Source organism: Clostridium beijerinckii HUN142 (assembly GCF_000621745.1).
GTDB classification, from domain to species: Bacteria; Bacillota; Clostridia; order Clostridiales; family Clostridiaceae; genus Clostridium; species Clostridium beijerinckii_A.
The window spans coordinates 1-57,671 of sequence record NZ_JHXK01000008.1 but is presented as its reverse complement, the minus strand read 5'-3'; the positions used below and the strand labels follow the sequence as shown (position 1 = coordinate 57,671).

Annotated in this window: 50 protein-coding genes, 1 riboswitch and 1 other annotated feature (1 of these 52 running past the window's edge); of the genes, 38 read left to right on the top strand and 12 right to left on the bottom strand. The window is 29.8% G+C overall.

Annotated features, from left to right (window positions below; translation table 11 throughout):
- From T483_RS0101930 to T483_RS0101895, 8 genes are all read left to right on the top strand, one after another.
- Nucleotides 1-329, top strand: partial view of a phosphodiester glycosidase family protein gene (locus tag T483_RS0101930; protein ID WP_026885301.1) — the final stretch only. It extends 706 nt beyond the left edge of the window; the window shows 329 of its 1,035 coding nt (coding positions 707-1,035); the start codon falls outside the window, past its left edge; its stop codon occupies nucleotides 327-329.
- Nucleotides 330-349: 20 nt separating this feature from the next.
- Nucleotides 350-1,390, top strand: coding sequence for a hypothetical protein (locus T483_RS0101925; protein WP_026885300.1), 1,041 nt, complete (start codon nucleotides 350-352; stop codon nucleotides 1,388-1,390).
- Nucleotides 1,391-1,731: 341 nt separating this feature from the next.
- The gene (locus T483_RS0101920; protein WP_026885299.1) at nucleotides 1,732-2,352 is read left to right on the top strand and encodes a site-2 protease family protein; all 621 of its coding nucleotides are present in this window, start codon (nucleotides 1,732-1,734) and stop codon (nucleotides 2,350-2,352) included.
- 100 nt (nucleotides 2,353-2,452) lie between these two features.
- Nucleotides 2,453-2,732, top strand: a binding site (T-box leader).
- 184 nt (nucleotides 2,733-2,916) lie between these two features.
- On the top strand, nucleotides 2,917-4,608 hold the full coding sequence (gene argS, locus T483_RS0101915; protein WP_026885298.1) for an arginine--tRNA ligase: 1,692 nt from the start codon (nucleotides 2,917-2,919) through the stop codon (nucleotides 4,606-4,608).
- 319 nt (nucleotides 4,609-4,927) lie between these two features.
- Nucleotides 4,928-6,061, top strand: coding sequence for an AI-2E family transporter (locus tag T483_RS0101910; RefSeq protein WP_026885297.1), 1,134 nt, complete (start codon nucleotides 4,928-4,930; stop codon nucleotides 6,059-6,061).
- 29 nt (nucleotides 6,062-6,090) lie between these two features.
- On the top strand, nucleotides 6,091-6,627 hold the full coding sequence (locus T483_RS0101905) for a nitroreductase family protein (RefSeq protein ID WP_026885296.1): 537 nt from the start codon (nucleotides 6,091-6,093) through the stop codon (nucleotides 6,625-6,627).
- A 302-nt stretch (nucleotides 6,628-6,929) separates the two neighbouring features.
- Nucleotides 6,930-7,658 (top strand): HAD-IB family hydrolase, encoded by a 729-nt coding sequence (locus tag T483_RS0101900; RefSeq protein WP_026885295.1) that lies wholly within the window; start codon nucleotides 6,930-6,932, stop codon nucleotides 7,656-7,658.
- 14 nt (nucleotides 7,659-7,672) lie between these two features.
- Nucleotides 7,673-8,422 carry a ribonuclease H-like domain-containing protein gene (locus T483_RS0101895; protein ID WP_026885294.1) on the top strand — a complete coding sequence of 250 codons (750 nt, stop codon included), beginning with the start codon at nucleotides 7,673-7,675 and terminating at the stop codon, nucleotides 8,420-8,422.
- 159 nt (nucleotides 8,423-8,581) lie between these two features.
- On the opposite strand, the gene T483_RS0101890 is transcribed toward T483_RS0101895, so the two are convergent.
- Nucleotides 8,582-9,463, bottom strand: coding sequence for a ComEC/Rec2 family competence protein (locus T483_RS0101890; RefSeq protein ID WP_026885293.1), 882 nt, complete (start codon nucleotides 9,461-9,463; stop codon nucleotides 8,582-8,584).
- A 397-nt stretch (nucleotides 9,464-9,860) separates the two neighbouring features.
- Between T483_RS0101890 and T483_RS0101885 the strand changes: the two genes are divergently transcribed.
- Nucleotides 9,861-11,612 (top strand): phosphoenolpyruvate carboxykinase, encoded by a 1,752-nt coding sequence (locus tag T483_RS0101885; RefSeq protein WP_026885292.1) that lies wholly within the window; start codon nucleotides 9,861-9,863, stop codon nucleotides 11,610-11,612.
- A gap of 197 nt (nucleotides 11,613-11,809) precedes the next feature.
- Here the strand turns inward: T483_RS0101885 and T483_RS0101880 are convergent, their stop codons facing one another.
- The 3 genes from T483_RS0101880 to T483_RS0101870 all read right to left on the bottom strand — a co-directional run bounded on the left by T483_RS0101880 (nucleotide 11,810) and on the right by T483_RS0101870 (nucleotide 13,533).
- Nucleotides 11,810-12,568: a putative ABC transporter permease gene (locus tag T483_RS0101880; protein ID WP_026885291.1), complete on the bottom strand. Its 759-nt coding sequence runs from the start codon at nucleotides 12,566-12,568 to the stop codon at nucleotides 11,810-11,812.
- A gap of 220 nt (nucleotides 12,569-12,788) precedes the next feature.
- Nucleotides 12,789-12,989 (bottom strand): DUF378 domain-containing protein, encoded by a 201-nt coding sequence (locus T483_RS0101875; protein WP_026885290.1) that lies wholly within the window; start codon nucleotides 12,987-12,989, stop codon nucleotides 12,789-12,791.
- A 73-nt stretch (nucleotides 12,990-13,062) separates the two neighbouring features.
- Complete coding sequence (locus T483_RS0101870) at nucleotides 13,063-13,533, bottom strand: Lrp/AsnC ligand binding domain-containing protein (protein WP_026885289.1); 471 nt, start codon at nucleotides 13,531-13,533, stop codon at nucleotides 13,063-13,065.
- 248 nt (nucleotides 13,534-13,781) lie between these two features.
- Between T483_RS0101870 and T483_RS0101865 the strand changes: the two genes are divergently transcribed.
- Complete coding sequence (locus T483_RS0101865) at nucleotides 13,782-14,102, top strand: hypothetical protein (RefSeq protein WP_026885288.1); 321 nt, start codon at nucleotides 13,782-13,784, stop codon at nucleotides 14,100-14,102.
- Between the two features lie 224 nt (nucleotides 14,103-14,326).
- Here T483_RS0101865 and T483_RS0101860 read toward each other — a convergent pair whose 3' ends face one another.
- Nucleotides 14,327-15,337 carry a CehA/McbA family metallohydrolase gene (locus T483_RS0101860; protein ID WP_026885287.1) on the bottom strand — a complete coding sequence of 337 codons (1,011 nt, stop codon included), beginning with the start codon at nucleotides 15,335-15,337 and terminating at the stop codon, nucleotides 14,327-14,329.
- A gap of 116 nt (nucleotides 15,338-15,453) precedes the next feature.
- Between T483_RS0101860 and T483_RS0101855 the strand changes: the two genes are divergently transcribed.
- Together T483_RS0101855 and T483_RS0101850 are read left to right on the top strand one after the other, a co-directional pair.
- The gene (locus tag T483_RS0101855) at nucleotides 15,454-15,954 is read left to right on the top strand and encodes a gamma carbonic anhydrase family protein (protein ID WP_026885286.1); all 501 of its coding nucleotides are present in this window, start codon (nucleotides 15,454-15,456) and stop codon (nucleotides 15,952-15,954) included.
- Between the two features lie 284 nt (nucleotides 15,955-16,238).
- Nucleotides 16,239-17,075, top strand: coding sequence for a CvfB family protein (locus T483_RS0101850; RefSeq protein WP_026885285.1), 837 nt, complete (start codon nucleotides 16,239-16,241; stop codon nucleotides 17,073-17,075).
- A gap of 74 nt (nucleotides 17,076-17,149) precedes the next feature.
- Here the strand turns inward: T483_RS0101850 and T483_RS0101845 are convergent, their stop codons facing one another.
- The gene (locus T483_RS0101845; protein WP_026885284.1) at nucleotides 17,150-18,565 is read right to left on the bottom strand and encodes a spore germination protein; all 1,416 of its coding nucleotides are present in this window, start codon (nucleotides 18,563-18,565) and stop codon (nucleotides 17,150-17,152) included.
- Nucleotides 18,566-19,034: 469 nt separating this feature from the next.
- Between T483_RS0101845 and asnB the strand changes: the two genes are divergently transcribed.
- Nucleotides 19,035-20,879: an asparagine synthase (glutamine-hydrolyzing) gene (asnB, locus tag T483_RS0101840; protein ID WP_026885283.1), complete on the top strand. Its 1,845-nt coding sequence runs from the start codon at nucleotides 19,035-19,037 to the stop codon at nucleotides 20,877-20,879.
- Between the two features lie 216 nt (nucleotides 20,880-21,095).
- Here the strand turns inward: asnB and T483_RS0101835 are convergent, their stop codons facing one another.
- Nucleotides 21,096-21,398, bottom strand: coding sequence for a hypothetical protein (locus T483_RS0101835; protein WP_026885282.1), 303 nt, complete (start codon nucleotides 21,396-21,398; stop codon nucleotides 21,096-21,098).
- 154 nt (nucleotides 21,399-21,552) lie between these two features.
- The gene (locus T483_RS0101830) at nucleotides 21,553-24,165 is read right to left on the bottom strand and encodes a calcium-translocating P-type ATPase, PMCA-type (RefSeq protein ID WP_026885281.1); all 2,613 of its coding nucleotides are present in this window, start codon (nucleotides 24,163-24,165) and stop codon (nucleotides 21,553-21,555) included.
- Between the two features lie 233 nt (nucleotides 24,166-24,398).
- Here T483_RS0101830 and T483_RS0101825 point away from each other — a divergent pair, with 233 nt between their 5' ends.
- From T483_RS0101825 to T483_RS0101810, 4 genes are all read left to right on the top strand, one after another.
- A complete protein-coding gene (locus T483_RS0101825; protein ID WP_026885280.1) occupies nucleotides 24,399-24,818 on the top strand; it encodes a YaaR family protein in 420 nt (139 codons plus the stop codon).
- Between the two features lie 595 nt (nucleotides 24,819-25,413).
- Entirely contained in the window at nucleotides 25,414-26,412 is a 999-nt protein-coding gene (locus T483_RS0101820) for an ABC transporter substrate-binding protein (protein WP_026885279.1), read from the top strand.
- Nucleotides 26,387-27,142 (top strand): ABC transporter permease, encoded by a 756-nt coding sequence (locus T483_RS0101815; RefSeq protein WP_026885278.1) that lies wholly within the window; start codon nucleotides 26,387-26,389, stop codon nucleotides 27,140-27,142. The genes T483_RS0101820 and T483_RS0101815 overlap by 26 nt, the downstream gene beginning before the upstream one ends.
- Nucleotides 27,139-27,807, top strand: a complete 669-nt coding sequence (locus T483_RS0101810; RefSeq protein WP_026885277.1) for an ATP-binding cassette domain-containing protein — start codon at nucleotides 27,139-27,141, stop codon at nucleotides 27,805-27,807. The genes T483_RS0101815 and T483_RS0101810 overlap by 4 nt, the downstream gene beginning before the upstream one ends.
- 37 nt (nucleotides 27,808-27,844) lie before the next feature.
- On the opposite strand, the gene T483_RS0101805 is transcribed toward T483_RS0101810, so the two are convergent.
- Nucleotides 27,845-28,096 (bottom strand): hypothetical protein, encoded by a 252-nt coding sequence (locus tag T483_RS0101805; protein ID WP_026885276.1) that lies wholly within the window; start codon nucleotides 28,094-28,096, stop codon nucleotides 27,845-27,847.
- A gap of 98 nt (nucleotides 28,097-28,194) precedes the next feature.
- Between T483_RS0101805 and T483_RS0101800 the strand changes: the two genes are divergently transcribed.
- Nucleotides 28,195-29,901 (top strand): ABC transporter ATP-binding protein, encoded by a 1,707-nt coding sequence (locus T483_RS0101800; RefSeq protein ID WP_026885275.1) that lies wholly within the window; start codon nucleotides 28,195-28,197, stop codon nucleotides 29,899-29,901.
- 51 nt (nucleotides 29,902-29,952) lie between these two features.
- On the opposite strand, the gene T483_RS0101795 is transcribed toward T483_RS0101800, so the two are convergent.
- The 3 genes from T483_RS0101795 to T483_RS0101785 all read right to left on the bottom strand — a co-directional run bounded on the left by T483_RS0101795 (nucleotide 29,953) and on the right by T483_RS0101785 (nucleotide 34,283).
- Complete coding sequence (locus T483_RS0101795; RefSeq protein WP_026885274.1) at nucleotides 29,953-30,384, bottom strand: hypothetical protein; 432 nt, start codon at nucleotides 30,382-30,384, stop codon at nucleotides 29,953-29,955.
- 531 nt (nucleotides 30,385-30,915) lie between these two features.
- The gene (locus tag T483_RS0101790) at nucleotides 30,916-31,944 is read right to left on the bottom strand and encodes a branched-chain amino acid aminotransferase (protein WP_011968386.1); all 1,029 of its coding nucleotides are present in this window, start codon (nucleotides 31,942-31,944) and stop codon (nucleotides 30,916-30,918) included.
- Between the two features lie 440 nt (nucleotides 31,945-32,384).
- On the bottom strand, nucleotides 32,385-34,283 hold the full coding sequence (locus tag T483_RS0101785) for an NAD(+) synthase (protein ID WP_026885273.1): 1,899 nt from the start codon (nucleotides 34,281-34,283) through the stop codon (nucleotides 32,385-32,387).
- A gap of 317 nt (nucleotides 34,284-34,600) precedes the next feature.
- Here T483_RS0101785 and T483_RS0101780 point away from each other — a divergent pair, with 317 nt between their 5' ends.
- From T483_RS0101780 to T483_RS28625, 20 genes are all read left to right on the top strand, one after another.
- Nucleotides 34,601-35,032 (top strand): NfeD family protein, encoded by a 432-nt coding sequence (locus T483_RS0101780; protein ID WP_026885272.1) that lies wholly within the window; start codon nucleotides 34,601-34,603, stop codon nucleotides 35,030-35,032.
- A gap of 3 nt (nucleotides 35,033-35,035) precedes the next feature.
- Nucleotides 35,036-35,989, top strand: a complete 954-nt coding sequence (locus T483_RS0101775) for an SPFH domain-containing protein (protein WP_026885271.1) — start codon at nucleotides 35,036-35,038, stop codon at nucleotides 35,987-35,989.
- 354 nt (nucleotides 35,990-36,343) lie between these two features.
- Nucleotides 36,344-37,162: an EcsC family protein gene (locus tag T483_RS0101770; RefSeq protein ID WP_026885270.1), complete on the top strand. Its 819-nt coding sequence runs from the start codon at nucleotides 36,344-36,346 to the stop codon at nucleotides 37,160-37,162.
- Nucleotides 37,163-37,272: 110 nt separating this feature from the next.
- Nucleotides 37,273-37,788: a hypothetical protein gene (locus T483_RS0101765; protein ID WP_026885269.1), complete on the top strand. Its 516-nt coding sequence runs from the start codon at nucleotides 37,273-37,275 to the stop codon at nucleotides 37,786-37,788.
- 149 nt (nucleotides 37,789-37,937) lie between these two features.
- Nucleotides 37,938-38,771 carry an amino acid ABC transporter substrate-binding protein gene (locus T483_RS0101760; protein ID WP_026885268.1) on the top strand — a complete coding sequence of 278 codons (834 nt, stop codon included), beginning with the start codon at nucleotides 37,938-37,940 and terminating at the stop codon, nucleotides 38,769-38,771.
- 351 nt (nucleotides 38,772-39,122) lie between these two features.
- Entirely contained in the window at nucleotides 39,123-39,764 is a 642-nt protein-coding gene (locus T483_RS0101755) for an amino acid ABC transporter permease (RefSeq protein ID WP_026885267.1), read from the top strand.
- A 15-nt stretch (nucleotides 39,765-39,779) separates the two neighbouring features.
- Nucleotides 39,780-40,466 carry an amino acid ABC transporter ATP-binding protein gene (locus T483_RS0101750; RefSeq protein WP_026885266.1) on the top strand — a complete coding sequence of 229 codons (687 nt, stop codon included), beginning with the start codon at nucleotides 39,780-39,782 and terminating at the stop codon, nucleotides 40,464-40,466.
- 266 nt (nucleotides 40,467-40,732) lie between these two features.
- Nucleotides 40,733-40,900 carry a zinc-ribbon domain-containing protein gene (locus T483_RS0101745; RefSeq protein WP_011968395.1) on the top strand — a complete coding sequence of 56 codons (168 nt, stop codon included), beginning with the start codon at nucleotides 40,733-40,735 and terminating at the stop codon, nucleotides 40,898-40,900.
- A gap of 874 nt (nucleotides 40,901-41,774) precedes the next feature.
- Nucleotides 41,775-45,521: a phosphoribosylformylglycinamidine synthase gene (locus tag T483_RS0101740; protein WP_026885265.1), complete on the top strand. Its 3,747-nt coding sequence runs from the start codon at nucleotides 41,775-41,777 to the stop codon at nucleotides 45,519-45,521.
- A 502-nt stretch (nucleotides 45,522-46,023) separates the two neighbouring features.
- The gene (gene purE / locus T483_RS0101735) at nucleotides 46,024-46,503 is read left to right on the top strand and encodes a 5-(carboxyamino)imidazole ribonucleotide mutase (protein ID WP_017210869.1); all 480 of its coding nucleotides are present in this window, start codon (nucleotides 46,024-46,026) and stop codon (nucleotides 46,501-46,503) included.
- Nucleotides 46,503-47,210, top strand: coding sequence for a phosphoribosylaminoimidazolesuccinocarboxamide synthase (purC, locus tag T483_RS0101730; RefSeq protein ID WP_023973458.1), 708 nt, complete (start codon nucleotides 46,503-46,505; stop codon nucleotides 47,208-47,210). The genes purE and purC overlap by 1 nt, the downstream gene beginning before the upstream one ends.
- Nucleotides 47,211-47,465: 255 nt before the next feature.
- Nucleotides 47,466-48,881: an amidophosphoribosyltransferase gene (purF, locus tag T483_RS0101725; protein ID WP_026885264.1), complete on the top strand. Its 1,416-nt coding sequence runs from the start codon at nucleotides 47,466-47,468 to the stop codon at nucleotides 48,879-48,881.
- A 70-nt stretch (nucleotides 48,882-48,951) separates the two neighbouring features.
- A complete protein-coding gene (purM, locus tag T483_RS0101720) occupies nucleotides 48,952-49,953 on the top strand; it encodes a phosphoribosylformylglycinamidine cyclo-ligase (RefSeq protein ID WP_026885263.1) in 1,002 nt (333 codons plus the stop codon).
- Nucleotides 49,941-50,552, top strand: a complete 612-nt coding sequence (gene purN / locus T483_RS0101715; RefSeq protein WP_026885262.1) for a phosphoribosylglycinamide formyltransferase — start codon at nucleotides 49,941-49,943, stop codon at nucleotides 50,550-50,552. The genes purM and purN overlap by 13 nt, the downstream gene beginning before the upstream one ends.
- 13 nt (nucleotides 50,553-50,565) lie before the next feature.
- Nucleotides 50,566-52,074, top strand: a complete 1,509-nt coding sequence (purH, locus tag T483_RS0101710) for a bifunctional phosphoribosylaminoimidazolecarboxamide formyltransferase/IMP cyclohydrolase (RefSeq protein ID WP_026885261.1) — start codon at nucleotides 50,566-50,568, stop codon at nucleotides 52,072-52,074.
- A gap of 44 nt (nucleotides 52,075-52,118) precedes the next feature.
- Nucleotides 52,119-53,369 carry a phosphoribosylamine--glycine ligase gene (purD, locus tag T483_RS0101705; protein WP_026885260.1) on the top strand — a complete coding sequence of 417 codons (1,251 nt, stop codon included), beginning with the start codon at nucleotides 52,119-52,121 and terminating at the stop codon, nucleotides 53,367-53,369.
- A 248-nt stretch (nucleotides 53,370-53,617) separates the two neighbouring features.
- Nucleotides 53,618-53,700: riboswitch (cyclic di-GMP riboswitch) on the top strand.
- 68 nt (nucleotides 53,701-53,768) lie between these two features.
- Nucleotides 53,769-54,071 carry a hypothetical protein gene (locus tag T483_RS0101700; protein WP_026885259.1) on the top strand — a complete coding sequence of 101 codons (303 nt, stop codon included), beginning with the start codon at nucleotides 53,769-53,771 and terminating at the stop codon, nucleotides 54,069-54,071.
- A gap of 408 nt (nucleotides 54,072-54,479) precedes the next feature.
- Nucleotides 54,480-54,848 carry a BlaI/MecI/CopY family transcriptional regulator gene (locus tag T483_RS0101695; RefSeq protein ID WP_026885258.1) on the top strand — a complete coding sequence of 123 codons (369 nt, stop codon included), beginning with the start codon at nucleotides 54,480-54,482 and terminating at the stop codon, nucleotides 54,846-54,848.
- 4 nt (nucleotides 54,849-54,852) lie between these two features.
- A complete protein-coding gene (locus T483_RS0101690; protein ID WP_026885257.1) occupies nucleotides 54,853-57,165 on the top strand; it encodes a M56 family metallopeptidase in 2,313 nt (770 codons plus the stop codon).
- A gap of 216 nt (nucleotides 57,166-57,381) precedes the next feature.
- Nucleotides 57,382-57,671: transposase (locus T483_RS28625; protein WP_035789943.1), on the top strand; the 290-nt coding region annotated here is incomplete at its 3' end.

The following is a 57,671-nucleotide window of genomic DNA, read 5'->3' as shown; positions in this document are numbered from 1 at the left end:
AAGCTTTAAGTTTTGGTCCGGCATTGATAATTAATGGAAATATGGTAAAGATAAACGGTGATGGAGGATTTGGGACAGCCCCTAAAACTGCTATAGGACAAATGAAGGATGGCTCAATAATTCTTCTAGTTATAGATGGTAGAGAAATTGGAAGTATAGGAGCAACATTAAAGGAATTGCAAGAGATTATGCATCAGCTAGGCGCATGGAATGCAATGAACTTAGATGGTGGAAAATCAACAACATTGTATTACTATGGAGAAGTTAGAAATAAACCATCAAATAGTATGGGAGAAAGATCTATTCCAACAGCAGTTATTGTTAAATAAACAGAAGGTGAGGTAGAATTATGAAGATGTTTAAGAAGATAACTGCGTGGGCATTGTTATCTATACTATTACAAATTTCTGGCTTATATATTTTAGAAAATTTTATTTTTAAGCATACGTCAGAATTTAAAAGTAATAAAATAGAAGTTCAAAAAAAAGATATTACAAAAGATATTAAGGCTAGTATTCCAAGCAAAGCTAAGGATGTTAGTATATCATATGATGGTAAATATTTAACATATAAATTGGATGAAGAACTGTATTTGGAGGACACTAGTACAGGTACAAGTAATAAGGTTACAACAGAAAGTAAAGGAACTATTATGTACTGTGATTGGCTTCAAGAAAGAGATATATTAGTAATAGCTGAGAAAGCCAAAAAAGAAGGAGAATCTAAAGTCCAAATTATAACTTACAATGTAAAAAATTCAACAGAATCTCTAGTTAAAGAAATATGCTCAGCTGAAGATGACATGGAAGTTAGTAAGATAAGTGCATCTATATTTACGAACGTGTATTATGTAGATATTTATAAAGGTGGATTAAAGAGTATAGTTTATAGAATTGACATAAATAATGATATGAGTAAAGTGCAACTTAAGACTAATGTCTTAGGAAATATGCAAGTAGTTCCACACAACGATAGATTAATATATGAAGATAAGTTAAATAGTAAATTCTTTGTTACGAGCCCTAATAAGCCATTAACATTTAATACTAATAAAAATCTAACACTTCTTGGAATTGATAGAAATGATGTAATTTATATTGGTGAGCTTAATGGTGATAAAATTACCAACATCACTTACGGAAAAGTTGATGAAGATACAGCAAATTGGAAGAAGGTAGCACTTGATTCGGTTGTAAATGTTAATGACTTGTATTTTAGCAATAAAAGTGAAATACTAGTTAATGATAATCTCAAAGGTAGTGTTAAGAATTTAAGTACAGGAAAAGAATTTGAATATGAAGGAAAACTTGTTCAGATTAAAGAAGATTTCATAGCTACTGAAGATAACAATGGAAAATTAGTTTATAAAAGTTTAAATGATAATAAATAAAGTTGTTAAGGCATATGGAGTTGTTATTTTTTGATTATGCCTAAATAAAGAGTGTTTAATTAAATTGAAATTAAACACTCTTTATTAAATTGGATTTTTATTTTATATGAATAAACAACATATAACAAGGCTGTAATATAAACGAATAAGTGTATTTAAATTGTTGATATTAATCTTTTATGATATAATGTTGGGAATAATATAGTAAGTGAATAATACAAACTAAATGATTTTGTAAATACGTAATTATATTACTTAGAAACTATATATAAGTTATCTTGAAGGAATTTGTTCTAATTGTAATATAATACAAAACATATATATCGAAAGAGGAGGAAAACATGAATTCAATACTTAATATGATTTTAATGATTCCAGGAATGCTTGTTGCATTTACATTTCATGAATATGCTCATGCATTAGTAGCTGATAAGTTAGGGGATAAGACACCGAGATTTCAAGGAAGATTAACATTAAACCCAATTGCTCATATTGATCCTGTAGGTTTTGTAGCGGTACTTATCTTTAGTTTTGGGTGGGCAAAGCCAGTACAGACTAATCCGTCAGCTTATAAAAATTATTATAAAGATGATTTAAAGGTAAGCTTAGCTGGGCCGATTGCAAATTTTATAGTTGCTATAGTAGCTGCATTGGTGTTGGGCATCTATGTAAGATTTGTATACGGATTTCTGCCAATGGCATTAGCTGGTGTGCTATATTCAATGATATATTTAGTGATTGTAATTAATATAAATATAGGATTATTTAATTTGATACCAATACCAGGATTAGATGGGTTCAGTCTTTTAAGAGACTTGAAGCCTAATACTTTCTATAGATTTGAAGAAAAATTTTATCAATATCAAATGCTAATAATGCTAGCATTAATATTTGTTGGGGGAAGAATAATACATGTTCCAGCAGAAATAATAAAGAATGCATTACTAAAGATTTTTCTATAATATGAAATCCCCTGCAATATAATAAGTATATTGCAGGGGATATTGAAATTTGAGTTGACAAAATTTAAGATAATTTGTATAATGTATTATCATTAATATTGAAAATTCTGAGAAGAGGAAAGTAGTTTGATTGATTCCTTAAGCGAGTGGGGAGACGGTGTAAGCCCTATGGATAGATTATAATGAAGAGAGCCTTGGAGAAATCACCTGAAATAAGTAGTTACAAAGGTAATAATTTAACATAGCTGATATGATATATAAATTATTATTTTTAAACCTTTAGTAGGGCTGGTCGCAAAAAAACTTGCGTTAAAAGTTAAGGGGTATTTTATTTATATAAAATACAATTAGAGTGGTACCGCGGATAGTTCGTCTCTTTGTTTAAGAGAGGGGCTTTTTTTGTTTGTATGATAACATATTTGTGATAAATTATATAAATACATTTATTGCAAAAAGTTAAAAATAATAATTAATATTAAAGTTAAATGATTAGCTATAAGTCTTACAGGTTAGTTCCTGTTGAATTTAAGATAATAATATTTAGCCAAAATCAAGGAGGACGTTATGGATTATAAAAGTAAAGTTGCAGAACTAATAAAAGAACATGTGGAATTAGAAATTGAAACTATTGAAAAATTAATTGAAATACCACCAAAGCCAGAAATGGGAGATTATGCATTCCCATGTTTTCAGCTATCAAAAGTTATGAGAAAAGCACCTAATATGATAGCAGAAGAATTAAAAAACAATATGTCTACTGAAGGATTTGAAAGAATTGAGAATTTAGGACCATATGTTAACTTCTTTGTTGATAAAGGAGTATTTGCAGAAAATACAATTAAGAAGGTTTTAGAAGATGGAGAAAATTATGGGTCATCAAATGTAGGAGAAGGAAAAACAGTTTGTGTTGAATATTCTTCACCTAATATAGCAAAACCTTTCCATGTTGGTCACTTATTCACTACAGCTATAGGTAATTCTTTATACAAGATGTTTAAAAAAGAAGGATATAATACTGTAGGATTGAACCACTTAGGAGATTGGGGAACTCAATTTGGGAAGCTTATAAGTGCGTATGATAGATGGGTAGATGAAGAAGCATTAGAAAAGGCTCCAATTGATGAATTACTTAGAATATATGTTAAATTCCATGAAGAAGCTGAAAAAGATCCGTCATTAGAAGATGAAGCAAGAGCAAACTTTAAAGCACTAGAGACTGGTGATGAAAAAGCAACAGCTCTTTGGACTAGATTTAGAGAGTTGAGTTTAAAAGAATTTGAAAGAGTTTATGACATTTTAGGAGTTAAATTTGATTCATTAGCTGGAGAAGCATTTTATAATGATAAAATGGATGTTATTGTTGATGAATTAAAAGAAAAAGGACTTCTGGTAGAAAGTAATGGAGCTCAAGTTGTAATGCTTGAAGAATATAATATGCCACCTTGTATAGTATTAAAGGGTGATGGTGCATCGATATATGCTACAAGAGATCTAGCAGCTGCTATGTATAGAAAGAAAACTTATGATTTCCACAAATGTGTTTATGTAGTTGGAACTCCACAAGCACTTCACTTTAAACAAGTATTTAAAGTATTGGAACTTGCAGGACATGAATGGTCTAAAGACTGTGTTCATGTAGGCTTTGGGTTAGTTAAATTTGCAGATAGAAAACTTTCAACTAGAAATGGATCAATTGTTTTACTTGATGATTTACTTCGCGAAGCTGTAGAGAAGACAATGGAAGTTATAAATGAAAAAAATCCAGAACTTGAAAATAAAGAAGAAGTTGCTAAGAAGATTGGGGTAGGAGCAGTAATCTTTACATATCTTAAAAACTCAAGAGAAAAAGATATTGTTTTTGATTGGAAAGAAATATTATCATTTGATGGCGAAACAGGTCCATACGTTCAATATTCATATGCTAGAGGAAATAGTATACTAAACAGAGGAAGACAATGTGCTGGAACTGTTAACTACAGTAAGTTAGCGTCAAAAGAAGAATTTGAACTAGTTAAGAGTATAGCTAATTTCAATAGTGTAATAACTTTAGCGTTAGATAAGTTAGAACCTTCAATATTAACAAGATATGTAATTGAAGTCGCAAAAGGATTTAATAAATTCTATAATGCACATTCAGTGTTAAACTTAGAAGACGAAGATTTAAAAGCTACAAGATTAAACTTAGTTAAAGCAAGTTTACAAGTAATGAAAAATGGATTAGAGTTACTTGGAATAAATGTAGTAGAAAAAATGTAGTTATTTAATATTAAATTTGTTATAATTTTTTGAAATAGAGGGATGTTCTATGTAGCAACTCTCTATTTTTTATTCTTTAGAAAATTAGCTATCTTGAATTATCCTATGGCTTAAGGTAAGCTTCGATAAAGTTGGATTTTTATGCTATATATGCTTGAATTGAATATTTTTGCGAATAAAATTTTTAGATCCTAGATATTCAAAGTTAGGCATAATCAAAAAGATAACAAGCCAATTTCTTTTATATGCCTTAAAAAAGCAATATATATGGTATAATTGAGGAATAATTGAAAAAAGTATAGAAAGGATTTGGAATGAATTGTTTATAAATAGAAATATTAAGTATAGGGATATATTAATATTTGCCTTAATAGGTATAATTGGATATAAACTTATAGATAACTATGATTTTTTCTTTGATATAGGTAGAAAAGTTTTGTCTATTATGTCGCCTTTTATATATGCTATTATTTGTGCTTATATATTAAATCCAGTAGTAAGTTTTTTTGAGAATAATTTTAAAACTAAGAGAGCAATATCAATATTGATTACATATTTTATAATTATAGCTTTAGTTATTATAATATTATTTTTTACTATACCAAGCATAGTGGACAGCATAGTAAATATAACTAAAGAAATGCCGGCTTACGTAGAAATTATACAAAAGTGGATCAATACTCTTCTTCAAAATGAAAGAATAAAGACACTGATTGTACAAGCAGGACTTCTAAATAAACTACAGGAAATATCAAGCCAGATAGGAAGTGTAACAATAGGACTGCTACAAAATTTTGTTATGTACTTATTATCATTTACATCAAATCTAGTTAGTGTGATTTTTGGATTTTTAATTTCAATTTATGTTTTAGTGGATAAAGAAAAGTTGTTAAAACGTGCTAGAACTATAACATATATGATTTTTAAAGAAGAAAAGGGAAATAAGTTAATTACATTTGTTAGAACTTATAATAAAATGATAGGAGTTTATATAGGGATAAAAGCCATTGATTCGGCAATAATAGGGATTATATCACTTATAGGTTTATTGATTGTTGGAGAGCCATATGCACCGCTAATAGCGCTGATAGAGGGGATTACTAATATGATTCCTTATTTCGGACCGCTCATTGGTGAACTAGTCGGTGCAGGTGTTGCAATTTTTGTTTCGCCTATGAAGGCTTTTATGGTATTTATACTTTTACTTTGTATTCACCTTTTTGATGCATGGTACCTTGATCCTAAACTTATAGGAAAGAAAGTTGGAGTTAGTCCTTTAGGAATAATATTAGGAGTTACTATAGGAGGCGGTTTTTGGGGGCCTTTTGGGATGCTTTTGGGGTCACCTACAATGGCAACTATAAAAATATATTATGAGAAAACAGTGGATGAGTTTAGGGGGAAGAACCCAGAATTAGTTAAGAAAGAAAGCCTTGGAGAAGTTGACTTATAAAAGATTATAAAGAATTTAGGAGAGTTTTTATGAAGGAATTTTTAGATTTATTAAACGAGCGTCAAAGCTGCAGGAAATATTTAAATAAACCTGTTGAAAAAGAAAAGTTAGTAAAATGCATCGAGGCTGCAAGATTAGCTCCATCAGCATGTAATAGCCAGCCGTGGCACTTTGTAGTTGTAAGTAATAAAGAGTTAGTTCCTAAGGTTTCAGAATGCTTGCAGGATGCGGTTATGAACAAATTTACTACAGAATGTCCAGCTTTTATAATTGTAGTAGAGGAAAGTGGTAATTTAACTTCACGTGCTGGGGCATTAATTAAACAGCAAGATTATAGATCTAATGATATTGGTATTGCAACTGAGCATATATGTTTGGCGGCAACAGAACAAAATTTAGGTACTTGTATTCTAGGATGGTTTAATGAAAAGGAATTAAAGAAACTTTTAAATATAAATAAGTTAAAAAGAATTAGATTAGTAGTAGCTGTTGGATATCCAGAAGATGATAATATAAGAAAAAAAGTACGAAAGAATATAGATGAAATTCTAACTTTTATAGAATAAGTATGGATAAACTTTAAGGACACTATCAATAATAAATACATTTGGTAGTGTTTTTTATTCTCTATGAATTTATATTGAAGTCAAATATGTGAATATTGTGAGTCTTGCGGGTATAAATTATAAAAAAGATTAATTCAGAAGGTTATGTTTTGAGATAGAATAAAAAAGAAAATATATTCGTTTGTATAAAATGTTTTTATATGCAGAAAAGTTCAATATTTAAATTAATCATATAAATTTTATAAGCTTTTCTGAAATGAAAAAATAAAGTATAATAAATAAGTATAAAAGGATGTGAGTCAATGTCAAATATAGGTGCGTTTTTTGATTTGGATGGAACTTTATACAGAGAAGGATTAATAACAGAAGTATTTAAGAAAATGGTTAAATATGAAATTATAGGTTCAGAAAGATGGTATAATGATTTAAGGCCTTATTTTATGAAATGGGATAAGAGGCAAGGTGATTATGATCAATATCTGTTAAAAATGATTGATATATATATAGAATCAATTAAAGGATTACAGAAATATCAAATGGAATATATAGCTAAGAAAGTTGTAGAACAAAAGGGTGATAGAGTATATACTTTTACAAGGGATAGAATAAAGTGGCATCAAGCTAATAATCATACTCTAATTATAATATCCGGATCGCCTTCAGAGCTTGTTGGAGAAATGGCCAAGAAATATGGCTTTACAGATTATATAGGTGCAAAATATATTATAGATGATAAAAATGTATATACTGGGCAAGTTACACCAATGTGGGATAGTAAAAGTAAATCAAAGGCGATAAATGAATTTGTTAAAAAGTATGGTATAGATTTAAACGACAGCTATGCATATGGAGATACAGCAGGCGATTATACTATGTTTAAAAATGTAAAGCATCCTTATTGTATGAATCCAACTAAAGAACTTTTGCAAAAGGTATTGAAAGATAGAGATTTAATAAAAAGAGTGAATGTTGTTGTTGAAAGAAAGGATGTAATATACAATTTGGACATTGAGGATATACAATTCTTATAGAAAAGAGTGATACTGTGATTATTCGTGAAAATAAGGTGAAGGTTGAAGAATGTAGTGAAGATTTTATGATGAAGTCTCAAGATAAAGAATATACACCGGAAGAAATTATCTTCTTTGATTTAGAGCATTATGTATATAAAAAGCCTAAGTGTATCGGAGTATTTGGGGCATGTGAGTATGATAAGAAAAATAATAATATTCTAGTAACCCAATACATGATTGAAGATAGAGATGAGGCGACACAGATACTATATCTCGCTAAAGAATATTTTATAAAGATGAAACAAAAAGGAAAAAAGGCCATTATCACTTTTTCAGGGAATAATGATTTTTCAGTTATTAATTATCTTTTCAAAGAAAATAATATATATTATAATTTTAGTGAAGAATTTGATTCGATTGATATCCAAAAAGAATATGAAAAAAATAAAAAATTGTCTATTGGACTTAAGAAGTTAGAAAAAGTTTTTGATATTATAAGAGAAGGAGAAGTGATTAGCGGATCTAATCTAGCTAAAACTTTTCACAAAGTTATGAAAGATAAAAGCTATTTTAAAAGAATGCCAGAAGAGAAAATAGAAAAAATTCTTCTTTATAATGAGCAGGATGTTATAAATTTATATTATATATATGTAAATTGGAAGAAATATATCTATGAAGATATTATCGAAGAATCTATAATTGAAGATGAAGTTGAAGATTTAGAAGATATAGAAGAAGATTTGGATATTCAAGAAAATTCATTGAATAATGATTCTAATTAATGACTGTCAAAATAAATAAAATAGAAACCAATAATTGAGAAATAATTAAATTTTATTTCTAATTTTTAAATGACTCCAAGTTTTTGGGGTCTATTTTAATGTGTCAAAAACCTAAAAGGAAGCTTCTAATATATTTATTAAGCATCCTTTTAGATTAATTTATTTTTTGGATATGCTAGAGCCATCTGAACAAATGACTATAGTTCCATCTTTATCAGTCCTATAGGTTGTTATATTGCCTTCAGCTAAGAGGTTTGTAGTAATGGCATCAGGATGATTGTATACATTGTTTTGGCCTACAGATATAACTGCTATTGAAGGATTAACTTTTTTTAGAAAGTCTCTACTAGTAGAAGTTGAGGAGCCGTGATGGCCGACTTTAAGCACATCTGCACTGATATCTTCATTATTGTTAAGAATTTCTTTTTCAACTTCCTTTTGGGCATCACCAGTAAATAAAAAAGAAGTGGTACCATATTGGATTTTTATTACAGGAGAGTAGTTGTTTAAATCATCATAAGAATCCTTATTAGGAGAGAAAACATTTACTTTAGTATTTTCACCTAAGTCAATAGAATCACTATTGTTTTTCAATACATGTATCTTTAAGTTCTTATCTTTTAAAGCACCTACCATATCTTCAAAGCTTTTAGTGGTAGATTCAACTTTTGGAGCATAGAAAGTTGTTATGCTATAAGTTTTTATTATATCAGCCATATTACCAATATGGTCTTCATGAGGATGAGTTGCAACTACATAATCCAACTTTTCTAAATTTAGCGCAGATAAATAATTAAAAAGCTTTTTTTTATCAGATTTGGGTCCGGAATCTATTAAAAGATTTTTATTATTTACTTGAATAAGAATGCAATCACCTTGTCCTACATCTATATAGTGAACGAGCATTTTGTTTGGATCAATATTATTATTCTTATTTGAGTCAGATTTTATAAAGTTACAGCTTACTATAGAAAGCGAAAATATTAGACTTGCAAGAAAAAGTAGTAAATATTTTTTTACAGTATATTGATTATTGCTCATAAAAAAGTTATACTCCTTGGTTACATATTTTTAATATAATTCTACCATTTTAGGAAGTAAAATGGGAATAAAGATATTCTAATATCAACTAAAGAAAAATAAAAAAATTAAAGAAAATACGAACAAATTTATAGAAAACTAATATAATATTCATATAATGAGCTGGTCATGCTTTTTTGTAGCATAGTCAAATAGAAAGGGAGTAATTCGATTTGTTGGAGTTTAATATGAAAATTCTCTTATGAATTCAATTAATTATTAAATGAAAAAATCTTTAAAATGAAAAATAGTGAGGTTGAATATTGCAAAAAGTATGATATAATTATTTCAATATGTGGAATTTGAAATAAAAAATGCAATATTTAAATATGAAAAAATTCATATGGGGGGCCGGGAAATGAAGAAAGAATTTTCTATGAGTAATGACAAAGTGATGATAAACTTTACAGCAAAGTACTGTAATAGTTCTGAGGCTATACTAGAAAGTGATGGATTTAGACGAATTTTAGAAGTTTACCTAAGAAGAGCTAAAAAGAAAAATTCAGTAGCATACAGATATTTAAGTAAGACATTGGATACAGATAGTCTTATAGATATTAGAAGAGATTTAACTGTAGTTATAAAATATTTAATAGTTATGAGTGTTGAGGAAATTGTAGAAATTAGTGATTCATATTCAAAATTATTAGAGGATAGGGATAAGTTTATAGTATTTATAGAAGATTTCTACTTATTCTGGAGAAAACTTGAAAGGTATACAATAGTTCATAGATATAAGGTTCAACAGGGCCTTGCAGCAGTTAGTTTTACAGAAGCAAATGCTAACTTTTCTACATTAATTTTAAGTTTATATAGGAAAATTGAACAGCATGTTGCAGGATATCGGCCAAAAGTTTATAGGCAAATACCAGCTGGTGGAAATGCATGTATAATGATCCATGAGATGGAATGGGTAAGACCCAATGGATATGAAGCTTTAGAGGAAGTACCATTTATTGATCATATACTTTTAGAAACACCATTCATAACTTACCCTAAAAAGAATACAAGAGATGGAATGTTTACAGAGATAAAGTATAATCCATTGAAGTATGCACAAATAAATAAAGAACATTGGTTTTGCTATCCAGCTAAAATAGGTGGGTTACTTACTTTTATTTATTTCCACAGAGATTTTATGGAACATGGAATAACTTTATGTAATCTATTTGAGATGGCTAGAAGTGAAGAAACAAGGGGAAGAAAGCCAGACATTATTTATGTATATGGAGCTAAAGATAACGATGAGGATCTAAAAACTGTGTTCTTTGATGATGTTCAAAATGATATAATGCTTGGATATGTGAATCATTCAGAAAAGATAGATTATTTTGGTTATATAAAGAAAATGACATTAACATTATACAACTTAATAATGATAAAGAGAGGATATTTACCAATACATGGATCGATGGTAAATATTATTTTAAAAAGCGGAGATGAAGCTAATGTTGTTATTATGGGAGATAGCGGAGCAGGTAAATCTGAAAGTTTAGAAGCTTTTCGTAGTTTAAGCGAAGATTATATTTCTGATATGACTATTATTTTTGATGATATGGGAACTTTTAAAATAGAGGATGGATTGATCAAGGGATATGGAACTGAGATTGGTGCATTTGTCAGACTAGATGATTTAGATCAAGGATATGCCTTTAAAGAAATGGATAGAAGCATATTTATGAACCCTGATAAGGTCAATGCTAGACTTGTAGTACCGGTGGCATCATATAAGGAAATATCAAAGGGACATCCAATAGACTTTTTCTTCTATGCTAATAACTATGATGGTGTTAATGAAGGAGAAAAGTATTTAGATTACTTTAAAACTCCAGAGGAGGCTATCAAGGTATTTAAAGCAGGTGCCAGAATGGCTAAGGGAACAACAACTGAGAAGGGGTTAGTAGAATCGTTTTTTGCCAATCCATTTGGTCCGGCACAAAAGCAGGATGAAACAAATATTCTTATCGAGAAATATTTCAAGACAATGTTTGAAAATGGACAAGTGAAAGTTGGACAGATTAGGACTTGTTTGGGCGTAAAAGGGCAAGAAAAAAATGGACCAAGAAATGCAGCTATAGAATTATTTGATGAAATCAAAAATATGAAATAAATATTAAGGCACAATCAAATAAATAACAATTCCATTTGGCAGCCTATTTCCCCATTATGCTACGTTGGTAAATTGACCTAATAGACCCGCTATGAGGGCAATTTGTCGCCTTGCTTATAATGAAAAATATCCATGGCAACTTTGGACTTGTTATTTATTTGCGTGTGCCTAAAAGAGATTAAGGTAAAACATTTACCTTAATCTCTTTTTAATTTATCTCTTAAAGCCTTAAAAATATTTAAAGGTTTATAAGAAAGGCCTGAAAAGTTTTGTTTTGATTGTTTATTATATAAATTCATTTTTAACTTGCTAAAAAATGATTCAAAGTGTCTAATTCTACCAATAGCTTTTTCCTTTGTAAAATTGAATAATGAACTTGGTTTGTCAAATAAGAAATTAGCTGGCACAAATTGAAATGCAAAAAGCATTTTTTCAAATTGTATTAAAGAAGCTATAGTTAAACCAAAATCAATAAGATAATAAATAATAATAAAGAAAATAAATACCTCACCAAGTGTTTTGGGAATATCATTGATTATGTCTACTACTATAGGATGTATTATCTTAACTATACCAACTTCACCAACTCCCCAGAGCAGAGAATAAAGTAAACAAACACGGCCATGTATATTAAATGGGTCATCAGTATAATCCCACCACTTTGTCTTAAATGTTTTTTCTAATACGAAGCCAGTAATATATTCTAAGACTGTTGTAAAAAAACAAGCCAAGAAAAATAAGGCGAAAAGGTTATTTTTGTAGTTATCAAGAAAGACTACAAGAAATAGGACACCAAATCCGTATATGGGGCAAAAAGGACCATATAAAAATCCTCTGTTAACAAATCTACGTTCATTTTTAAAATAATACAAGACTTCGAGACACCAGCCAGCAAATGAATAAAATACAAAAAAATATATTAAATTATAAAAATTAAAATTTAATACTGTACGCAAATGTATACTAACCTCCTAGTAAAATATATAGTATTAATAATTTATTCCATTATATATCAAAACATAGCTAAAGAAATATTAATTTTACATTAAAAATTTCTTATCACTATGTATAAGGTTTAAGTATAAATAAATATTATATTGAGATTAGCAGCTATAGAATTAGCGTTTAAGTCATTTTTATTTTAACAAATATAATATTAATATTTATTATGCTAAATTATAATCTAGATCTCTCTTGAACGAAAAAAGAGATAGAATATAGACTAGCAATTCCAACTAAACAATAAATTATTGTAGATAGCATTGAAAAACTTCCAAAAAGAAAATCTACTAAGTTAAATCTAAAAAAACCTATTAAGCCCCAATTAATGCCGCCTATAATTACAAGGGCAAGTGAAATTGAATTTAAAATTTTCATAAAAAACACACTCCTTATTATAATATACATTTAGTATGTATATAAAAATGTGTTTTTATTCTATTTCTTATAATTATTCTAATGATATATTTCTATCTATAGGTTGAGATAGGGAAACAAATGTATCGGTTCTTTGTATTCCATCAATGTTATTTATCTTGTTAAGTAAAACATTTTGTAAGTCTAAAATGTTAGCACATACAACTTTAGCAAACATGGAATAATCACCAGTAGTTAAATGCAACTCCACTACTTCTTTTATGTTTGACATTTCATCAAATACGTAGTTAAAAGAGGATGTTTTATCAACATAAATACCTACAAAACAGCATACATCGTATCCTAGTTTAGGAAGATTTAAGATTATTCTAGAACCTTTTATTATTCCTAGATCCTCCATTTTTTTCATTCTTACATGGATAGTACCACCACTTACATGGCATATTCTAGCAATTTCTAAGTAAGGAGTTCTACAATCTTTTATTAACAAGTCAAGTATTTGTAAATCTAATTCATCTAAATGATTATTTGAAATTAAATTCATTATATCACCTCATATCTTTTATATCGTGTACTTTTTCTATTTTATCAAATATATATGAATAATTAAAGATAAAACTATAAATTTGTTAAAAAAATTTTATAATATTGATATTTTAATAAAATTTATTACTTTTTAATTATAATGTATACTGATGAAAGTAACACGAATTAAAAGGAATGCTTGATAATAGTTTATATATAAATTATCATTAACCATATAGACTTTTTTATAGGAGGATATGTGAATAGATGAATCTTTTAACATCAATTATTTTATTTGTATTAATGCTTCTTGTTATATTTGTAGCTTATGCACTATGCAAAAAATTTATATTTGGTAAAGTACGTATAAATAAGTGGATACCTTTAGCGATAGCTGCAGTATTATTTGCGGCCCAAATATTCGTAGGTGCATCAAATACTTATATTTCAAGTGGATTATCTATTTTTGCAGTTCTATTTTTCTTATGGTTCATGGATATTACACAAAGAGGCGGACTTAAGAAAAAAGAAAAGCAAATAGTGATTAAGCCAAAAGCTAAACCAAATAGAGTTAAAAAAAATAAATAGAAACATAGAAAAGAAATAGAATGTATGATTTATAACAATGTAAATGTTTTGAAATTATATATTCTATTTCTTTTTATATGAATTAGCTTTCTAAAGACATATAAGTTCTAAATGATGTAATTTATTTATTATAAAATTATCTGACTTACATTATTTTATTGTTTAAGATAAGTTTCGATGAATTAAACTTTTTAGAACATATATATTTAAGTATATACACAATATTATTCTTGACCTCTAAAAATAGGAGAACTTATAGCAATTTTATTATTGTCTAGTGTTATTTTTATTACATACCACAATTCGGTTTTAAGAGCTTCATGAGAGTATAGGTATTTTACCTTGTTTAAATTTAAGTTAGATATCTTTTTTACTATAGTCCCACCGGCAGATATTATATCAATTTCTGATATTTTATGAATAGGATCATGAGCAAAAATTGAAAATTGTAAATTTTCATCTTCTATAGGTATTATATCGCCCATAAATTGATTATTTATTGTAAAGTACATAATTAAAGTTCTAGACTCTGTTGAATAAGTTCGTCGTGTTCTAAAAGCATCCACTATAGATTGACTCGTAAGTTCCTCTGCAATTATACATGTCAAATTTTCATCGTCACCAAAGTTTAATCTATGATTATCTTGACCATTGATTGCTCCTAGTTTCCACTTTTTATCGAGTAAATGGTAATAATATTTTTCATATCTTAAATACTTATTTGGATAAGATCCATTTCCAACTTCTATTGAAGTTATTAACTTATTTAAAATGGAGTTGTATTCTAAATACGTTATTGTTTTGTGAGGGTGGTTAATTGAAATAAATGCATTAGGATTATTAAGCATCCATAGAACTAGTAATTGCATATTATTTACTGTTCCGGTAAAGAACCTATTTGGATTTACTACATTAATATCTCCGAATGGATTTGTTTTGCTCTCAAAGCCTACCACAGCTAAAAAGTTTTCATGTTTTTTATTATAACGAGCAGTCAAATATTTTAGAGCATCCCATCTACTTAGCTCAGATCCTTTTATCTTTATTGTTTTGGTTAAATGATTATTGTGATCAGTTAAAATAAGAAAATTAAGGCCGTTATGCCGTGCATAATCAAATGCTTCAATTGGAGTTCCATGTCCAGTGGAAAAGTTGCAATGAGCATGAGGAATTCCATAGTAAAAATTCATATCATCTATGTTAATCTTATTTTTAGGTGATTTTTTTTTGCCCAAAATTATTACCTCTAAAAATTATTTATAGTATATATTATTAAATAAGTTATTAAAATAATGACAATAACATAAAAGTAATGATAAAATAACTTTAGTATTTGATGAGGTGGTAATTATTGATAAGAAGTTTTAAAGATAAAGAACCAAATTTAGATGGTGAATTATATATTGCAGAAACGGCAGTAATCATTGGCGATGTAACAATTAAAAGAAATGCAAATATATGGTTTGGTGCTGTTATAAGAGGTGACGAAGCATCAATAACCATAGGGGAAAATACAAACGTACAAGAAAATTGTGTGGTACATGTTGACTATGGGTATAATGCAGTTATCGGGGATGGTTGTACTATCGGGCATGGTGCAATAATTCATGGATGCACCATTAAAAATAATGTTTTGGTCGGTATGGGATCAATAATATTAAATGGAGCAAAAGTAGGCAATAATACAATTATAGGAGCAGGAAGTTTAATAACTCAAAATAAAGAGTTTGAAGATGGCGTTTTGATACTTGGCAATCCAGCAAGAGTGATACGAAATTTAACAGAAGAGGAAATTGAAGGAATTAAGAAATCATATGTAAGTTATTTAGAGCTGAGTAAGGATTTCAAGTAAGTTACAGTTAATATGTTTTGGTTAAAGAAAAAACATAAGTTTTCATTTATGATATAGATAAACTAATTATAAGCTAGAGATTTACACTATGAAATATATTCTAATCAGAAATAAGAATTATGCTTTTGTAACTACAAGAGTTATAATATGAAATGTTTTATCAGGAATTTTATAGTTCTGAAAATTCAAGTTTCACGTTGCTTATCTATATATAGAAAATTCAACAAAAGTAATAAAGGACATAACATCAATTAAGATGTTATGATTAATGGAGGAAATTAAAAATGATATCAGTAGGGCAATATAGTAAATTAAAAGTAAGTAAAACAGTAGACTTTGGATATTATCTTGAAGATAATTTTGGTGATGAGGTATTACTTCCAAACAGCGCAGCGAAAGGACATGAAATAAAAGAAGGTGACCAATTAGAAGTATTCATTTATAGAGATTCAAAGGATAGGATGATTTCAACTCTAAAAAAACCACTTTTAACAGTTGGAGAAATTGGTTATTTAGAAGTTGTAAGCCAAAATAATATTGGGGCTTTCGTAAACTTTGGACTTGAAAGAGATTTATTCGTTCCATTAAAAGAACAAAATTATAAGCTTAAAGAAGGAAAAAAGTACCTATTTTATATGTATGTAGATAAAACTGACAGGTTAGCGGCAACTACTAGAATACACTCTTATTTAGAGATGGCAGAAGAAGGTAAATATAAAGTTTCCGATGAAGTAAATGCTATAGTTTATGAAATAAATGAAAATGCGACTTTAAATGTTGCAATAGATGGTGAATATAGAGGTTTAATATTAGCTAATGAGCATTTTGAGTACATATATCCTGGACAAGAAATAAAAGGAAGAGTTAAGAGGATTTATGAAGATGGAACTATTGGAGTTACAACTAGAAAGAAAAGGCTAGAGGCAAGAAGTGAATTAAGCGAAACAGTACTTAAGTATTTAAAAGAAAATGGCGGATTTATGCCTTATAACGATAAATCATCTCCTGAAGATATAAAGAGAGAGTTTAATACGAGTAAAAACTATTTTAAAATGACCTTAGGCGGGCTAATGAGAGAGAAACTAATTACACAAGATAAAGAGGGAACTAGGTTATTGTAATAAATATACGTATATAGGAAAGTGAGATATTTAAAATGCTTAATTTTAAATATCTCACTTTTGATTTATTAAAATTATTGGACATCGTTTGATATTCTTGTTCTGAATAGTAAGTTTTTAAGAGCTTTCCAGCTAAATGGTACTAAAGGATAAAAATATTTATCACCAGCTATTGTTTTTGTGCTTGCCATAACTATAAGAATGAATATAATACCACCTATAAAGCCCCAGAAGCCAAAGAAGCCACAAAGTACGAGTAAAATCATTCTTGCAAATTTTAAAGCAAAATTCATCTCTATACTAGGCTGTGTAAAATCTCCTATAGTAACGACGGCCATATACAATATAGACTGAGGAATAAACCAACCTGTTTTTACAGCGTAATCACCAAGAATTAAACCACCAATTAAAGACATTGCACTTCCAAGTGGACTTGGGGTATTTAAACCAGCTAGTTTTAATACATCAACAGCGAATTCTAAAAGTATAAATTGACCAAGTAGAGGCAAAGCAAATTCCTCTTGTGGTTTCAAAAAATCAAAATAACTCGGTATAAAAATATTTCCATTTACAATCATTAGGTAAATTGGAGTTAGTAATATTGTTGATAACATTACTAAATTTCTAACAATTCTTAGGTAGTTTCCAGTGAATAATGGGAAATAATAATCATTTATATCTTGTAAGAAATCAAAAATTCCAGTTGGAAGGATTATTACGTTTGGAGAATTATCTACAATAATAATTATTTTGCCTTCAACTATATGTGCAGCGGCCACATCAGGTCTTTCAGTAAATCTTACCTTTGGAAATGGATTAAGCCAATTTTTTTTGCACATTACATCGACCAAACTTTGGTCAGAAAGTGTTAAAGCTTTTATATCTACATTTGATATACTATTAACGATTAAATCAAGAGCTTTTTTATTTGCAACTCCATCTATATATGCAATACATACATCTGTTTTCGAGACATTGCCAACTTGATGTATGTCAAAAACTAATCTAGGATCTCTTATTCTTCTTCTAATAAAACCGGCATTAAATACTAACTTTTCAATAAACCCATCTCTTCCGCCTCTTAAAGTTTTTTCTTTTTCAGGTTTTGATGAATCTGAACCTGGATAAGTACGCAAGTCTAAGAGTATAAATGAATCATAACCATCAATATACATTATCGTTTGGCCAGATAATAATGCTGTTAGAATCTTGTCTAAATCAGTTTCGGTTTTAACAGATACGTGAGAAACTTTATTATTGATAAAGTCATCAATTGTTTTGTATGAATTCATTGTTTCAGGTGTTATCTTAAAGAAAGATTTTAATATTTCCTCCATGATAGCATCTTTGATAAAACCATTCAAAAAATATAAAACAGAGCTTCTTCCCCCGACAATAAATTTTCGTTCAACAATATCGAAACTTTTATCTACAACTAAATTTGAATGAATTAAGTCAATATTTGCTTGGTAATTGTTTGCAACATTCAATTATTTTACCTTCTCTCTCTATTTAAATATACATATCTAGTATGTTACAGATAAGAAATAGTATTCATGTTTATCAAATATATAAGTTTTTAATTCTTTGTAGTATTTTTTAGATGGAGAAGTTCTTTACGCATTAATGCGTTTTTTATGAATGTGAAAAGTTCTTAATTAGTTTATCTAGCTTTTTTGGTGCGGATAATTTTTAATTGTACTTAATAAGCTCCTAATTGTGCTTAGAACTTTTTTTAGATGTGAAATGATCTTGGTTATACTTCGCACTCTTTTTAACTGTGAAATGATCTTAATTGCACTTCGTGCTCTTTTTAACTGTGCGTACTTTTTCAGAAGTGTAAAGATCTTAATTGTGCTATCGCACTTTTTCAAGAAGTGTAAAGATCTTAATGTGCTGTCGCACTTTCTTTAAAGGTGCATATTTTAATAGTATCAATACTATTAGAAGGTGAAATGAATGTGCGGAATTGCTGGATTAGTAAATTTTAAAAAGAATATAGTACAAGATAAAGATATATTAAATAATATGATAAAGACTTTGGAGAAGAGGGGACCTGATGCAAAAGGATATTATATATCACCAAATGTTTTATTAGGCCATAGGAGGCTGATAGTTGTAGATCCTGAAGGTGGATTACAACCTATGACTAAAATATTTGAGGGTAAGAAATATACATTAGTTTATAATGGGGAGCTATATAATACTGAGGACTTAAGAAAAGAATTAAAGGCTAAAGGATTTACTTTTGATTCTTATTCAGATACTGAAGTGTTGCTTACATCGTATATTTGTTGGGGGAAGGACTGCGTAAATAAGCTTATAGGTATATTTGCATTTGGAGTCTTTGATGAAGATAAAAGAGAAGTTTTTTTAGCAAGAGATCAAATGGGGGTTAAGCCATTATTCTATACTGTTCATGATAATACCCTTGTTTTTGGATCAGAAATAAAAACTATTTTAGCAGATCCAAGGGTTAAAAGAGAAATTGATATGGAAGGATTAACTGAAATATTTGGACTTGGACCTGCAACAATACCAGGAAGCGGAGTATTTAAAAATATAAAAGAAATTGCACCAGCTAATTGTTTATTAGTCTCAGGTGATGGAAACATTAAAAAGTGGGAATATTGGACAGTTGAAGCAAAAGAATTTCATGAAACACCAGAAGAGGCAATAGTTCATGCAAGAGAGTTATTAATAGATGCAGTAAAAAGACAATTGGTTGGAGATGTACCTGTTTGTACATTCTTATCAGGAGGGTTAGACTCTTCAATTATATCAGCGATAGCTGCGGAAGAATTTAGGAAGCAGGGAAAGCAGCTTACTACTTATTCTATTAATTATGAAGATAATGAAAAATATTTTAAAGCGTCATTATTTCAGCCTACATCAGATGAATACTGGTCAGAAGAAATGGCGAAATTTATTAATAGCAATCATAGAAAAGTGGTTTTAAATCATTCGGATTTAGCAGCTGCATTAAGAGATGCTGTAATATCAAGAGATTTACCAGGAATGGCAGATATTGATTCATCAATGCTTCTATTTTGTAAGGAAATTCGCAAGGATTTTGTAGTTGGCCTTACAGGAGAATGTGCTGATGAAATCTTTGGAGGATATCCTTGGTTTACAAGGGATGAGATGTTCTATTTAGATACATTCCCATGGTCAAGGTTTGTTAATGATAGAAAAGCTATAGTTAATAAAAGCTTAAAAAATATGCCATTAGAAGAATTAGTTAGAGAACAATATAAAAAATCTTTAAGTAAAGTACCTCACCTTGATGGGGAGAGTAAGAGAGATTATAGGATGAGAGAAGTATCATATTTAAACTTAAAATGGTTTATGGTGCAGCTTCTTACAAGAAAAGATAGAACTAGTATGTATAATGGGCTAGAGGCAAGAGTACCATTTGCAGATATTAGATTGGTTGATTATGCTTTTAATTTACCAGCAGATGTAAAATTATATAATGGTAGAGAAAAAGGATTGTTAAGGGCAGCGTTTGAAGGAATATTGCCAAATGATATTATATACAGAAAGAAGAGTCCATATCCTAAGACACATAATCCAGTTTATACAGACATTGTATGTAAGATGATAACTGAGATTTTAGATAAGAAGTCTTCACCAATTCATGATATTATTGATGAAAAGGTAGTTAGAGAAATAATATTAACAAAAGGAGATTCATATAAAGCTCCATGGTATGGACAACTAATGACTGGGCCACAATTACTTGCTTTCTTAATTCAAGTAAATATTTGGCTTGAAGAGTATAATGTTAATCTACTAATATAATTTATAAGCTGATTATAAATAGAAGTTTTGTTATGCATCTACCACTTTTCGAACGAATGTGAGAAAAAATTGCCAGGCGAATATGTTTTCTTTTTATTCTCTTTATAAAATGTAATCTTCCTAATCAGACTTTTTAATAATTTGTTCGCAGATTTGGAATAAATATAAATTCGTAGAGAATTAAAAAAAGTTCTGCCAAACGGCAGAACCTTTTTTCTAGATATATTTAAACTTTACAGATATTTCTTTGATTTCACCTTTGGAATTTTTTCTGATTGAAAATTGTTTTATGTCTTTAAAATCATTTTCTAATTGATAAGTTAATTCAGTAATAGTAGCTTTAGCTTTCTTAGTTAAACCACCATCTTCAATAATTTCAAATCTTGATTTTCTGCAAGTTGTTTCATCATTTTTATCATCAATAATTACATAATATTCAGGTGCTTCTTCTATAACCATATATTCCTTATTTAAAGTTAAAGTTGAACAAAGATCGTTATCTATACATTTTATTATCATTTTAATACCTCCTAAATCCCTTTTATATGATAGATTGTACTATAGATATTAGCTTGTTTCAACTATAATTGAAAAGATAAAAAAAGTTTGTCAATATTCATAAAAACGACCATTAGAATAATGTAATAAATGTAATATTATAACTATCCTATATCTACTTATGGTATTTAATCAACTTAAATATTTCGTTAAGTAAAAATGGTATTAGAGAGATACATATTACTAGTAACCAATCCCTGGCGCTTAAAATAAATACATTAAATACGTCAGCAAAGAAAGGAATTATAATTATTAGAAATTGAACACACATACCAAGTAAAATGGACAGTAATAAATACTTGTTTGTGAATACTCCAAGCTTCAAAAGAGATTTTTCCCTGCTTCGCATTGAGAGTGAAAAAAATAATTGAGAAAAGCTTAAAACCACAAAAGCTAGAGTTTGAGCGTGAACTAGGGAATTCATATATAGCCGTTCACCAAGAAGAAAAGCAACTAATGTTACACCACCAATTAGCACACCATTTAAGGCTAGAAATAACCCCATGTGTTCTGCAAAAAGTGATTCTTTCGGATTTCTAGGTGGATACTCCATTACGCTTGAATCCTTTGGATCTACACCAAGAGAAAGTGCTGGGAAACTGTCTGTTATTAAATTCACCCATAAAATATGAATTGGTAATAATGGTGGATCAAAATTCAATAGAATCGCTACAAATAAAGAAATTATTTCACCTAAGTTACATGATAGCAAAAATATTATAGCTTTTCTTATATTTGCATAAATATTTCTTCCTTCCTCCACGGCTTTGACTATTGTAGTAAAATTGTCGTCTGTTAAAATCATATCAGCAGCCCCTTTAGCAACATCAGTGCCTGTGATACCCATAGCAACACCTATATCAGCAGCCTTTAAAGATGGAGCATCGTTAACGCCATCACCAGTCATAGATACAATGTTTCCATGGAACTTAAATGCTTTTACAATTTTAACTTTATTTTCTGGAGAAACTCTAGCAAATACCTTATAGTTGTTAACTATTTTATTAAATTCTTCATAACTATAGCTGTCAATTTCGGCACCAGTCATGCATTCATTTATACTATTTGCAATTCCAAGTTCACTAGCAATTGCGAAGGCAGTATTTTTATGATCTCCAGTTATCATAATTGGAGTTATTCCAGCTTGCTTGCACAAAGCAATTGATGGTTTAACTTCTTCTCTAGGAGGATCTATCATTCCCATTAAGCCTACAAAAGTTAAATCTTTTTCAAGTGAGTCTATGCTGACACTTTCATCATTTATGTCTTTATAGCTTAAACCAAGGACTCTTAAGGCTTCGTCAGACATCAGGTTAGATATTTTTAGGATTTCATCCTTTTTTTCTTGTGTAAAATCAATTATTTCTCCATTTAATAAGATTTTGTTTGAAAGTTTAAGTAAATTATCAATAGCTCCTTTGGTGAAAACTTTAAAATGTGAATCATATTTATTTACTGTAGTCATGAGCTTTCTATCGGAGTCAAAAGGAATTTCATCAACCCTTGAGTGATCTGTGCTTAAATCTTCTTTATATAAGTCATACTTGATTCCAGCATCCAGCAAAGCAATTTCAGTAGGATCTCCTGTTTTACTACCATCTTTTGAAGTAGCATCATTGCATAAAATCATTCCTTCAAACAACAATTTGGTATCATTATCACCTAGATCGCAATTATCAATAGATACAAGTTTATTATTTATACAGCATTTTTTTATTGTCATTACATTTAAAGTTAAGGTTCCAGTTTTGTCAGAGCATATTATATTAACAGAGCCTAAAGTTTCAACGGCTGGAAGTTTTTTTACTATAGAATTTTGATTTATCATTCGCTGGACTCCCATTGCGAGTACTATTGCAACAATTGCTGGAAGCCCTTCAGGAATTGCAGCAACAGCTAAACTTATAGCTGTTAAAAGCATTTCGAACCAATCTCGTCCTTGAAACATTGATATGACAAAGATTAACACGCAAATACCTACAGCTCCAAAGCCTAAAGTTTTTCCAAGAGATGCAAGTCTTCGCTGCAATGGAGTCGTATTGTCTTCCTCTTTATTTAGCATATCAGCTATTTTTCCTATTTGTGTATTCATTCCAGTATTTACAACGACACCAGTTCCGCGTCCGTAAGTCACTAGAGTGGACATAAAAGCCATGTTTATCATATCACCTATGGGAATATTGTTATTTGCAAGTGTGACATTACTATCTTTCTCGGCAGGGACAGATTCACCAGTAAATGCTGATTCATCTATTTTTAAATTAGCACTTTCAATTAATCGCAAATCAGCAGGGAGATATCTTCCTGCATCTAGTACAATAATATCACCCACAACAACTTCTTCAGAAGGTATTTCTTTTATAATACCATCTCTCTTGACTATTGCTTTTGGAGTAGATAATTTTTTTAATGCTTCGAGAGATTTTTCTGCCTTAGATTCTTGAAACACTCCTATTAGAGCATTTATTAAAATTACAAGCAGTATCACGATTGTGTCACTATATTCGTGCATAAATGCAGAAATAATTGCTGCAACTAAAAGTATATAAATCATAACATCGTTTATTTGGGATAAGAATAGCTGCCAAAGGCTCTTTTTCCTTTGAGAAGCTAATTTGTTTTCTCCATATTTTTCAAGGCGCTCCTTTGCCTCTGATTCAGAAAGGCCAACATCGGGATTAACATTTAATTTTTGTAAAACTTCTTGTGAAGGTGTGTCAAACCACATGGATAACATCACTCCATTCATAATTTAATATATACATATATATATTAGAGATTTAATGAATTTATATACATGGGAAAAAATGAAATATACATATCAAAATAAAATATTAAGTAGAGAAAGTAACCGGATTTTGATATAATTAGTTAGATATACAATAAAAAATAACTAGTTATATTTATAGTTTTAAACTTTAGATAAACTTTATTTTTGAGTTAGGAGAGGATTGAATATACATGGAGATTGGTAGAGTGCGAAGAGGTACCGTAACTTCTGAGAGAAAAATTGTTTCTGAAAAAAAAGATTTTTCCCAAAGTTTTAGTCAGGAAAGACATAAAAAATCAGAAGAACAACTCAAAAAAATGATAGATGACATAAAAAAAAGGGGTAACAGACTCGTAACTACTAAGACTTATGTTGATGTGGTTATGTATAAGAAGATGATAAAAGAATATTTAGAATCAATACTAAAGTTCATGTATGAGACTAAAAAAGATATTAGCTTTTGGCAGACTCAGTATTTTGTAACTGTTGATACTGTTGATGGAAAACTTGAAGAATTAACAAAAGCACTCCTTTCTGATGAAAAAGATAATATAAATATAGCGTCAACAATTGATGAAATTCAAGGTATGATTGTTGATATATATAGGTAATAAATGATACAAATGTTGCTATAACATATTCACATTTACAAGGTCATTAAGTTGAGTGCTCAATCAAGACGGGAATGTGGAAATCCAATTTCAGTGAGTATATAAATGTATATTTTTTATAAATAGAAATATATTAGAACATGTTTAATAATTATTTTACATGTTCTTTTGTCGTTTTTAATCTGTATTGAAATATAGATATCCAACTTTAAAACTAGACTTATGTGATAACTTACCGGAATCATAAATATTTTGATTCCGAAAAGCTATGAAAATATTGCTGAAGGTTCTAAGCAGCAGGTTCTATCCAATTTAGCATGCTCCAACTTTCAGTTTGACAAGCTAAAGTGGAACAACCTACAGCTAAGAACCTTTAACAGCTCATTTTCAAATGTTTTCTTCACAAATATATTTATGATTTCTAGTAAAGATATACGCATAAGTATAGATTATAGTTGAATATCCATACAGATTTGGTATTTCGATTTTAATATGTTATTATAATTAATAGTGAATATCAATTAATTAATATTACTATTAAATATTTTGATTTAATTTTTAATTTAGATATTAATATTTTTTAGGGGGAATTAAAATGAAGAAAAAGGTATCATTATTTTTAATTATGATATTGTGTGTGTTTACATTTGCAGGTTGTGGCAGTAGCTCAAACCAAAGCAAATCTGAAGATAATAAAAAATCAACAAAAGATATTAGTTTTGTAACACCAGATGGGCTTACAGCTATAGCTGTAGCTAAACTTATAAAAGAAAAACCAGAAATTAAATCTGGATATAATATTAATTATACTATTGAGCAAAACTCTGACAGCTTAGTTACAAGCGTTATGAAGAGTGAGCCAGATATTGCAATTGTACCTTCAAACGTAGCAGCAACTGTGTTTAATAAGAATAAGGAATATAAGATAGCAGGGACAGTTGGATTTGGATCATTTTATATAGGGTCAACTAATCAAAATCAAAGTATTGAGGATTTAAAAGGAAAAGAAGTTTACAATATTGGGAAGGGATTAACACCTGATATAATTGCAAGAACAATACTTAAAGAAAAGGGTATTGATGTAGATAAAGAAATTAACTTTAGTTATGTAAATACAGTAAATGAACTTGCACCAATAATTTTATCAGGGAAATCAGAATATGCAGTAATACCAGAACCAGCTTTATCAACTGTTCAGAGTAAAAATGAGAAGTTTAACGTAATGTTAAATTTAAATGAAGAATGGAAAAAAATAAATAACTCTCAATATGGATATCCTCAATCAACAATCATAGTTAAGAAGGAATTGCTAGAAAATGATAAAGAATTTGTCTCAGAACTTTTAAAGCAAGTTAAAGATTCAGAAGAGTGGATATATAATAACAAAGAAACGGCTGGAGATTACTGCGAAGAAATAGGAGTTTCTGCAAAGAAACCAATAGTAGTGAAAGCTATTGACAGATCTAATATAAAATACGTAGGAATAAAAGATTGTTATAAAGAATATGAAACTTATTTCAAAAAATTAAATGAGTTTGATCCAAAAACAATAGGAGGAAGTATGCCAGATGATGGGATATTCATGGAAAAGTAGATTTTATACTTTATTATCATGTGTATTTTTCATAGGGATATGGCAGCTCATTGCAATAATAATAAATAATGATATATATATTCCAAGATTAGAACAAGTATTTGAAGCTATTAAGAATATTTTTAGTGATAAAAATTCGTTAAAGATCATTTTTAGCAGTTTTTATAGGACTACGACTAGTTATGTATTAGCTTTGGCTTTTTCAATGATTTTAGGGGTGCTCGCAACAGTGTATCCCTTTTTTAAGTATTTAATGGAACCTGTAAATTCATTTAGTAAGACAATTCCAACTATGGTGTTAGTAGTTCTTTCATTGGTGTGGTTTGATAAGGATAGTACACCATTTGTTGCGGGATTTGCTATCATTTTTCCAATCCTTTATGAAGGTATACGAAATAATCTTTTGCAAATAGATAAAAAAATAATGGATATGACTAAGATATATGAAGTGAGTTTAAAGAATAAAATTAAAAAAATTTATATTCCAACTATGAAATTTTATTTTATGAGTATATTTGTATCGACATTTTCATTGACTTTTAAAGTTGTAATTGCAGGAGAAGTATACGGGCAGCCAAAGTTTGGGATAGGGTCACAGATACAGGTAGAAAAAGTTAACTTTAATACTTCAGGAATTTTTGCGTGGATTGTAATTATTGTTATTGTATCTCTAGTTTTAGAGTTTTTAAATAAGTTATTAAGGAAAAGAACATATAGGTGGTCCAAATGAATATAAGCATTAAAAATCTAGATAAGTCATATGGAACTGAGAAAATTTTTGAAAATTTCAACATAGATTTTTATGACGATAAGATAAATTGTATAATAGGAAAATCCGGGTGTGGAAAGAGTACTCTTTTAGATATTATAGCAGGTCTAACAGATGCTCAAGGTGGAAATATAAGCGGCGTTTCATTAAATGATATAAGCTATATATTTCAGGAAGATAGGTTAATTGAGTGGCTTACTGTTAAAGAAAACTTAGAAATTGCATTAGAAAGGTATTTCAAGGATTCTATTTTAGATAATAGAATTGATGAAGTACTAAATTTGGTTGGAATTTATGATACAAAAAATAAGTATCCAAATGCACTTAGTGGAGGAATGAGACAAAGAGTTAATATAGCAAGGGCATTTGGAAAGCCATCAAAAGTAATTTTAATGGATGAACCTTTTAAATCTTTAGACTATAAATTGAAATATTCAATAATTGATGAGTTCAAAAATTTGTTATCAAAAGAAAAGAGAATGGTTATATTAGTTACTCACGATTTAGATGAAGCTATATATTTCCAAGGGAATATAATAGTATTTAACAATAGGCCAGTTAAAATAGAAGGAACATTTAGTGAAAATTTGGATAAATGTAAAGAAGAAATTTTAAAGATAATATAAAAGTTGTATAGTAGGGATGTACTACTATTACATACTTTTAATTATATATACAAATCTTGCTTCCAACTAAAACAAATAAGAAGCTGGCTATCACAAAGCTGGAAATACCTAAAAACTTTTTGTTTGCATTTAATAAATTAATGCCAAGTAGTGTATCACAAAGGCCTAGGCAAATAAAGATTAATGGAAAAAAGTAATCTGGATCAGATTTACTTGCTATAATGTTTAGCGAAAATAAAGGCAATAGTATTGCCAAGCAGAAGCTTATAAAATAAAATAGCTTTTTCATGAAAGTTATTCACCACCTTACAATTGGAAAATTATGTATCATGTTTTAATTATATACAAGCTATATAAATTTTATTCCTTAGGGAAAGGAGATTTTAAATGATAAAAAAATTTATTTCATTTTATAAACCATATAAATTACTATTTATTTTAGATTTAGTAGTAGCACTTATCGCATCTTTATGCGATTTAGTATATCCAGTTATGACAAGGGACCTTGTCAATGAATCAATTCCAAATAAAGACTTAAGAACAATTATTGTATTTGCTATAGCGTTACTTATAATCTTTGGAATCAAAGCTGCATGTGGGTATTTCATGCAGTATTGGGGACATGTTGTAGGTGTTAGAATGCAGGGGGATATGAGAAGACATATATTTAAGCACCTTCAAAAATTACCTAATAGCTTTTTTGATAATAATAAAACAGGGGATATAATGTCTAGAATCATTAATGATTTAATGGATATTTCTGAGCTTGCTCATCATGGGCCAGAAGATTTATTTATATCAATAGTTATGCTTATAGGTTCATTTATAATATTGTGTACAATTAATATACCTCTTACAGTTCTAATATTTGCATTCATACCATTTATAGTATGGTTTACTTTGTATGAGAGAAAGAAGATGAATAAAGCTTTCCTTGAAACTAAAGTAGAAACAGGAGCAGTCAATGCAAATCTTGAGAATAGTATTTCGGGAATAAAAATATCGAAAGCATTTGTAAGTCATGAAGCCGAAGAAGAAAAATTTGAAAAAGGAAATAAAAAGTTCATTAATGCCAGAGAAAGAGCATACAAAGTAATGGCAGAATATTCTTCTGGTGCAGGATTTGGGATGGACGTGCTAAGTTACGTAGGTTTAATAGGAGGAGGAATATTTACACTTATTGGACTTATAAACATTGGAGATTTTATGGCATATATGCTGTTTATAAAAATCTTTATGACCCCAATAAAGAAACTTATTGATTTTATGGAGCAATTTCAAAATGGAATTACAGGTTTCCAAAGATATATAGAAATAATGAGTCAAGATAAAGAAAAAGATAAAGCAAATGCAACTGAACTTGAAAATGTTCAAGGGGAAATAGAATTTAAAGATGTTAATTTCAGTTATGAAGGTAAAGAAGTTTTAAAAAATATTACTATCAAAATAAATAAAGGAAAGATGTTGGCATTAGTAGGAGCTTCAGGTGGAGGTAAAACAACATTTTGCAATCTTATCCCAAGATTTTATGAAGTTGATAGTGGAGATATTTTAATAGATAATAAGAGTATTTATGATGTTAAATTAGATTCTCTTAGAGAGAATATTGGAATAGTTCAGCAAGAAGTTTTCTTATTTACAGGAACAATAAGAGATAATATACTGTTCGGAAAGACAGATGCAACTGAAGAAGAATTACTAAGAGCTGCTAAGATGGCTAATATTCATGAATTTATAAATACATTACCAGAAGGATATGATACCTACATTGGTGAAAGAGGTGTTAAATTATCTGGTGGGCAAAAGCAGCGTATTTCCATTGCAAGAGTTTTTCTTAAGAATCCTCCAATATTAATTTTGGATGAAGCAACATCAGCATTAGATAATGCAACAGAACGCATAATTCAAGAATCCCTAGAAAAGTTATGCGCTGGAAGGACAACCATAGTAGTTGCACATAGATTGTCTACCATTAAGAATGCAGATGAAATTATTGTACTTGGAAAAACAGGTATAATAGAAGCAGGAACCCACGAAGAATTAATGGAGAAACAAGGAGAGTACAGTAATTTACATAGACTAGCAGCAGTATAGACTTTAGACAAAAAGAGGTTGCCAAAAACAATGTGTTTTGGCAACTTCTTATTAGTTATTAGATTCATTTTTTAATGAATTTAGTAATTGTACTTTTTTATATAGAGTAGATACATCCACATCAACATCCATAGCTTGAGCAAGCTTGTTATGCAATTCAGTTTCAGCAGGATTCTTCTCGCTAGTTTCAGAATCTTTTATTTTATTGTTGAATTTTGCCTGAACCAACCTAGAGTTTTCTTCACTTTTCAATCTTGCCATATTTTCCAATTCATTTGAAAAGGCCGTTGAATTGTCATTCGATGATGATTGTGAAGCTGATGAATGTAAAGTATTGTCAAAAGATTTGGCGTTATTTTGTTTTTTATTGGAAGGATTTCGAGGGTTAGTATAAGGTCTCTTTATTATCTTATTATCTATAGCAGCACCAGATACACTAGCAACAATATATTCACTTCTAGAAATTATTCTGTTATCACTCATATAATATCCCCTCCCTAAAATTATAAATTCAGCTTCAAAATTAGTATCAATATATTACTTATATATTCGTATATCTATTAGAAAAGTTTACTAAATATTCTATAATATAATGTATATTTATTTGATTAATATAATATAACAAGAGAGTAAAATATATGCGGGAATAACAAGTTTATGTTCAGTATTATGAAGATCAAGAATAAAAGGTTCAAGCTCAATTGGCAGATATGATATATAGATGTGAATTATATGATTCATTCTTTATAAAGTTATTTAGCTTAAATTAACTGATAGTTTAAGCTAAAGTTTAGTGAAGTAAACTTTTTAGAAGATTTATGTATGGATAACACAATTGTGGAGTGTACTGATACTTTGGAATATATTTTATCTAGAAATAAGATGAATAAGTCTAAGTTCAAAGTTTGATATCTATAGGGAGTTATTTTGATAAAATGGAACTGAATTAGAGTATAAAAAAATAGTATGAACTTTTAGCAAGTTCATACTATTTTTAACTTTATTATATAAGTATTATTCTACTTCGTATATCCAGCCTTCTGGAGCTTCAACATCACCAAGTTGAATTCCTAAAAGTAAGTCATATAATTTTTGTGTTATAGGACCAACTTCAGTTTCGCTAAAGAATACATGTAATTTATCGTTATGTTGAATTCCACCAATAGGAGTTATTACTGCAGCAGTACCGCAAGCACCAGCCTCTTTAAATTGATCTATTTCATCAATAAATACTTCTCTTTCATAAACAGGCATTTTTAAATAATGTTCAGCAATGTAAAGAAGAGATCTCTTTGTTATACTTGGCAAAATGGATGGTGATTTAGGAGTAACGAATTCATCATTTTTAGTTATTCCAAAGAAGTTTGCAGCACCTATTTCTTCTATCTTTGTATGAGTAGCTGGATCTAGGTAAATACAATCAGCAAATCCTTTTTTTACAGCTTCAGCATGAGCTTGTAATGAAGCGGCATAGTTACCACCAACTTTATTTCCGCCAGTACCATGAGGAGCAGCTCTATCAAAGTCATCTAAAACTATATAATTGCAAGGAGATACACCATCTTTAAAATAAGGTCCTACTGGTATACAAAATACACCGAAAATATATTCTGGAGCAGGTTTAACACCAATATTGTTACCAACCCCCATTAAATATGGTCTAATATATAATGTTGCACCACTTCCATAAGGTGGTACATATTTTTCATTTGCCTTTACGACTTGTTTAACTGCATCGATAAATTTTTCTTTTGGAATATGTGGCATAAGAAGTTTATCACAGCTTTCATTCATACGATCTGCATTTAAGTCAGGTCTAAATAATTGGATTTTGCCTTCTTTTGTTGTATATGCCTTAAGTCCTTCAAAACAACTTTGGCCATAGTGAATAACCGTAGAAGCTTCACTTATACTAAGCATATTGTCTTCAACAAGTTTTCCTTCATCCCATTTTCCATCTTTCCAAACTGAAATATAACGAAGATCTGTTTTTATGTAATCAAATCCTAATTTACCCCAGTCTATATCAGCTTTTTTCCCCATTTTATATTCCTCCAAATCTATAAGGCTTATTGCCATTGTTTATTATTGTTATTTAATAACATCTATTTTAGCACTATCCAAAAAAAAATTCCACACATTTGAAAAAAGTACGCACCTATAAAAAGAGCACGAAGTGCAATTAAGATCTTTTCGCAGTTAAAAAAGTGTAAAGCACAATTAAGAAATTATTAAACACAACTATATAGAGATTTTGTACATTTACCAACTTTTAAGTGAATATCTTAACTAGAAATCATATATATTTTTGTGTAGAAAACATTTGAAAATGAGCTGTTAAAGGCTCCTAGTTGTAAGTTGTTCAAATTTAGCTTGTCACGCTGAAAGCGGGAGCATGCTGAATTGGGCGCAACTTGCAACTTAGAGCCTTCAGCGATATTTTCATAGTTTTTCGGAACAAAAATATTTATGATTTCAGCTAGCTATTCCCAAGGCTTAGCATCTGATGGCATACGCCAGTCACCTCTAGGACTTAAAGAAATACTTCCGACTTTAGGTCCATCAGGAAGAGCACTTCTTTTAAATTGTTGAGTAAAGAATCTAAAAATGAATTTATCAAGCCATTTTTGTATTTCTTCGCCAGAGTAATCATCCTTAAAAGCAGCCTTAGCTAAAAAGAATATTCTCTCTTTAGTTGAGCCATGTTTAATGAAGTGATATAAGAAGAAATCATGAAGTTCATAAGGACCTACAATATCTTCTGTTTTTTGAGCGATTTCACCGTTAGCATCCTTAGGTAATAATTCAGGGCTGACAGGTGTGTCTAATATATCCATAAGAATATCCTGTACAACTTCGGTAGATTCATGTTGAGCTACATATTGAACCAAATATCTTACAAGAGTCTTTGGAATAGATGGATTCACAGAATACATTGACATATGATCTCCATTATATGTACACCAGCCAAGAGCAAGCTCTGATAAATCACCAGTACCTATTAAAAGTCCTCTTTCTTTATTAGCAATATCCATTAAAATTTGAGTTCTTTCTCTTGCTTGAACATTTTCGTAAGTTACATCATGAATGTCTTTATCATGACCAATATCCTCGAAATGTTGAAGAGATGCTTTAACTATATTTATTTCCCTAAGGTCTGTACCTAATTCCTTACATAAATTAATAGCATTATTGTAAGTCCTATCAGTAGTACCGAAACCAGGCATAGTAATGGTTACTATATTTTTTTTATCAATACCAAGTAATTCAAAAGTCTTTACTATTACAAGTAAGGCTAGTGTGGAATCTAATCCCCCTGAAATTCCAACTATTGCTTTTTTTGAGCTTGTATGTTCTAATCTCTTTGCTAAGCCAGCAGCTTGAATATTAAATATTTCTTTGCAGCGAACTTCTCTTTCTTTTTCGTAAGAAGGTACAAATGGATGTTTATCTACGAATCTATCAAATGTACTTATTGAAACACCACTAAATTCAAATTTAATTGTGCTAGGTTTCTTATTGATAAACTTAGATGAATCTCTAAAACTCAAATTTTTCATTCTTTCAGACTTTAATTTGAATACATCAACTATAGAATATATTACTTCGTTTTCTCTTTGAAATCTGTCATTTTCTTTTAATAATGAACCATTTTCACTTATTAATAAATGCCCGCTAAATAATACATCCGTAGTGGATTCATGAACACCAGCAGAAGAATATATATAGCTGCAGATTGACCTAGCACTTTGATTTGATATTAGGCTTTTTCTATAATCCATCTTACTAACAAGCTCATTTGATGCAGAAAGGTTTCCAATTATATGAGCACCCATAAGAGAAAGATAAGAGCTTGGTGGAATTGTTACCCACAAGTCTTCACAAATTTCAACTCCAAAGTTTGCGATGCTTGATGAAAAAATTAAGTTTACTCCAAAAGGAACATCTTTTTGAAATGGTAAATCTACTCTTTCATCCTCAACTGAAAGACCTTCAGTAAACCATCTTTTTTCGTAGAATTCACTGTAATTTGGAAGATATGATTTAGGAACTATTCCTAAAACCTTTCCTTTAAACAATAAAAAGGCACAATTGTATAAACTACTTCCACAGAGAAGTGGAGCACCTACAGCAATTAAAGTATCATAGTCTTTAGTAGATTCTAATATTTCAAAAATTCCATCTAAAGCTTTGTTTATCAAGTATTCTTGTAAAAACAGATCTCCACAAGTATAAGCAGTTAAGCAAAGTTCTGGAAAAACTATAAATTTACTTTCGTTTTTTACTGCATCATCTATGCACTGTAAAATATTTTTAACATTATAATCAACATCTGCAACTCTAGTTTTAGAGCAAGCAGCTGCGACCTTTATAAAATCCATTTAATCACTCCTTGCAATTATAAAATTTAAGTTTTTTATCGGTTTAACAAAATATAGTTATAATATAATTAAATATGTTTTAAGTATATTTTGCTTAGTAAACATAAACATATCCTAATAATTATATACTAACATGTTTGTGAAATCAAAAGAAGATAAAAGGTATAAAATAACTCTTTTTGAGTTAATAAATATCTTGATATATTTATAAATATACTGTATAATATAAAATAAGATTACAAATTCCAGTATGTATGTAAAAATTGGACAGTAAATCTTAGAACTAATATTGTAATGTTTTTAAGGAGGGAAATTGTATGGGGGCGGCAGTTTTTTGGTTAATTATAGCTATATGTGTATTTGCGATAGATATATTAACTAGTAATTTTTGTTTTACATTATTCTCAGTGGGTGCTGTCGCAGCTGCAGTGTGCGGGGTGATGGAAGTACCATTTATAATTCAAATAATAGTATTTTCTGTACTGAACATAATATCATTTGCAATTGGATACCCGTTACTCAAGAAGAAATTTAAAGTAATAAACGAAAGAATACCACTTATGGAAGAAACATATGTAGGAAAAGTTATGATAAGCGAAAAAGAGATTAGCGATAAAGCCCAAGTAAAAGTTGGTGGAGAATATTGGACTGTAGTAAATGAAGGCGATATGATTCACAAAGGGGATGAGTTTATTATCACAGGAATAGAAGGAATAAAATTAAAAATTAAAAAGGTTCAGGAGGACTAGGTTATGAGTGTTATTATAATTTTAGGAGTTATGTTACTATTAATATTAATAGTAGTTATATCATCAATTAAGGTTGTAAATACAGGATATTTATATGTTGTAGAAAGATTTGGACAATTCCAAAGAGTGTTGGAGCCAGGTTTACATTTTATTGTACCATTTGTGGATTTTGTTAGAAGAAGGGTTTCTACAAAACAACAAATTTTGGATGTTGAACCTCAATCGGTTATAACTAAAGATAATGTTAAAATATTAGTAGACAATGTTATATTTTATAAGGTATTAAATGCAAGGGATGCAGTTTATAATATTGAAAGCTATCAATCAGGTATTGTATATTCAGCTACAACTAATATGAGAAATATATTAGGTAACATGACTTTGGATGAGATTTTATCAGGAAGAGATGCTATAAATCAAGATCTTTTAAGCATTATTGATGAAGTTACTGATGCTTATGGAATAAAAATACTTTCAGTTGAAATTAAAAATATAGTTCCACCAGCTGAAATTCAACAAGCAATGGAAAAACAAATGAGAGCTGAAAGAGATAAGAGAGCTATGATTCTTCAAGCTGAAGGATTGAGACAATCTCAAATAGAAAAGGCTGAAGGAGAAAAGCAAGCTAAAATATTATCTGCAGAAGCAGAAAAGCAGGCTAATATAAGAAGAGCAGAAGGTTTAAAAGAATCTCAATTATTAGAAGCAGAAGGTAAGGCAAAGGCTATAGAACAAATAGCTATTGCAGAGTCAGAAGCTATAAGAAAAGTAAATAAAGCTATTATTGAGTCTGGAACAAATGAAACTGTTATAGCATTAAAGCAAGTTGAAGCACTTAAAGAAATGGCTAACAGCCCAGCAAACAAACTTATACTACCAAATGAGACTTTATCATCTCTTGGAAGTATAGCTGCAATTGCGGATATGCTTAAATCATCAGCATCAGCAAAAAAATAAATATAAATTAAGAGAGCAAGTAAATTGCTCTCTTTTAAGTAGTGAACCAAAATCTTTGATTTTGTGTGAATCAGTTAAGCAGACATCTCGAATCTATGATTTGATGATGGTCGCTTACTCTGTGAGTACTCAGCGAACGAAAGTGAGTCGAGTTTCCTTTAAGTAGAGAACCAAGGGAGAGCGTACAGATTTTAATTTATTTGCTCGAACTTTTACATATTAATATATATGATTTTTGGTAAATCAATTAATTATGTTTGAGATACCGTTTTTGGTTCAATTATTATATTATATAAGTAGGTTAATTAAATACAGTAATTTATTATTTATAGAAGGGATTCGGTATAGCTGCGCATGGATTATAGGGATAAAAGAAAAGAAAGAATATTAAATAGTCAAATGAAAAAGTTAATAAAAAGAGAAGAAAAGTTCTTTTATAAAAAAGAAAATGAATATATAAAAAACAAGATACTACCTGTAAAAGAGCAATTAGAGGAAAAGATACCGAAAAATATGATAGAAACTTTTGAGAAAGCATTTGAAAAGGGCTTCTATTATGTTTTTGAAAAAGGTACTGCAGTAATAGAAAAAAGTTATAATTCAGAGAAAATTAAAAGTGAAGCAGATATAGATGAGTATATTTTATCTAAGCAGATGAATAACAAAAATTTAAGCAGAATAGATAAAAGAGTGAAAAAAGGTGTGCTTATAAATAAAGGAATCACAGCGGCTGAAGGGACATTACTCGGTATACTAGGAATTGGAATACCGGACATACCTGTATTTATTGGAGTAATACTAAAAACTGTGTATGAGATTTGTGTAAATTATGGATTTGATTATAAATCTAAGGATGAAAAGGCATTTATATTAAATATAATTTGTGCAAGTTCTATAAAAACAGATGAAAAAATTCTATATTCAAATGAAGCAGATAGAATTGCGTATAATATTGAAAATAAGCATGGTCTTAATATTGATATAAACGAATTAATTGAATCAGCTTCAAAATGTCTATCTGAAAATATAGTTGTATCAAAAGTTATTCAAGGTATACCTATAGTAGGAGTGTATGGTGGGATATCAAATTATAGATTGCTAGCAGATATAAGTGAAGTGGCAAGTATAAAATATAAAAAAAGATTATTATCTAAGTTAAAAAATACACTTTAGGTATAGATATGGGAGTTATTTTTTGATTGTACCTTAATTTCATTATTGAAAGATTAACGAAAAAATATTAATATAGACTATGTAGTATAAAAATAAATTGAGGTGAAAGAATGAAAAAGAAAAATATAATGAGTTTAGTACTTTTATTAATACTTTCTTTTTCTTTAATTGGTTGTAATCTTAAAGACGATTATATACTTGAAACAAAAGAAAATACAGATGAAAAGCCATCTGCAGATAAGGTTAATGAAGTATTTGAATCAGACAAGATGAAGGAGTTAATGGATAAATTAAAGTCGAGCCCTAAGGAAGTTTCTGATAAAGCTAATGAAATAGATAGTGATACTACAAGAGTAATGAAAGAATTAAATGATAAAGCAGATGAATTGACCGATGAGATCAATAATGCAGATTTTGAAGGGAAAAGTGAAGATATTAAAAATAAATTTGATGATATATCTGATAAATTAGATGAAATTAAAGATAATGTTGATGACGCGAAAGATAGAGCAGATACATTTAAGGATCCAATTGATAAAAAGCAAGTGACAGATACAGTAGATGAATTTACATCACACATGAATAATCTTGAAAGAGCGATAGATAGAATAGCGACAACTAGATAAAAATTCATAGTTCTAAGTTTTTGCGGGTGTAATGAGCATAATATAGCAGTCATTATACCTGTTATAATTTAGAATATAAAAAATACTTGATTCTTTTGCTTTAGTATGATAAAGTGATAAATAGAAAGTGATGTAGGGGGTTAGTACATATGAAAATAAATAATTTAATAAAAAAAATAACAGTAGTTGCTATCATAGCTACATTGGGAGTAAGCTTGGTTGCATGTGGTGGGAATGCTAATAAATCATCAGAATCAAAGGCAGCAAAAAGTGCATTAGATAAGGATGAATTAGTAATAGGCCTAGATGATACTTTTGTTCCAATGGGATTTAAGGATGAGAACGGAGAAATAGTTGGATTTGATGTTGATTTAGCAAATGCAGTAGGTAAAAAACTTAATAAAAAGGTTAAATTTCAGTCAATTGATTGGAGTATGAAAGAAACTGAGCTTAACAACGGTAATATAGATTTAATATGGAATGGATATTCAATTACTGATGAAAGAAAAGAAAAGGTTGAATTTTCAAAGCCATATTTAAGTAACACTCAAGTTATAGTAACATTAGCAGATTCTAATATTAAATCTAAAAGTGATTTAGCAGGTAAAAAAGTTGGTGCTCAAAACGGATCAACAGCAGTAGATGCAGTTGAAGCAGCTGGTGATATTGAAAAATCTTTTGATGGCGGAAAGCTTGTTACATTTGAAGATAATAATGCAGCATTAATGGACTTAGAAGCAAAGAGATTAGATGCAATTGTTGTAGACGAGATTTTAGCAAGATATTATATGAAAGCAAGAGGAGAAGAGAAATATAAAATCTTAACTGAGAATTTTGGAAGTGAAGAGTACGGTGTTGGAATTAAAAAAGGTGATACTAAATTTGTAGAAGCTTTTAACAAAGCTTTAGATGAAGTTATTTCTGATGGAACTGCAGCAGAAATATCAAAGAAATGGTTTGAAAAAGATATAATCCTTAAATAGTGTTAATTAGATAATTACAAACTTAAGTTATTAGAATTTTATGAAGTTAATATTATAAATAAAATTTACTAAATTAACTAGTTAGAAATATAAATACTGATGGTGAATAATAAGGGATGAAATTATAAAAGAATTTCTTTTTGGAAATTTAAAAGTGATTTCATCCATCACTCTTAATTGTTTTTTATTAACATTTGATTGGAATGTGGGCTGGCCACTTTTTTATTCTTTAGGAGATTATATTATTGGACAATCTATAGATAACTTTTAGAAGTATTAGAAACACACAGTCTGCAAAGCAGATTCTTTTACGTATATAAATAATTTGAAAATAAAGAGGAGGAAATAACTTTGAGTTATATTTTAGAGATAATGCCTCAAGTATTAGAGGGATTAAAAGTCACATTAGAAATTTTTGTACTTACTTTAGTATTATCTATTCCATTAGGAGTAATAGTCGCTGTAATGAGGACATCTAAATCTCTAATACTTAAGCAAATAAGTGGAATATATATTCTTATAATGAGAGGTACTCCTCTGTTATTACAAATTATTGTGATTTTCTTTGGACTTCCGCTAGTAGGAATTAGCTTTGATAGATTTCCAGCAGCAATTTTAGCATTTACTTTAAATTATGGAGCTTATTTTGGAGAAATATTTAGAGCAGGGATAGAGTCTATAGACAATGGACAAGTTGAAGGGGCTAAAGTTTTAGGGTTAAGTTCGAGACAAACATTTTTTAGAATAATACTTCCACAAGCATTTAAAACAGTAATGCCGCCAGTTGCAAATGAAATAACAACTTTAGTCAAGGATACATCGCTAGTTTATGTAGTTGGTATGGATGAGTTACTAAAGATAGGTAAAACTGCTGCTAATAGAGATGTGTCATTGTTACCTCTTTTAATAGTAGGTGCTGTTTACTTAGTAGTAATAGCAATTTTCAGTCAAGTGTTAAAGAAAATTGAAGATAAGTATGACTATTATAAATAGTGTGGAGGAGATTATATGCTTAAAGTAAGTAATTTAAAAAAAAGATTCGGGAATACAGAAGTTTTAAAAGGTGTTAATCTTCATATAAAAAAAGGTGAAATATTAGTTATCGTTGGAAATTCAGGTGGCGGAAAAACCACATTACTTAGATGTGTAAATGAATTGGAACATTGTGATGAAGGCGATATAGAAGTTAACGGGAAAGTTTTATGTAAAAATGGAAAGTACGTTGATAAAAATAAACTAAAAGAAATAAGAAAAGATATAGGATTAGTATTTCAAAATTTTAACTTATTTCCTCATATGAGTGTTTTAGAAAATCTTATTGAAGCACCTCAAAAGGTTTTAGGGTGGTCAAAAGAAGAAGCAATAAAGAAAGCAGAAGAAACTTTAGGTTTCTTAGATTTGTTAGGAAAGAAAAATAACTATCCATTTGAATTATCTGGTGGCCAAAAACAGAGAGTTGCTATTGGAAGAGCGCTAGTACTTGAACCTAAAATAATGTGCTTTGATGAACCAACTTCTGCACTAGATCCAGGATTAACTGGAGAAGTTGCAAATTTGATAAAGCGTTTAAGTGAAAAAGGCATGAGTATGATGATTATAACTCATGATATGGATTTTGCTAAAAAAGTGGCAGATAGAATAGTATCAATGGATGCTGGAAAATTGCAAGAGGGTCTGATGTTTGAAGAAGACTAGCTATATCAAGAATGAGGTTGGATTAAAACTCATTCTTTTTAACAAATTATATATTTAAGAATATAAGTTTTGATATATTATAAATTGAGAAGGTTTAAATTTGATAATTTAATTGCACGAATTAGTGTTGAAATATGTGGCAAAGTGTGGTATTATAAGAATGTAAGATAATTCAAGATTTAATCAATACTGTACATTCGCCTCTGTTTCAGAGATTGGGTCTAGGTATCAGGTTATAATCTTTGGAAAAAGGGAGGATTTTTATAATGGAAGATAGAACTTTAGTATGTAAAGATTGTGGAAAGGAATTTGTTTTCACAACAGGAGAACAAGAATTCTACAAAGAAAAAGGATTTGACAACGATCCAGTTAGATGTCCTGATTGTAGAAGAGCTAGAAAGCAACAAAGAAACAACAGAAACTTCGACAGATAGTAAACTGTTGGGCCATAAGAGAAATCTTATGGCTCTTTATTTTTTTGTGCAGAGAATTACAGAGTTTTAAAATGCTGAAGGTTTTGTTGTATCAGGCTTTATGAATGTCGTTGTATATAGATGAAAATATATTCAACTGCTAGATTTTTTTACATACGATTAAGAAATAAGATGCGTAAAAAATCTCTGGCAGTAGAGTCGCCTGGAGCTTTGTTTTTGTTAAAAATAGAAAAAATTTAGACGTGGATAATTATAGGATGAATAGAACACTATAATTATCTGCGTCTTTTTTATTCTTTAGGAAATTATAATCAAGTCAAATCTGTGAATAACTTTTGCAATTAGCTATTCTACTAAAGTTAAATGGCTTAAAAAAGAATAAAAAAACAATTATGTTCGCCTGCCAGATTTTTCTCACATGCGTTCGAAAAGGCAGATGCGTGAAAAAATCTCCGGCTCCACAGTCGCCTGCGATTTTGTTCTAAGTATATATGTTTAAGTAATAAATCTATATTTACAAGTTTAGCAAGCTAAGTGCTTGAATTAGAAGTGAAATGTATAAATTTAATTTCAGTATACATATTAAAATCAATATTTTAGAACATACAAATATGCATAATTTAAAAAAGAAAAAATGCTCTATAATACATAAAAATATATACAATACGAATTATAAAAAGAAAGAGTAAATTAATAATTCGTAAAAAAGCAAATTAAATGAAATTTTAACATAAAATGAGTTGACAACATACGTGTTAAATGATAATCTTATGGTATCGATACGAAAGTTAGTAGAGTGTTATCGGAAAACATTCGCCATTACGAAGATGTAGGGATAAGGCTAAATCTCATAATATTTTTTGGAGGAATTAAAATGTTAAATATTAGAAGCGTATTCGTTGAAAAGAAAAAAGGGTTTAATGTAGAAGCTCAAAGTTTACTAAATGATTTTAGAGATAACTTAGGAGTAACTAGATTGGAAGACGTAAGACTTGTTAATAAATATATCATATCAGATATACCTGAGGAATATTATAATAAGGCCTTACATACAATTTTTTCTGAAGCAACAGTAGATGTAGTTTACGAATCAGAATTACCAATGAATGAAGGAGAAGTAGCTTTTGGTGTAGAATATTTGCCAGGTCAATACGATCAAAGAGCAGATTCAGCTTCAGAATGTCTAGCTCTATTAACAGCAGAAGACAAGGTTGAAATAAAATCAGCTAAAGTAGTATTATTAAAAGGAAACCTTTCAAAAGATGATATTGAAAAAATTAAGAAATATTATATAAACCCAGTCGATTCAAGGGAAGTAGATATAAATAGCAAAGATTTATCATCACTTTCAAGCATACCTAAAGATGTACAAATCTTAGATGGATTTACCAGCAAGACATTGGATCAATTAAAAGAATTTCATAGTGGACAAGGTTTAGCTATGAGTATTGATGATCTTCTTATGATTCAAGATTATTTCAAAGGAGAGAAAAGAGATCCAAGTATAACTGAAATTAAAGTTATAGATACATACTGGTCAGATCATTGTAGACATACAACATTCTCAACTATCTTAGAAGATGTCCAAATTGAAGATAATAAATATACAGCGCCAATAAAAGCAAGTTATGAAGGATATATAAAATCTAGAGCATACGTTTATGGAGAGAAAGAAAAAAATAAAACTCTTATGGACATGGCTGTAATTGCTATGAAAGAACTTAGAAAAAGAGGAAAACTTGAAGATTTAGATATTTCCGAAGAAATAAATGCTTGTTCAATCAATGTGAAGATTGAAACTGAAAAGGGTATGGAAGATTATTTAGTAATGTTTAAGAATGAAACACATAATCATCCAACAGAAATTGAACCTTTTGGGGGAGCAGCAACATGTCTTGGTGGAGCTATAAGAGATCCTCTATCAGGAAGAACTTATGTATATCAAGCAATGAGAGTTACAGGGGCAGCAGATCCAACAGTGCCAATTGAAGATACATTGGAAGGAAAACTTCCTCAAAGAAAAATAACACTTGGGGCAGCCCATGGATATAGTTCTTATGGAAATCAAATTGGTCTAGCAACAGGTCAAGTTGAAGAAGTATATCATCCAAATTATGCAGCTAAGAGAATGGAAGTTGGGGCAGTAATTGCAGCAGCACCTAAAGAAAATGTAGTAAGAGAAGAACCAGCTTTAGGAGATGTTATTATCTTACTTGGTGGTAGAACTGGAAGAGACGGTGTTGGGGGAGCTACAGGTTCATCTAAGGAACATACAGTAGATTCACTTAATGAATGTGGAGCAGAAGTTCAAAAAGGAAATGCACCTACTGAAAGAAAGCTTCAAAGATTATTTAGAAATTCAAAAGCAGCTAAGATGATTAAAAGATGTAATGACTTTGGTGCTGGTGGAGTTTCAGTTGCAATTGGAGAACTTTGCAGAGGTTTAGATATAGATTTAGACAAGGTTCCAAAGAAATATGAAGGTCTAGATGGAACAGAACTTGCGGTTTCAGAATCACAAGAAAGAATGGCAGTAGTTGTTACAAAAGAAGATGCAGATGAATTTATAAGACTTTCAAACGATGAAAACTTGGAAGCTAATTTAGTTGCACATGTTACTGATACAGACAGACTTAGATTATTCTGGAGAGGTAAGAATATAGTAGATTTAAAGAGAACTTTCTTAGATACAAATGGTGCTACTCAAAAGACAAATGTTACGGTTAAAGCTCCAGTTGATTATCCATATACAGTAGCAGACATTGATGTTAAAGAAGAATGGATAAATAATTTAAGGAAATTAAACGTATCATCAAAGCAAGGATTGTCAGAAAGATTTGATGCAACAATAGGACATGGAACAGTACTTATGCCATTTGGTGGTAAGTATGCAAAAACTCCAGCAGAAGGAATGGCTGCTAAAATTCCAGTTCTTGATGGAGAGAGTTCAGATGCTACATTAATGACATTTGGATTTAATCCTGAACTTGGTACTTGGAGCCCGTATCACATGGCATACTATGCAGTAATTGAAAGTATGTCAAAGCTTGCAGCTATGGGTGGAGATTACAGAAAAGCTAGACTTACATTCCAAGAATATTTTGAAAGATTAGGGATAGAAGCTTCAAGATGGGGCAAACCATTTGCAGCATTGCTTGGTGCTTATGAAGCTCAAATGGCATTTGAAACAGCAGCAATCGGTGGTAAAGATTCTATGTCAGGAAGTTTTGGAGATTTAGATGTACCTCCAACATTAGTATCATTTGCTGTAGGAGTAGAAAAAGCTAGAAATATAATATCACCAGAATTTAAAGAAGCAGGATCAAGTTTAGTTTTACTTCAAACTGAAAAGCTAGAAGATGGAACTATAAATGTCGAAAAGCTTAAGAAGAACTTAGATGTACTATATAACTTAATTCAAAGCGGAAAAGTAATTTCAGCATCTGCTGTTAAGTATGGTGGAGTTTCAGAAACTGTTACTAAAATGACACTTGGAAATAGAATTGGTGCAGAAATTGAAAACTTAACAAAGGATGAGTTATTTGGATTTAACTATGGAACTATAGTACTAGAAGTTAAGAATGGTGTTAATGTAGAAGAAGAATTCAAAGAGTGTTTATATAAAGAAGTTGGTAAGACAATAAGTTCAGCAGTTATAATTTCTAAGGAATATGATTTGAATTTAGATATAGAAGCTTTAGAAAAAACTTACGAGGAAAAATTAAGCTCAGTATTTAAAATTAAAACTGAAGATGTAGAAGGAAATGTAGAAACAATTTTATATGATAAAAAATCAACACTTTCTCCAGCAATTAAAGTAGCTAAGCCAAAGGTTGTAATTCCAGTATTCCCAGGAAACAACTGTGAATATGACTGTGCTAGAGCATTTGAAAAAGAAGGGGCAGAAGTTACTCAAGTAGTATTTAGAAATATTACTAAAGAAGCACTTAATGAATCTATTGAAAGACTTGCAAAAGAAATAAGTACTGCTCAAATTCTTATGATTCCAGGAGGCTTCTCAGCAGGGGATGAACCAGATGGTTCAGGTAAATTCATTGCCAATGCTCTTAGAAATGAAAAGATAAGCAATAGCGTAATGGAATTACTTAAAAATAGAGATGGATTAGCACTTGGTATTTGTAACGGCTTCCAAGCGTTAATTAAATTAGGATTAGTACCATATGGCGAAATAGTTGATATTAAAGAAGATATGGCAACACTGACTTACAACAATATAAACAGACATATGTCTTCGATTATAAGTACAAAGGTTGTTTCAAATAAATCACCTTGGTTCAGTGAAGTTAATGTGGGAGACATACATTCAGTTGCAATCTCTCATGGTGAAGGAAGATTTGTTGCACCAGAAAGCTTAATTAAAGAATTAATTGCCAATGGTCAGGTGGCAACTCAATATGTTGATTTTGATGGAAATGTATCATTAAATATGCCGTTTAATCCAAATGGATCAATGTACGGAATAGAAGGCATAACAAGTCCAGATGGAAGAGTCTTAGGTAAGATGGCACATAGTGAAAGAATAGGAACAGATTTATATAGAAATATCCCAGGAGACTTTGATCAAAAGATCTTCAAAGCAGGAGTAAATTACTTTAAGTAAATAAGTGAGAGTCCAAATCTACGATTTGGGTCCTCGAACTTAGTTAACGCCCTAAGGCGTTAACCTCCTTTAAAAATGATTTTGTGTGAATCACTTACTCAGCGAGCATATGCGAGTCGAGTTTCCTTTAAAAAGTATTTGTTCTTGAAGGTTGATTAAGTAAATTTCTGGGCGTCTTATTAGCTAGAATGATAAAATGCCCAGAATATAAGAATATACACATATGAAAAGAGTGTGGAGCACAATAAGGAACAGATTAAGCACAATTAAGGATTTTATAACTTAAATATATATCAATAAAAATATGTTGATATATATAAATTTACCTAGGAATATATGTAAAAAGTTAAGTGTGTATATATTTAAAAAGATAAATATGAAGATATGTAAATAGATAAATATATAAATATGTAAATATTTATAGTTGTAATGCGGGGTGCAGCCCTTAAGAAAAATATATAAATGTATTAATAGGAACATTACAAAAACAGGAGGCTTAAAAATGCAGGTAGCAATATTTTTTGGAAGTAAATCAGACACCGAGGTTATGAGGGGAGCGGCAAATGCTTTAAAGGAATTTGGAGTAGAATATAAAGCTTTTATACTTTCAGCTCATAGAGTACCAGAAAAATTAGAAGAAACATTAGAAGAAATTCAAGCTCAAGGATGTCAAGTTATTATAGCTGGAGCAGGTCTTGCAGCACATTTACCAGGAGTAATAGCATCAAAGACAATACTTCCTGTAATAGGAGTTCCAGTTAAGGCAGCTCTTGAAGGTGTTGATGCATTATATTCTATAGTACAAATGCCAAAATCAATCCCAGTTGCAACTGTTGGTATAAATAACAGCTACAATGCAGGAATGTTAGCAGTTCAAATGTTATCAGTTAATAATGATGAATTAAAAAATAAATTAAAAGAATTCAGATTAAATATGAAGAAAAAATTCATTGAGGAAAATGCGGAAGGGGTAGAACTATAATGGAAAAATTAGAAATGATGTATGAAGGAAAAGCAAAGAAAATTTACGCAACAGATAAGGCTGACGAAGTAATTGTATACTACAAAGATGATGCAACAGCATTCAATGGAGAAAAGAAAGGCCAAATCGAAGATAAAGGTATAATGAATAATGCTATAACTTCAGTGTTGTTTGAAATATTAGAAAAAGCAGGAGTTAAAACTCATTTTATAGAGAAACTAAATGATAGAGAACAATTATGTAAAAAGGTTGAAATAGTTCCACTTGAAGTAATAGTGAGAAATGTTGCAGCAGGAAGCATGGCTAAGAGATTAGGTCTTGAAGAAGGATTTAAGCTTAAGACTACTGTATTTGAATTATCATATAAAGATGACTCATTAGGAGATCCGTTAATAAATGATTATCATGCAGTTGGAATCGGTGCAACTACTTTTGAAGAATTAAAAGTAATCTATGATATGACAGCAAAGATTAATGATACACTTAAAGCTGTATTCAAAGAACAAAACATAAACTTAATTGACTTTAAAGTTGAATTTGGTAGATGTGCTGATGGAACAATAGTTTTAGCAGATGAAATCTCACCAGACACTTGCAGATTTTGGGATGCAACAACAGGAGAAAAATTAGATAAAGATAGATTTAGAAGAGACTTAGGTAATGTTAAAGATGCTTACGTTGAAATATTAAAGAGAATTTCTAAGTAGTATATTTAGAATAAGATTTATTATAAAATTTATATTAAAATGCAATTAGTAATGCACAATGAGGGAACTAAGTTCACAGAAGAAGGTTGAGAATTCGTACATTAAGTCTTGAGTGTTATTTTGAATTCTCATCTCTCTGATGAAGTTTGATGAATTATGTGATTTAGAAGTCAAAAGAAATTTCATCCTTAATTGTGCATTAGTTCTCATGTATTTTAAGTTTTCTAAAAATAGATTAGTGAAAGGATTGTGTAGATGAGTAATCCGAATTTTGAATTAATAATGGATCCAAGTAATGATAAATTTAAGGATGAGTGTGGGGTATTTGGAGTATATACTAATAATCCAATAGATGTAGCATCAATGACTTACTATGGACTTTATGCTCTTCAACATAGAGGGCAGGAAAGTGCTGGAATTGCAGTAGCAGATGGTGAAAAAATTGACATACATAAAGGATTAGGTTTAATCACTGAAGCATTTAAGCAGGAAGATTTACAAAAGCTAAAAGGTCATATAGCTATAGGTCATGTAAGATATTCAACTGCTGGGGGAAAAGGTATTGAAAATGCTCAGCCAATACTAGTTTCATCAAAAATGGGACCAATAGCTATGGCTCATAACGGAACTTTAGTAAATGCAGATGTAATAAAAGAATTACTTGAAGATGGAGGACAAATCTTCCATACTACAACAGATTCTGAAGTAATTGCATGTCTTATAGCAAGAAGTGCAAAAAAAGGTTTTGCAAAAGCAGTAGTTGATGCTATGTCAGCTGTTAGAGGTTCATTTGCATTAACTATTATGTCAAAGGATAGATTAATTGGGGCTAGAGATCCACATGGAATTAGACCACTTTCGTTGGGGAAAATTGAAGAAGGTTACATTCTAACTTCAGAAAGCTGCGCTTTAGATGCAATAGGTGCTGAATTTGTAAGGGATATAGAACCAGGAGAAATAGTTATAATAGATAGTGAAGGAATACAATCATACAGATATTCTGAAAATACTAAATGTCAGACATGTGCTTTTGAATATATTTATTTTGCTAGACCAGACTCAAGAATTGATGGTCTTGAAGTTCACACAACAAGAGTTAAAGCAGGAGAACAGTTATATAAAGAGCATCCATTAGATGCAGATGTTGTTATAGCAGTTCCAGACTCAGGAATACCAGCGGCTATCGGTTATGCAAAGGCTTCTGGTATACCTTATGATACTGGATTTATTAAAAATAGATATGTTGGAAGAACTTTTATATCGCCATCTCAAGAAATAAGAGAAAGAGCAGTTGCAGTAAAGTTAAATCCACTAAAATCAAACTTAGAGGGAAAAAGAGTTATACTTATTGATGACTCGGTAGTAAGAGGCACTACGTCAAAGCATTTAGTTGAATCACTTAGACGTGTAGGTGTAAAAGAAGTTAGTTTCTTACTAGCATCACCAAGTGTTAAATATCCATGTTATTTTGGAATAGATACACCTTATAGAAGTGAGCTTGTTGCTGCTAATAATACTATAGAAGAGATTAGAGATATGATTGGAGCAGATTATTTAGGATATCTAAGTGAAGAAGGCGTTTATAAGAGCTGCGGTGATAGAGAAGAATTTTGTATGGGATGCTTTAATGGAGTTTACCCAGTTGCAACACCAGTAGAGAAAGAGATATAGATATTTAAGGCAAATTCATCTATTGTTTTTTGAATATGTCTAATAGCATTTTGAAAGGTGGAGTTAATAAATGATTACTTACAAAGAAGCGGGAGTTAACATAGAAGAAGGATATAAGTCAGTTAAGCTTATAAAAGAATACGCAGCAAGAACTATGAGTCAATATGTTTTAAATGGTCTTGGAAGTTTTGCTGGAATGGTTGAATTACCATCAGGCTATGAAAAACCAGTTTTAGTTTCTGGAACTGATGGAGTAGGAACTAAACTAGAAATCGCATTTAAGAACAAGAAGTACGATACAGTTGGTATTGACTGCGTAGCTATGTGCGTAAATGATATTTTATGTCATGGGGCAAAACCATTATTTTTCTTAGATTATATAGCTTGTGGGAAGCTTGAAGCTGAAGTTGCAGCAGATTTAGTTAAAGGTATATCAGATGGATGTGTTGATTCTGACTGTGCCTTAATTGGTGGAGAAACAGCTGAAATGCCTGGATTCTATTCAGATGGAGAATATGATATGGCCGGATTTGCAGTTGGTATAGCTGATAAAGATAAGATTATTAATGGAAGCAATATTAAAGATGGAGATAAGTTGATTGGTATAGCTTCTTCTGGAATACATTCTAATGGATATTCATTAATCAGAAAAATATTCCCAGATTTAAATGAAGAATTTAATGGTGAAGAAGTATGGAAAACATTAATTACACCAACTAAGATTTATGTAAAACCAGTACTTAAATTGTTAGAAAGCTATGAAATTAAAGGTATGGCTCACGTTACAGGTGGTGGATTTATAGAAAATGTTCCAAGAATGTTCAATGGTGGAGACTTCACAGCTGTAATTAACAAAGATTCATATCCACTTCCAGCTATATTTGAAAGAATCGTTGAAAAAGGTGTAGACAAGGAGCATATGTATAACACTTTTAACATGGGAATAGGGTTTGTTCTTGCTGTTAAAGATGAAGATGTGGAACCTATTATAAAGGCTTTAGTAGAAATGGGAGAAAAAGCTTATGAAATAGGATACGTAACATCTGGGGGTGAAGGTATTTGTTTAAAATAGCGGTCTTGGTTTCAGGGGGCGGAACAGACCTACAATCGGTAATAGATGCGGTGGAAAGTAACTATATGAATGTTAAGATAGAGATGGTTATAGGAAGCCGTGATAATATTTATGCTTTAGAGAGGGCAAAAAAGCATAATATAGATACTTTTGTTGTTACTAGGCGTGAGTATGGTGAAGAATCCTCTAACAAGATCTTAGAATTAACAAAGGGGAAGGTTGATTTAATAGTTCTTGCAGGATTTTTGGCGATTTTAGATGGGGAAATATTAAAAGAATTTGATAATAGAATTATAAACATTCATCCATCTTTAATTCCATCTTTTTGTGGACCTGGAATGTACGGATTAAAGGTTCATGAAGCCGTAATTAAAAGTGGTGTAAGATTCTCAGGATGTACAGTTCATTTTGTAAATTCTGAAGTTGATGGTGGTGCCATACTTCTTCAAGAAGTTGTACCAGTTTACTTTGAAGATGATGCGGAAACTCTTCAAAAGAGGATTTTAGAAAAAGAACACGAAATATTACCTAAGGCAATTAAGTTAATTAGCGAAAATAAAATCAAAGTAATTGATGGTAGAGTCAAGATAGAAGAATAAAGGAGGCCTTTTCGTGAAAAAGAGAGCTTTAATAAGCGTATTTGATAAAGAGGGAGTTTTAGATTTTGCTAAATTTTTAGTATCTAAAGATGTTGAAATTGTATCAACAGGTGGAACTTATAAATATTTGAAGGAAAATGGATTAAATGTAATTGAAATCAATGAAGTTACGGATTTTCCTGAAATGTTAGATGGAAGAGTTAAAACACTTCATCCATTAGTTCATGCTGGAATATTAGCTATAAGAGACAATGAAGAACATATGAATACATTAAAAGGAAGAAATATTCATACTATAGATTATGTAGTTGTAAATCTATATCCATTCTTTGAGAAAGTCAAAGAAGATTTAGAATTTGAAGAAAAGGTTGAATTTATAGATATTGGCGGACCTACAATGCTTAGAGCAGCAGCTAAAAATTTCCAAGATGTTGTGGTAATTTCTGATAAAAATGACTATAAAGTTGTTATGGAAGAGATTGAAACAAATGGTGAAACTTCTTATAAGACTAAGAAGAAATTGGCTGGTAAAGTATTTAATCTTATGAGTGCTTATGATGGGGCTATTTCAAACTTCTTGTTAGCTGATGATGAAGAAGAATATCCAGAATATCTTTCAGTTTCATATAAGAAGATGCAAGGTCTTAGATATGGTGAAAATTCACATCAAACTGCAGCTGTTTATGCATCAACAATGCTTGATGGAGCTATGAATACTTTTGAAACATTAAATGGTAAGGAATTATCTTATAATAACTTTAAAGACGTTGATATAGCTTGGAAATGCGCTAATGAATTTGATGAACCAGCCTGTTGTGCATTAAAACATAATACACCTTGTGGTGTTGCAATTGGAAAAGATTCTTATGAAGCTTATATGAAGGCATATGAAGTAGATCCAACTTCAATATTTGGTGGAATCATTGGATTTAATAGAAAAGTAGATAAGAAAACAGCAGAAGAAATGGTTAAAATTTTCTTAGAAGTTATAGCTGCACCAGAATATGATGAAGAGGCTTTAGAAGTTTTAAAGACTAAAAAGAACTTAAGAGTTCTTAAATTCCATAACACTCCAAAGGCAGATAAATATATGGTTACAGTTGATGGGGCAATGCTTGTTCAAGAGGAAGATAATAAATTAGTAGAAGAAATTAAAGTTGTAACTGAAAAGAAACCAACTGATGAAGAAATGAATGATTTATTATTTGGAATGAAAGTAGTTAAATATGTTAAATCAAATGCTATAGTTGTTGCTCATAATGGAATTGCACTTGGAATTGGCGGAGGTCAAGTTAATAGAATCTGGCCAACAGAAGACGCTTTAAAGAGAGGAAAAGGAGCTACAATCCTTGCATCAGATGCATACTTTCCATTTAGAGATGTAGTTGACGAAGCAGCTAAAAGTGGTATCAAGGCTATAATTCAGCCAGGTGGTTCAATGAATGATCAAAAATCAATAGATGCTTGTAATGAACATGGAATAGCAATGGTGTTTACAGGATATAGACATTTTAAACATTAAAATAAATGGATGATTAAGGAATAAGTTCTATTGGAGGTATGTAAATGAAACTTCTTTTAATTGGTTCGGGTGGTAGAGAACATGCTTTGGCTTGGAAACTTGCAAAAAGTGAAAAAGTTGAAAAAATATTTGTGGCTCCAGGTAACGGCGGAACTGCAATTGAAAATAAATGCGAAAATATAAATATAACTGATATTGATGAATTGATTGCATTTGCTAAAGAAGAAATTATTGATCTTACAATAGTTGGGCCAGAAGATCCTTTAACAAAGGGAATTGTTAATAAGTTTAAAACAGAAGGATTAAAGATATTTGGACCAGCTGAAAATGGAGCAATGCTTGAAGGAAGTAAAAGCTTTTCTAAAGAATTTATGAAAAAGTACGGTGTTAAGACTGCAGAATATGAAACATTTACGGATGTAAATGAAGCGCTTAAATATTTAGAAGTCTGTCCTTATCCAACAGTAGTTAAAGCGGATGGTCTTGCGGCAGGAAAAGGCGTTGCTATATGTGAAACTAAAGAAGAAGCAATAGACGCAGTAAAATCTTATATGGTAGATGATATCTTCAATGGAGCAGGTCAAAAAATAGTAATTGAAGAATTCCTAGAAGGTGTTGAAGCATCAATTCTATCTATCACTGATGGAAAGACAATAATTCCGTTCATATCAGGTAAAGACCATAAGCAGATATTTGATGGAGGCAAAGGACCAAACACAGGTGGAATGGGTGTATTAGCTCCAAATCCTTATGTGACAGGAGATGTGATGAAGGATTTTGAAGAAAATATTATGGCTAAGACTCTAACTGGTATTAGAGAAGAAGGCTTTGATTATAAAGGAATAATCTTCTTCGGTATCATGATTACTGATAAAGGAACTTATCTTCTTGAGTATAACGTAAGAATGGGAGATCCTGAAACACAATCAGTTCTTTATCTAATGGAAAGTGACTTAGTAGAAGTTATTGAGGCAGCATTAAGAGAAGAACTAGATAAAACTGAAATTAAGTGGAATAACGGTGTCTGCATAAATGTTGTTTTAGCATCTAAAGGATATCCAGGAGATTTTGTTAAAGGATACGAAATAACAATTGATGAAAAAGTTAAAGATAAAGTATTCTTAGCAGGGGCTAAGGCAGAAGATGGAGTTTTAAAGACTAACGGTGGAAGAGTGCTATCAGTTATTGGCCTTGGAAAAACGCTAGAAGAAGCTAGAAAAGACGCTTACGAAAATATTAAACATGTGACTTTTGAAGGGGCATATTGTAGAAGTGATATAGGAACACATAAATAAATATATATTGAATAAATGAGCTATTAGGTATTATTATGATTTAGTCAATAATGCTTAATAGCTTATATATATTGCAAAAATAATCCTTTATTATAATTCTAAAAATATTACAAGAATTTTAGCAGTAATTGTGAATTGTAAAATGCATCGTATATATGTTAAAATTTTAAAATATTATCTTTATTTACTATTTATTAATTGATTTGTAATTAATTCCATGTTAGAATAATCATGAAATAGAAGTATTATGTATATAAGGAAACTGTGATTCGAATATTTATTTGGGCACTTTATATTCGATGAGTTAATAGTGCAACCGACCTTTTTATTAAGGTCGGTCATTTTTTGTCCGCTTAAATAAGTATATAGATAATAAATCAAAATTGAGGTGCAATCTTTATGTTATTTTTTAATATGTTAAAGAAATATGATGAACATGGGTTTGATTCAAAAGGAATTCATAAAAACGGTACAAAATTTAATGAAGAGGGTTTTGATAAAAAAGGAGTTCATAAAAATGGCACATATTTTAATACAGAAGGCTACAATATAGACGGGTACGATAAATATGGATATGATAAAGAAGGATATAATAGTGGAGGATATGACAGGCAAGGATATAACAGAATGGGATATAATATAAAAGGTTATGATAGACAAGGGGAATTTTTAGAAACAAGATATAAATGGAAAGTAAAGTAGAAAAGCAAGGATTATTATAAGCTAAATTTAATATATGTTTATTTGGTAGATTTATGAAAAAACCATTTGAAAGCAATAATGCAGGGTTGCATCTTCTGACGCATGTTCTTAATTTCATTAGGTTAGGACAAGCAAAAGGAGAACAGCTCTGCATTAAATGTTTTAATAGCTTATTTTTGTGTACTCTTAGTTTGAATATAGATATCCAACTTTAAAACTATATTTATGATTTCTAGTAAAGTGAATGCTTAGTTAAAACCAAAATGGAGAAGTTCAATTGTAACATATATATGCTAATAAGTTTTTATTGAAAATTTCTAGGAATATATTGACACTTAATTCTACAAGGCGTAGTATAAAAATATAAATACTACACCTTGTAGAATTACGTAGAGGAGATGATTAAATATGAAATTAGGGAAGATATCGGACGCTGAAATGGAGATAATGAAAATAATATGGAAAAAAAATGATCAAATTACTACAGCTGAGATTCTAGACGAGCTTCCAAAAGAAAATTCATGGAAGGTAACAACAATAATGACGCTGATATCAAGATTAACTGAAAAGGGGATTTTGAGTGTAACTAAAGTAGGAAAGTTAAATAATTATTTTCCTAAAATTACCGAAGAAGAATATAGAGCTATTCAAACTGATAATTTCTTAGAAGATATGCATAAAGGATCGGTTAAAAACTTTATGGCAACATTGTTTAATAATAAGAAAATAAGCAATAAGGATATAGCAGAATTGAAAGAATGGCTCAAAGAGGTATAGAGATATGGAGATTCTAAATTCGATTCTGCAAATGTCACTAGCAGGCAGTTTTATGTTTTTAATACTTTGTTTATTTAAGCCATTTACTAAGAAAACTTTTAGTGCTACTTGGAATTATTATATGCTATTTATAACGCTTTTAATTTTTATTATACCTATTGGGAGTTTTGTTAAACTGCCTCAAATATTGGAACATAAGAATTATTTATCAATGCAGGATACGAATACGGTAGCACAGCAAAACTATGAAAAGATGCTGAAGAAAAATGATAAAAGTGATGAGATAAAGGTTTTGCAAGGGGATGGCACTCTTAAGCCTGTAAGTCAAAGTCAAGTAGATTTAAAACAGACAAGTATGGTGCAAAAAATAATGAATAGAGATATGCTGCTTTATTTATGGATATTAGGTGTACTCATACTAGTAATTAAGGAGACTTACGTATATATTTCTTTTTATAAAAAACTTAAAAGTATAAGTAATATAATTGAGGATGAATCGATAATTGATGTTTTTGAAAAATGTAAGAAAAAATTAAATATATATAGGAAGATAATTCCAAAAGAATGTGGTGGCATTAAAAGTCCAATGATTACAGGAATATTAACACCTACTATCACAATTCCTAAGATCGACCACAATCTGGACAAGCTTGAAATAATACTGGATCATGAATTGATTCATTTTAAACGTAAAGATTTATGGGTGAAGGCAGTAGCACTTTTAGCAAATATAATCAATTGGTTTAATCCTATTGTTTATATTATCAGAAATAGGATAAATATAATTTGTGAGCTGTCTTTAGATGAACAACTTATAAAGAATATGGATAAATCAAAAAGAAAGTATTATGGAGAAATTATATTAGAGTTAATAGAATATTCCCAGAGTAGATCCCTAAGTCTAGGGGCATCAGTCTGTAAAAGTAGGAAGGAGATTGAGACACGATTGAAGAATATAATGTTTTTTAAGAAGTCGAAAAAAATAATTGTTTGTATTTCACTTATGGTAACCATGATTTTTACATCTACTAGTTTGCTTGCTTCAAAAACTGTATTTGCTAGTAATAGTGATACAGCAAAAAGTGCTAAAGGAGCAGAATTTGCAGTATTTGTATTAAATGATGGGTTATATATGTCTGAATTAAAAGAAAATACCCCAATTCTTCTTGATAAAAATGAAAAAATTAAATTGCCGAAAATATCTAAAGATGGATTATATGTTGCTTATACTAAAGAAGATGATTTATATATTTGCAATATAGATACTCGTGGGGTAATTGAAGTATGTAAAAATGTAGAATCGTATGACTGGAATAACTCAGGAAACTTAATTTGTTCTGCTAAAAATGCGGGTGTGTCCATATATAATACCAATACTGAAAAGTTAGTAGATATTATAAGCAATGAGTACGATTATTTCAATATTAATTGCGATAGTAAGAGTAAAGTATATGCTAATAAAGTGCTAGAAACTACTACAGACAGAGGAAAAACTATTAAATCAATAGGTATAATTAGCTATGACTTAGATACTAAAGAAGAAAAGGTTATTTTAGAAGGTAAAGAAGGAAATAATAAAGAGATTGGAGAGCAGTATACAGTATCTGAGTTATTTGAATATATTGGGTCAAGACCTAATGTTGAGAGGATCTCAAGTGACGATAGATATATGTATATATGGAATAAACCTAATTCTGGTTCGATGTCAGCTGATATGACAGAATTCGCAGTATATGATCTTTTAAACAATAAATTTATAGAAAATAATAATATGATTGCATTAGCATATAAAGATAATATTTCTCAAAATCCAGTGGATAGCAACATAGTTGCTGTTAACAATGGTGAATATAGAGAAATGTATAGCAATAAGACATTAGGAATCTTCGATATCAAAGCTAATAAATTTACAAGTCTAATTCCAGAAAATCAAGTATCCATGACACCATGTTATTCTGATGATGGTAAAAATATTTTGTATTCTTCAGCTCAGATATTAAAAGATATTAATAATTCACAAAATTTAAAAGCATGGGAAAGTGAACCACACTATATTTATCAAGTAAACACTGAAACAAAAGAAATAACTCAAATTACAAATAATAAATCATTTGATTTCATGCCAAAATATATATCAGAAAATCAAATATTATTTGTAAGAAAAGATGGCGATACATTTAGTTTATGGAAGACAAAGGATGGAGTAGAAACTAAACTTGCTGATTCTTTGAATTTTAAAACAACTTCTTATACAAATACTTGGTACTACGGTCATTATAAAACTGAAAATGTTATAGATGTATATAAAAGTAAATAGTATATATATTGTAATAGTAAAGCTACATTTAAAATTTTAGTAAGTAAAGTACCAGCATAAGATTAAAATGTACAAATTAAATTGCAATATATATAAGTTCAATATGGTAAAATACTCAATTGTATATAAATTGAGTATTTTATTATTTTAGTGATTAATATTATCTATTTACTATGTTTGTGCACTAGATAGAAAAAGTAACTTTCTGGTAGTAAGTTGGAATTAACTAAATCTGATCAGTTAAATTCGAATATTAAAAGTACCAAAGGGCGACCACGTAAGTATTCAGACGAACAAATAGTTGCATGTATATTATATGGCGTTAAAAGTAGTATTTTCAGTTTAAGAGAGCTTGAATACCGTATAAAGCAAGACCATGTGTTTCAGTCTATAATTCAACTTGATCAAGTACCAGATTATTCTACATTCTCATTAAGAACTAAAATTTTAGAGAAGCATATATATTATGGTATTTATGCTATGTTTGTTGAACTTATAAATCCTGA

What these genes read in the sequence shown, in the direction of transcription:
- T483_RS0101695 (WP_026885258.1), top strand. Translation starts at nt 54,480, where the DNA reads ATGAAATTAGGGAAGATATCGGACGCTGAAATGGAGATAATGAAAATA.
- T483_RS0101770 (WP_026885270.1), top strand. Translation starts at nt 36,344, where the DNA reads ATGGATTATAGGGATAAAAGAAAAGAAAGAATATTAAATAGTCAAATG.
- T483_RS0101765 (WP_026885269.1), top strand. Translation starts at nt 37,273, where the DNA reads ATGAAAAAGAAAAATATAATGAGTTTAGTACTTTTATTAATACTTTCT.
- T483_RS0101865 (WP_026885288.1), top strand. Translation starts at nt 13,782, where the DNA reads ATGAATCTTTTAACATCAATTATTTTATTTGTATTAATGCTTCTTGTT.
- T483_RS0101700 (WP_026885259.1), top strand. Translation starts at nt 53,769, where the DNA reads ATGTTATTTTTTAATATGTTAAAGAAATATGATGAACATGGGTTTGAT.
- T483_RS0101890 (WP_026885293.1), bottom strand. Translation starts at nt 9,463, where the DNA reads ATGAGCAATAATCAATATACTGTAAAAAAATATTTACTACTTTTTCTT.
- T483_RS0101805 (WP_026885276.1), bottom strand. Translation starts at nt 28,096, where the DNA reads ATGAAAAAGCTATTTTATTTTATAAGCTTCTGCTTGGCAATACTATTG.
- purE (WP_017210869.1), top strand. Translation starts at nt 46,024, where the DNA reads ATGCAGGTAGCAATATTTTTTGGAAGTAAATCAGACACCGAGGTTATG.
- T483_RS0101810 (WP_026885277.1), top strand. Translation starts at nt 27,139, where the DNA reads ATGAATATAAGCATTAAAAATCTAGATAAGTCATATGGAACTGAGAAA.
- T483_RS0101740 (WP_026885265.1), top strand. Translation starts at nt 41,775, where the DNA reads ATGTTAAATATTAGAAGCGTATTCGTTGAAAAGAAAAAAGGGTTTAAT.
- T483_RS0101900 (WP_026885295.1), top strand. Translation starts at nt 6,930, where the DNA reads ATGTCAAATATAGGTGCGTTTTTTGATTTGGATGGAACTTTATACAGA.
- T483_RS0101875 (WP_026885290.1), bottom strand. Translation starts at nt 12,989, where the DNA reads ATGAAAATTTTAAATTCAATTTCACTTGCCCTTGTAATTATAGGCGGC.
- T483_RS0101920 (WP_026885299.1), top strand. Translation starts at nt 1,732, where the DNA reads ATGAATTCAATACTTAATATGATTTTAATGATTCCAGGAATGCTTGTT.
- T483_RS0101825 (WP_026885280.1), top strand. Translation starts at nt 24,399, where the DNA reads ATGGAGATTGGTAGAGTGCGAAGAGGTACCGTAACTTCTGAGAGAAAA.
- purF (WP_026885264.1), top strand. Translation starts at nt 47,466, where the DNA reads ATGAGTAATCCGAATTTTGAATTAATAATGGATCCAAGTAATGATAAA.
- T483_RS0101885 (WP_026885292.1), top strand. Translation starts at nt 9,861, where the DNA reads ATGAAGAAAGAATTTTCTATGAGTAATGACAAAGTGATGATAAACTTT.
- T483_RS0101760 (WP_026885268.1), top strand. Translation starts at nt 37,938, where the DNA reads ATGAAAATAAATAATTTAATAAAAAAAATAACAGTAGTTGCTATCATA.
- T483_RS0101795 (WP_026885274.1), bottom strand. Translation starts at nt 30,384, where the DNA reads ATGAGTGATAACAGAATAATTTCTAGAAGTGAATATATTGTTGCTAGT.
- purD (WP_026885260.1), top strand. Translation starts at nt 52,119, where the DNA reads ATGAAACTTCTTTTAATTGGTTCGGGTGGTAGAGAACATGCTTTGGCT.
- T483_RS0101820 (WP_026885279.1), top strand. Translation starts at nt 25,414, where the DNA reads ATGAAGAAAAAGGTATCATTATTTTTAATTATGATATTGTGTGTGTTT.
- T483_RS0101850 (WP_026885285.1), top strand. Translation starts at nt 16,239, where the DNA reads ATGATATCAGTAGGGCAATATAGTAAATTAAAAGTAAGTAAAACAGTA.
- T483_RS0101815 (WP_026885278.1), top strand. Translation starts at nt 26,387, where the DNA reads ATGATGGGATATTCATGGAAAAGTAGATTTTATACTTTATTATCATGT.
- T483_RS0101785 (WP_026885273.1), bottom strand. Translation starts at nt 34,283, where the DNA reads ATGGATTTTATAAAGGTCGCAGCTGCTTGCTCTAAAACTAGAGTTGCA.
- purC (WP_023973458.1), top strand. Translation starts at nt 46,503, where the DNA reads ATGGAAAAATTAGAAATGATGTATGAAGGAAAAGCAAAGAAAATTTAC.
- T483_RS0101780 (WP_026885272.1), top strand. Translation starts at nt 34,601, where the DNA reads ATGGGGGCGGCAGTTTTTTGGTTAATTATAGCTATATGTGTATTTGCG.
- argS (WP_026885298.1), top strand. Translation starts at nt 2,917, where the DNA reads ATGGATTATAAAAGTAAAGTTGCAGAACTAATAAAAGAACATGTGGAA.
- T483_RS0101925 (WP_026885300.1), top strand. Translation starts at nt 350, where the DNA reads ATGAAGATGTTTAAGAAGATAACTGCGTGGGCATTGTTATCTATACTA.
- T483_RS0101800 (WP_026885275.1), top strand. Translation starts at nt 28,195, where the DNA reads ATGATAAAAAAATTTATTTCATTTTATAAACCATATAAATTACTATTT.
- T483_RS0101745 (WP_011968395.1), top strand. Translation starts at nt 40,733, where the DNA reads ATGGAAGATAGAACTTTAGTATGTAAAGATTGTGGAAAGGAATTTGTT.
- T483_RS0101830 (WP_026885281.1), bottom strand. Translation starts at nt 24,165, where the DNA reads ATGTGGTTTGACACACCTTCACAAGAAGTTTTACAAAAATTAAATGTT.
- purM (WP_026885263.1), top strand. Translation starts at nt 48,952, where the DNA reads ATGATTACTTACAAAGAAGCGGGAGTTAACATAGAAGAAGGATATAAG.
- T483_RS0101775 (WP_026885271.1), top strand. Translation starts at nt 35,036, where the DNA reads ATGAGTGTTATTATAATTTTAGGAGTTATGTTACTATTAATATTAATA.
- T483_RS0101790 (WP_011968386.1), bottom strand. Translation starts at nt 31,944, where the DNA reads ATGGGGAAAAAAGCTGATATAGACTGGGGTAAATTAGGATTTGATTAC.
- asnB (WP_026885283.1), top strand. Translation starts at nt 19,035, where the DNA reads ATGTGCGGAATTGCTGGATTAGTAAATTTTAAAAAGAATATAGTACAA.
- T483_RS0101905 (WP_026885296.1), top strand. Translation starts at nt 6,091, where the DNA reads ATGAAGGAATTTTTAGATTTATTAAACGAGCGTCAAAGCTGCAGGAAA.
- T483_RS0101690 (WP_026885257.1), top strand. Translation starts at nt 54,853, where the DNA reads ATGGAGATTCTAAATTCGATTCTGCAAATGTCACTAGCAGGCAGTTTT.
- T483_RS0101750 (WP_026885266.1), top strand. Translation starts at nt 39,780, where the DNA reads ATGCTTAAAGTAAGTAATTTAAAAAAAAGATTCGGGAATACAGAAGTT.
- T483_RS0101870 (WP_026885289.1), bottom strand. Translation starts at nt 13,533, where the DNA reads ATGAATTTAATTTCAAATAATCATTTAGATGAATTAGATTTACAAATA.
- T483_RS0101835 (WP_026885282.1), bottom strand. Translation starts at nt 21,398, where the DNA reads ATGATAATAAAATGTATAGATAACGATCTTTGTTCAACTTTAACTTTA.